This window comes from Ponticaulis profundi, from assembly GCF_042659465.1.
Lineage (GTDB): Bacteria > Pseudomonadota > Alphaproteobacteria > Caulobacterales > Hyphomonadaceae > Ponticaulis > Ponticaulis profundi.
This window is the reverse complement of sequence record NZ_JBHSSW010000003.1, coordinates 169,238-223,892: the sequence shown is the minus strand read 5'-3', so window position 1 is coordinate 223,892 and position 54,655 is coordinate 169,238. Positions and strand designations below refer to the sequence as shown.

The window sequence follows — 54,655 nt, the reverse complement described above, 5'->3', positions numbered from 1 at the left end:
TACGTGCCGCAAACGGAGCATCGCGTGATCTTGCCCGCCGCGTCTGACAGAGCTTCGGCAAGCGGGATGAGCAGCGCATCGCGGCGTTTCAGCAGATACAGCGCCACACGACGGGCCGAACGAGGGCCCAGCCCGGGCAGTTTTCCAATCAGGTCTATGACCCGCTGAAGTTCCGGGCCGATCAAATTGCGCGACATCAAAGACAGCTGTGTTTGCGTGTGGTGCGTGAAACTGACGGATTCGCAGTGAATGCGCCAGTAGGCAAGCCCTTGTTTCTGCGAGCGCGGATGAGCCTGCTCATCGCCTCACGCCAGAACGATGACGATGAGCGCGGTGATGGCAAGGAGCAGCCCGCCCCAGACCGCCAGATTGATCTGGGTGGAGCGTTTGGCTGAGCGACGCTCGAGCCAGGTGCGCGGGCGAATGCCCCGAAGTGCGAAGACCAGCATGCTGGCGATATTCACGCTGATAATGTTGGTCGCGAGCAGAACGCCGGCGCGCAGCGACAGGCCGATTTCGCCTGCGCCAAGATACATGGCCACGGCAGCTGATGGCGGCAGAAGCGCGACGGCGACCATGACGCCGACAAGCGTTGTCGGAAGCCCTCGCGCGACAGAGAGCGCAGCGGCGCCGCCTGAGGCAAGCGCCAGCACCACGCTATCAAGGCCAACCACTGTGCGACTGATCAGCTCCGGACTTTCCAGATGAATGGGGGCGATCAATCCGACAAGAAAAGCGGTGGCAAAGCCAAGCGCCAGACCGGCAAGCGCGGTGCGGCTTGCTTTGCCCATCAGCTCGACATCGCCAATGGAGGACGCAAAGGAAAAGGCGAGCAGAGGGCCCAGCAATGGGGCAATCACCATCGCGCCGATCACAACGGCAACGCTGTTCGCATTCATGCCAAGCGCGGCCACAATGGCCGACAGAACGGTGAGAATGAGAAAGGTGGAATTGATCTTCGCGCCGGTCGCGACATCTTCATAGATCTCTTCGCGCAAGGCCGTTTCCGGGTCCTGCTCGGGCTTGTGCTTTTTGTCTTTCTCAGTGGTGATGTCCGCGTCTTCGGTTTTCGGACCGATACTTGCCTCCAGCGGGACGATATCAAGCCGCCAGTTCTTGAAGGGCGCCAGCCGCGCCTGAAGCGCATCGACGAGTTTCTGACTGTCGGTTTCAGGCAGAATGACGCGCACATCCATACGCTCTTCGCCTGCCTCAATGACCGTCCAGTCCAGACTGTCCCAGTCTTTCAGAATGCCGGAAATCGCCGATTTGGCGTCAATCGGATGGGTGAGGAACATCATGCGCATATCGGGGCGGCTTTCGGATCGTGTCTCTGATTCTGAACCAGCATGCACCAGTGCGTCGGGCAGGACCAGAACACCGGCGCGCAAGGCTGCTATTGAGACAACTTATGGGTCCATTCACGCAATTTATGGAACGGGCTTCGAAACGGCAGGTTGATTGAGCTCTTTCCATACAGCCAGGAGCGCCCCCAGCGCCGCCGCCCTCAGGAGACCCATCATGGCCGATAAACCAACCCTCACATCATCATCCGGCAAGCCGTATCCGACAAATGAAACGTCACAGACGGCGGGTCCGCGCGGTCCTCTGATGATGCAGGACCACTATCTGATGGAGAAGCTCGCACACCAGAACCGCGAGCGCATTCCTGAGCGTGTCGTACACGCCAAAGGGTGGGGCTTGCAGGGCGCATTCACGGTCACGCATGACATCACGCAATATACCTGCGCCGATCTGTTCTCCGAGGTCGGCAAGCAAACCGAAGTGTTGTCTCGCTGGTCGACCGTTGCCGGAGAGCGCGGCGCGGCTGACGCAGAACGCGATGTGCGTGGTTTCTCGCTCAAATTCTACACCGAGGATGGCAATTGGGACATGGTGGGCAACAACACGCCGATCTTCTTTGTTCGCGATGCCTTCAAGTTTCCCGATTTCATTCGCACGCAAAAGCGTCACCCGAAAACCAATATGCGCTCCCCTGAAGCCATGTTCGACTTCTGGGCGGCTCAGCCGGAAAGCGTGCATCAGGTCACCATTCTGATGTCGGATCGCGGCATTCCGCGTTCCCCGGCCCATATGAATGGTTATGGCAGCCACACCTTCTCCATGTGGAACAAGGATGGTGTTCGTCATTGGGTGAAGTTCCACTTCAAGACCCAGCAGGGCAATGAATGGTATTCCGATGACAAGGCGGCCGAGATCATTGGCCAGACCCGCGAGAGCTATCAGGAAGAGCTTTGGAACATGGTTCAGGACGGCAAATATCCGAAATGGAAGCTGTTCATTCAGGTCATGACCGAAGAGCAGGCCATGGAAACCGAGTTCAATCCGTTCGACCTGACCAAAGTCTGGCCACATGGCGATTACCCGCTGATCGAGGTGGGTGAGCTGGTAATGGATACGATCCCGGAAAACTATTTCCAGCTGGTCGAGAATGCAGCCTTCAACCCGAACAATGTCGTACCAGGCATTGGTTTCTCACCGGACAAAATGCTTCAGGCGCGCGTCATGTCCTATGCGGATGCTCACCGCTATCGCATCGGTACGCATTATGAAGCGCTGCCAGCCAACGCACCGAAGAAAGCCAAGGTGAACCATTACCACAAGGATGGCGCGATGCGTTTCTTCACCAATGATTTTGGCAATCCAAACGCTTATTACGAGCCGAACCAGTATGATGGCCCGGTGGCCGATCCGCGTGCAGAAGAGCCGCCGCTGAAAATCGATCCGGATGCGGTGGTTGCCCGGTTCGAGCAGGAGGAGAGCGAGATCGACTATGTCCAGCCGCGTGCGCTCTATGCCGAGGTCTTCAATGATGAAGAACGCGACCGCCTTCACAAGAATATGGCAGGCGGCATGGCTCCGGTGTCGGACTCTGTGAAAGAGCGCTGGCTTGCCGTGCTGAAAAAGGTCCATCCGGACTATGAGGCCGGTGTTCGCAAGGCGCTCGAGACGGGCGATCATGGAGATCCGTCTCTGCCGGTCACCGACAACACGCCGCTGCAAGCGGCAGAGTGATGGTCATTGGAAAAGCGGGCTTCGGCCCGCTTTTTTGCCGACACCGGGAATGCGTTTCCTGAAACTTCCTCCATGAAATGAACCGCAAGGGGCGGTCGGCGTTCTCCTTTCTGACTCAAAGAGGAGAATTCGGCATGCGCCGTACACGTCACAAGACTTCCATACTGGCTGCGCTGGCGCTAACGGCTGGCGCCGGTCTCGCCGCCTGTGGCAATGGAACAGGCACCGATAGCCCGTTCCAGGAGCCATCAGAAACCAGTTCCCCCATGACGCCTGAAGTTACCACGACGCCGGAACCGACCCCGACAGAAACGCCGGGACAGGTGCGGACAGATCCGGCTGAAGGTTTGCTTGAAGGCGAACTCATTCCGCCAGCACCCGGCGAGCCGGGCGGTTTGCCGGATGATCGGGAACCTCTGGATGAAAGCCCGATTGATCCGCAGAGCATTCGCGGCGCCGGCCTGACACTGGAAAAGTATGCCGGTGCTCTGGAGACCCAGAACTATATGTATGCGCACAGCCTGTGGGCTGATCAGGGTGATGCCAGTGGCTCAACAGCAGAGGAATTTGCGACCTCTCTGATGAAGTATCACGAACTTCATGTGCTGATTGGCAAGCCTGTTGCTGTCGATGGATCTGAGACCGTCGCTGAGGCTCCCGTGCAAATGTATGGACGTTCAAACGATGGCACGACTTTTAACACGGTTGGCCCGATCACGCTGGAGCGCAGCGGTGATGACATTGAAACGCCCTGGGAAATTGTTTCCAGCGATTTGCAGCCTGAAGGTGAGGTAAAGGTTGAGCGATAAGCGGCAGGATTTCAGCATTTGCCACGCTGCAGCCATTTTCACGTGTTTAAGGGTTTCGATGACAAAGCGCGATGTGTTTGACTTTGCCGATCCTTTCCCAACTCCTGACACGTGAGAGTGTTTATGAAGCGTGGTTCTCTGCTGACGTCTTTTTGTGCCGGCCTTATGGTTCTGGCCTTTGGTTTCCCAGCCTCGATTGCTCAGGAGGCTGAAGCCGACATGGAGGCTCAGGTCGAGCCAGAAGCCGAAACCTCCACCGAAACCGCTGCTGACACTGAACCAGAGCTGACATCCGGAGAGATCGCCTTCAATGAGGCAGCAGACGCTTATGAAAGCGAAGACTATCGCTTTGCCCGCGGTGCCTTCAAACTGGCTTGCCAGATGGAAAATCTGGACGGCTGCCATATGCACGGCCTGCTGCTCTATGAAGGGTTGGGCGGCGAGGTCGACATGCCCGGTGCGCGCGCTTTCTTCAAGGCTGGCTGCGAGCAGGGATCGGCACGAAGCTGTTTCTCCTACGGTCTGATGTCGGTAAATGGCGAAGGTGGCGAGGTGGATGCAGAGGCCGGTATTGCGGCTTATGATCAGGCTTGCGAAGACCATTACCTGACGGCGTGTCACAATCTGGCACTGGTGCTCCAGCGCGATGATATTGTCTCTCAGAACCTGCCGAAGGCGCGCACACTGTATCAGAAAGCCTGTATTGGCGGATATACCTCGGCCTGTGCGAATTTTGGCCTGATGCAGGCGCGCGGCCAGGGCGGACCGGAGCTTCCGGCTGAGGCGCGGGAAACCTTTTCGGAAGCATGTGAAGAGGAAAATGCCCTTGGCTGCTATCTCTACAGCATTGCGCTGATCGATGAAGCAGGCGGTGAGGCAGACATGTTTGCCTCTCAGGATGCGCGGGAGAAAGCGTGCGAGCTTGGTTATGAGGAAGCCTGCTGAACGGGCAGACACGGCCGAAATTCCCCTGATTGGCATATCCCTTGCGGAGGAGACGCGTAATTCGCGTTTTACGTCTTTCCATGGCACAGCTTTGTCTTTAACGTTTGATTAACGATAAGCGTGAGCCAGCGGCAGAAAGCCGGTTCCGGAGCGTCCCTGAGGCGCTCTGAAAAGAGGAAAGAAGTTCCAACGCGCTGATTTTCAAGGGAATGACCGGTCAAAGGTCATCAGCCGGAGGGATACTGTCATGCTTCATCGCGTTCGCGCTCTCGTTCCTACCATTGCCGCTTTTGCGGTGCTCGCTATGCCAGCTCAGGCAGGCGAACAGCTCTCCAAGGCCGAGTTTCGCGATACTTTGATGGATGTCATGCAGGCGAACAGCACAGATCATCTCTGTTTGCGCACGCTGGAAGATGGCGGTTTCCGCACGGGGCTGAGCGCGCAATCCTGCGATTATTTCAACTATGTCGATCTCGTCTATGACGCCTATCAGGCCAACCCTGATCAGCTTCAATCCATTCTTGATGAAGAAGCGGCCCGCCTGCTTTCCATTATGACGGCGGGTGTCGATCAGTCCGACTTCGATCAGCGTCTGGTGATCCAGATGCGCGGTGCGGATTTTGTGGCCACAGCGACCAAGCCGGGCGAACCACCCATCGCGGCGCGCGCTTTCACTGAAGACCTGCAGGCCGTTCTGATGCTGGACAGTGCCGAGACGCTCTCGACGGTTTCAGTTGAGACTTTGAAAGCCCAGGGACTTTCGGAAGACGAGGCTTTTCAGATCGCGATTGGCAATACGCGTGACCGCATGGGCGCTGTGTCATCTCAAAGCTATGACAACATGACCGTGCTCTCCTCTGAGAATGGGCTCATTTCGGGCGAGCTGTCTCTGCCGGAAACATGCAGTGCGAGCAGCGAAGACGCGTATTATTTCATCTATGACTATAATGGCGTTCTGAAAGCCGACAGCGACAATCTGGTCGGTGTTTCCAAACTGCTGTCAATTGCGCGCGGCATGAGCAAGGACGACGCGTCGGTCACAAGCTCTGTGGTACGCTGTCAGTCAGGCGAGTGGGATCAGTTCTGGCCGCGTCGCCGCGAAAGCGCGGCGCTCTCGAGCGGTGTTATGCCGGGCTGATTGGCCGGACTTGTGATGCCTTGAGACTGCAGGCAGACTGATGCTTTCGGGCAAGGGGAGGTCTGTCATGTCATTCAGGTGTATCGCACTTTCAGCTGCAGCCATCAGTGTGATTGGCGCATCCGGTGGGCCCTCAGCCTTTGCGCAGGATGTGGTGGCCGCTCCCTCAGAATATGCGCCGTCTGACTGGACTGCCAGGACTTTGCCAGAACTGGTAGAGGCCCTGAATGCAGGCATGGTGACCTCCGAAGCGCTGGTCGCGGCTTATCTCCTGCGGATCGAACAGATCGACCAGGCAGGGCCGGAACTGCAATCTGTGCTGACGATCAATCCGGATGCGCTCGATCAGGCACGCGACATTGATGCGCGCCGGGCGAATGGCGAGCAGATTGGCCTTCTGGCGGGCGTCCCAATCCTTCTGAAAGACAATATCGACACCAAGGATCCGATGCCGACAACGGCAGGTGCTTTTGCGCTGGCGGAGAATTATGCGCGCACGGACGCGCCGCTTGCTGCCGGAATCCGGGCCGAAGGCGGCGTCATTCTTGGTAAGACCAATCTCAGCCAATGGGCGAATTTCCGCTCTCTGTCTTCGGTAAGTGGCTGGTCTGCGCTTGGTGGTCAGGTGCACAATCCGCATATGCTGGACCGGACGCCATGTGGATCAAGCTCCGGGTCTGGGGCCGCAATCGCGGCGTCTCTCGCGGCGGCCAGTGTGGGAACGGAAACCAATGGCTCCATTATCTGTCCGTCGAATGTGAATGGCGTTGTCGGCTTCAAGCCAACGGTTGGCCTTGTCCCGCAGGCCGGGATTGTGCCGATTTCGTCCTCGCAGGACACGGCGGGCCCGATGACCAAAACGGTACGCGGCGCGGCCATGTTGCTTCAGGCCATGGCCGTTGAAAGCACGGAAGAGGTGCTGTCTCGCCTGAGCGACACAGCGTTGCAAGGAACGCGCATTGGCGTACTGCGCTACTCGGTTGGGGATAACAGCGACATTCAGGCCCGGTTTGATGCGGCACTCGCTGTGCTGGAAGCGGAAGGCGCGACGCTCGTCGAAATCGAGCGCTTCGATCAGACCATCGATAATTATGATGAGAAGTCCTTCGGTCTGTTGCTGCATGAATTCAAATCGACCTTGAATGCTTATCTTGCTGCAACGCCTTACACGGTCAAAACGCGTACATTGGCGGATCTGATCGCTTTTAACGAGGCGCATGCTGACAAGGAACTCGCTCTGTTTGACCAGAGCATCTTCAAGATGGCCGAAGACACAAAGGGCATGGATGATCCGGGCTATCCGGCCCTCGCAGCGGCTGTGAAGGCGGGTGCAGGCAGCTTTGGTATTGATCGCATGTTGCGCGAATACGAGGTTGATTTCCTTGTCTCGCCGTCCGGGCCGCTTGCGCCGCGCATTGACTATATCAATGGCGATGTCTGGCCGGACTGGTCGGGCGCCGGGTCACTCGCTGCAAAAGCAGGCTATCCGCATCTGTCTGTTCCGATGGGCGAGGTGCACGGCATTCCGATTGGCCTGTCCTTCTTCGGAACGGCAGGCAGCGACGCCGACGTGCTCGCGATTGGCTATGACTATGAACAGGCCAGCGGACTGCGCCCGGAGCCTGGCTATCTGCCGAGCGCCGACGCCAGGCCGGAAATTCTGAGCGCTGTCCGTAAATCAGTCGTCGGGCATGTCGAGGACGACCCGGCCGACACTCCCGCCGGAAGCGACGAGTGACATCGCCTCGGCAAACTCGGCCAGAGGAAAGCGGTGACCAATGGGCGGGCGGAGCTTGCCTGCTTCATACAGCGCGAACAGATTTGCGAGGTTTTCCAGCCCGAGCTGTTTCTCCCGTACCGTGAACTGGTGCACATCGACGCCGATCAGCGCTGCGCCCTTCAGAATGGCAAGATTGGTCGGCAAGCGCGGAATATCGCCAGCGGCAAAGCCAATCATCAGATGGCGGCCATTCCAGGCAAGAGACCGGAACGCCGTTTCGCTCATCTGGCCTCCGACCGGGTCGACGATCACATCGACGGGGCGGCCCTGATTGGCGGCTTTCAGATCACCTCGCCAGTCTTCGGACTGGCTATCAATGACCATGTCTGCACCTGCCTGTTTTGCCAGCGTGCGTTTTGCCGGGGAAGAGGCGGACGCAATGACGAATGCGCCAAGCGCTTTACCAAGTTCAATACAGGCATAGCCAACGCCGCCCGATGCGCCGAGCACAAGCAGGCTTTCTCCGGGTTTCACTTGCCCGCGCTGCACAAGCGCATGATAGGCCGTCGTGTAGTTCATCTTGAACACAGCGGCTTCGTCAAAGGGCATGGCATCTGGAATGCGGAAGGCTTTCTCTGCCAGAGCGATGCGAGACTGCGCGAAAGCCTGGCCATTGCCCTGACTGACAAGCACGCGGTCTCCGATCGTAAGGGTCGAGACGTCTTCACCGATCGCATCGACAATGCCGGCGCATTCGATACCGGGTACGCAGGGTAGGGGCAGTTTGACCTGATACTTTCCGGTCGCCATCAGAACATCGACGAAGTTCACGCATGCAGATTTGACACGGATACGCACTTCTCCGGGCCCCGGAATGCCGGGCTGCAGGTTTCGAAGTTCATAGCTGTCGGGTGGTCCGAAACGTTCTGAAATCACGGCGAGTGGGTAGGCCATTCATCCCTCCTGAATTATAAAAACAATTTAAAGTAGAAAATTGAGATAGGTTCAAGAGGGCAAATGAGTTGACAGACGCGGGGCAGGCTGGCCCATGAAGGATGTAAGCCATTTGGGGGATGTGTTTGTTCGCAATCGGAATTGATCTGGGAGGGACGAAGACTTCGGTCATCGTTCTGGGAGAGGACGACACACCGGTCTGGTCGCGGCGTGTCGCGACACCGCAGGAAGGCTATGACGCCATTCTGGAAACCGTGGTGGCGCTGGTCGAAGAGGCGCGCACACATTGCCTTGATAAAGTGCCGGATTCCATTGGGATCGGTATTCCGGGCGAGCTCTCCAGCGATCTGAAAACCGTGAAGAATGCAAACTCAACGGTGCTGATTGGAAAGCCTCTGGGGGCAGACCTCAGCCAAAGGCTCGGATGTGACGTCCGCATCGCCAACGATGCCACCTGTTTTGCGGCCTCCGAAGCGCTGGATGGCGCTGGCAAGGATGGCGAGATTGTTTTCGGTGTGATCATCGGAACCGGCGTTGGTGGCGGCATCGCCATTCGCGGCATTCCGCACACAGGTATCAACCGCCTCGCAGGCGAATGGGGACACAATCCGTTTCCCCTGCTTGGCGCAGAACCAAAACAGCGCCCCTGTTATTGCGGTCAGACGGATTGCATTGAGACCTGGCTGAGCGGTCCGGCGCTCACACAGGATTATGCCGATCTGAAAGGACATAAAGTGCCAGCCATCGAACTGGTGGCGCGCGCAAAGAAAGGCAATCCGATCGCCGAAGAGGTGATCGATACCTATGTCACCAATCTGGCCAAAGGCTTGTCGACCATTGTGAACACGCTGGACCCGGACGTCATTGTCCTGGGCGGCGGCGTCTCAAACATCGAGCATATCTATTCAGTCCTGCCCGAAAGGATCGCCAGCTATGTGTTCAATGCGACCGACCGGCCTGTCGAGCTGAAAACCCGGATCGTACGAAACAAATGGGGTGATGACAGCGGCGTTCGCGGCGCAGCCTGGCTGACCCGGACCTGAAAACTATAAGGGGAGAAAATACATGACAGCGACACTGGAAATGAAAGACAAGGTCGCCGTCATCCGTCTGGATGATGGCAAACGCAACGCGGTCAATCACGCACTGTTGGACGGATTGAATGGCGCGCTGGACGAGGCGGAAACCAATGAGGCGCGCTGCGTGGTGCTGATGGGGCGCGACGGCACCTTCTCTGCGGGTTTTGATCTGAAGTTCTTTGCAACCTGTACGCCGGAAGAAATGACGGGACTCGTGCTGCGCGGCTCGCAACTCACCACTCGGCTCTTGCAGTATCCGATGCCGGTCATTGCGGCGTGCACTGGGCATGGCATCGCCATGGGCGCCTTTACGCTCCTGTCTTGCGACTTCCGCTATGGCGTTGATGATGATCAATACCGCATTGGCGCGAACGAAACGGCGATCAAGATGATCCTGCCCGTGTTCGGCTTTGAACTGGCCAAGGCGCGCCTCAATCCCTTGGAAAAAGCCCGCGCCATCGCTGAAGGACATCTCTACACGCCGAAAGACGCTGTGAAGGCGGGTTTCCTGGATGAGGTGGTGTCAGCCGACAAGCTTGAAGAAACCGTGCTGAAACGCGCAGAGCATCTGGCGCAGCTCAGCAGCAAGTCATTTGCTGGCAATCGCATCGGGATCTGGAAAGAAACCATTGATGCGATTGAGGCGAGCCATACTTCGGGTGGGGCGAAGGTTACGCCTGCCTGATTGCCCTGCGAACAATCACTGAAGCCTGATTTCGGCAGCCTTCACCCTTCCTAATGTGTGATCATATTCAGGAGGGGTAAGATGAGCAGTATTCTTGTGACCGGCGCTGACAAGGGACTGGGGCTGGAGCTTGTCCGGACCTATTGCGCAGACGGCGCCGACGTCATTGCGTGCGCGCTTGCCCCTGATACAGCCGATGAGTTGCGTGCGATCGGGGCGCGCGTTCTGAAAATGGATGTTACCCGCCCGGAAGACATCATGTCCGTGAGCCGGGCGCTGGATGGTCAGCCGCTGGATCTGTTGATCAACAATGCGGGCATTACTGGCTATGGCTCGTTCGGGGATCTTGATTACGAAATCTTCGAGCGCGCTGTGGTCACCAATCTGTTCGGATCGCTTCGCGTCTCCGAAGCGCTGCTTGCGAACATTGAAGCGGGTCAGAAGAAAACCATCGCAACCGTGACCAGCGGCCTCGCGTCCATTGCGGACCGCAGCTATACGGGCGCCTTGCCTTATCGGGCGTCCAAGGCGGCGCTGAATATGGGGCTGCGATGCATGGCCGAAGATCTGGCCGACAAAGGCGTGAAAGTGCTCTCCCTGCATCCGGGACATATCAAGACCGATATGGGTGGCCCCTATGCGACGGTCGACACAGCTGACAGCGCGGCAGGTCTGAAGCAGGTGATTGAGGCTGCGCCTTATTGCGGTGAGCTGAAATTTCTGGATTGGGAAGGCCGCGAGCTGCCCTGGTAGATACGAAAAAGCCCCGACCTCTCGGCCGGGGCTTTTGTCTTGTGACGGGACGTTCGGCTTACGCGGAAACGGTTTTGCCCATCATGTCCATGAAACGCTTGGTCATCAGCTCTTCGGCTTCGTTCATGATGCGGTCCATCAGTTCCTGAACGGTTGGAAGGTCGTGGATCAGACCAGCCACCATGCCGCAAGACCATGCGCCGGCATCCATTTCGCCATCGACCATGACTTTCGGATAAACGCCGGCAACCTCGTTGATGATGTCTTCAAACTTGATGTCAGACCCAAGCTCGCGCTCTTTTTCGAGAAGGCGCTCCACGCCCGCATTCGTCATCACGCGTTCGGTGTTGCGCAGAGGGCGCATGACAAGACGCGTGTCGAGTTCGGAAGCCGCAACGATAGCCTGTTTCACGTTTTCGTGGACGGGCGCTTCTTTCGTCGCGATGAAGCGTGTGCCCATATTCATGCCGTCTGCGCCGAAGGCGAGCGAAGCAACCAGTGAGCGGCCATCTGCCTGACCACCGGAAGACACGAATGGAATTTCCAGCTCATCGGCGGCGCGTGGCAGCAGAATGAAGTTCGGCACATCGTCTTCGCCCGGGTGACCACCGCATTCAAAGCCGTCAACAGAGACCGCATCGCAGCCAATGGACTGTGCTTTCAGCGCGTGACGGACGGCTGTACATTTGTGGATGACCTTGATGCCGGCATCTTTCAGGTGCGGCAGGACAGAGGCCGGGTTGTTGCCCGCTGTTTCCACGACTTTTACGCCGCCTTCGATCACCGCTTTGACGATGCCCGGATAATCCGGCGGTGTTGTTGACGGCAGGAAGGTGATGTTCACGCCGAACGGCTTGTCCGTCATGTCCTTGCAGCGTGCGATTTCGTTTGCGAGGTCAGCCGGTGTTTTCTGTGTCAGCGCCGTGATGATGCCGAGGCCGCCAGCGTTGGAAACGGCAGCCGCCATTTCAGCAAAACCGACATAGTGCATGCCACCCTGAATAATCGGGTGCTGAATGCCGAACATCTCTGTGATCTTGGTTTTCATAACGGGTCTCCCTTTTCCCGAGTATAGTTGCATATACCCATATCCGGGGAAACCGGCCTTGTCGCCCCCTGACGAAGCGTCAGGATTCCGAAATTTCGTGTGCTTTGAACGTGTACACAGCTTCTGGCATTGCCTTACCGGGACGGTCAGGCTCTATTACGCGCAAATTTGATTTACAGGGGAGCCAAACGGCATGAGTGAGGCGGTCGAAACTCAGGACCATGCGAAAGGATTTCTCGGCTTTGTCGAGAAGACGGGCAATAAACTGCCCGATCCGGTCTTCATCTTTCTGTTCCTGATCATCGTTCTGATGGTCATTTCCATCATTGCCTCGCTGACAGGGCTGACGGCAACGCTGTCAGATCAGGTGCTGGCAGGCATGTCGGACGGCACCAAGGCGCGGTTCTCGATCGGGGAAGATGGCGTGATCCCGGCGATCAGTCTGCTCTCGGCAGACAATATCCAGAGGCTCTGGGTCGAAATGCCCGCCACATTCACACACTTCCACCCACTCGGTTACGTGCTTGTGGTCATGTTGGGCGCCGGGGTTGCTGAGCGAACCGGTCTGTTTGGAAATGCCATGAAGGCAGCGGTCAGCGGTGCGCCGAAATTCCTGCTGACGCCGGTTGTTGCCTTCGTCGCCATGGCTGGCAACCACGCAGCAGATGCCGCCTATGTTGTTCTGATCCCGCTCGCAGGGGTTCTGTTTGCATCAGCCGGACGTCATCCGGTTGCGGGCATTGCCGCCGCCTTTGCAGGCGTTTCCGGCGGTTTCTCGGCGAACTTTGCGCCCGGTCAGCTCGATGCTCTGCTGTATGGCATCACCGAAGCTGCTGCAGAGATTCTGGTGCCGGACTATGACGCGAACATTGCGGGCAACTGGTTTTTCATCACCGCCATGATGGTGGTCTTTATTCCGGTCATCTGGTTTGTGACAGACAAGATTGTCGAGCCGCGTCTCGGGAAATGGGTGCCGGAAGGTGATCAGGCCGACATTTATGGCGATGAAGACAAGCCGCTGACCAAAGACCAGTCCAAAGGTCTGCTTTATGCGGGGATCGCGGTTGTTGCTGTCTGTCTTCTCTGGGCGGCCATGGCGATTGGTCCCGGAACGCCCCTGATCGACGAGGCAGCGTGTCCGGCCGATCAGGCAGCAGCGGGTGTCTGCAGTTCCATCGCGAACTATTCGCCTCTCTTCCAGTCTCTCGTCGGTGGCTTTCTCGTGCTCTTCCTGGCTGCAGGCATTGCATACGGCGTCGCGGCGAAAACCATCACCTCTGGAGATGATCTGGTCGCCATGATGGCCGATGCCATGAAGGATATGGGCTATTATTTGGTGCTCGCCTTTGCTGCGGCGCACTTCGTGGCGATGTTCGGCTGGTCAAATCTGGGGCTCATCTCGGCGGTGCATGGCGCCTCGGCGATTGAAAGCTCCGGCCTGCCACTGCCGATCCTGCTTGGGCTCATTGTCCTGTTCACCGGCCTGATCAACCTGTTTGTCGGCTCGGCCAGTGCAAAATGGGCGCTGCTTGCGCCGGTTATGGTGCCTATGCTGATGCTGCTGGGGGTCTCTCCGGATGGGGCAACGGCAGCGTATCGTGTGGGCGATTCTGCGACCAACATCATCACGCCGCTTATGGTCTATTTCCCGCTCATTCTGGTGTTTGCACAGCGTTGGAAGAAAGACTTTGGCATCGGGTCTCTGACAGCGATCATGATTCCGTATTCCATCTGGATCATGATTTCGGGTCTCGCGCTGATGATCCTCTGGGTCTGGCTCGGACTGGATCTTGGGCCGGGTGCGTCCGTGACCTACACTCTGCCGGGTGCGGCGAGCTAAAATGCAAAAGCCCCGCAACTTGCTTGCGGGGCTTTTTTCTTTGTCCGGGGTGTCAGGAGATCAGCCGGCCTGTATGGCTCCGCTCAGCGCAGCCCGGCGGCTTGCGGCTTCTGCGTTCAGGCGATCCGTCATTTCCTTGATCTTTGCGATCAGAGCGTCAGAGCGTCCGCCATTGCGGTCCAGAATGTCCTGGAATTGCTCTTTCTGCTGACCTGCAAGCCAGAAGAAACCGCCATCCAGCTGAATGCCGACTTCCACAACCTTATAGCCTTCGCCGAAGACTTTTGCGTAGTTGGAGCCCGGGCGGAATTTCACGACACGCCATTTCACGGGCAGGTCATTCTCCGGCAGGTCGATTACCGTCTCAACAATGCTGTCGACCAGCGTGTAAGTGCTGGGTTCTGAGTCCTGAGAGCCTGTTACGACGATGTCGCTGCCGCGATATTTGTCGAGCTCAGCCTCATAGGTTGCCAGACCATACTCGCGGAAGGCTTCGGTAAACGCCGCTTTTTCCTTATCGGAAAAGCGATTGTAGTATTTGCCGAGCACGCGCATGGCGATCAGGTCCAGATCGGTGAACTGGTCCATCAGCTTGGCAAATTCTTCGCGACGCTCTGGGCCGCTCAGTTTTGGATCATTCAGCGTCTGCAGTGCCATATCGGCATTTTTTTCGACATACGCTTCGGTCTCTGCGTCGGCAAAGCCAGGCAGAGCGCTGCCCGCCACAAGGCTGGCGCTCAGCAGAAGACCCGATAATAACTTTTTCATTGTCCTAATGCTTTCCCCTCGAGGCGCGTTCTAGAAGTCTTCGAACTCAGGCAGCTCGTCATATTCGTCCGGTGCCGTTTCGCCGTTTCTGATCGCCGCGTCTCGCTGTTGCGTATAAATGCTACGCAGGGCGACATATGGTTCGGCCTGCGTTTTCAATGAATCGATGGCGCCCTGTGCGCGTGAGCGGGAGTTGATGCCGTTCAGAACTCCCATGCCGACGCGAATAGCCATGTCGTCATCATCATCACCACTATAGCGTACAAAATTCGTCGGATTCATGGCGCGATCGACGCCAAATCCGAAAAGGTCTCTCGGGTTTGTGGACCCAAGGATCGGCATGACCAGATAGGGGCCGCTATCTACCCCCCAGACGGCAAGCGTCTGACCGAAATCTTCTTTATCCTGCTCCAGACCATTGTAACGGGCGACATCCCAGAGGCCTGCAATGCCGAGCGTGGTGTTGATCACAAAGCGGAAGCCAGACTGGCCTGCGCGCGTGCCTTCACCCTGAAGAACATTGTTGATGAAAGTCACAGGCTCGCCGAGATTGCGGAAAAAGTCGGCGACACGGTCGCGCCCGAATTCTGGCGTAACGGCTGTATATCCCTTGGAAACCGGTTCCAGAACCGCATCATCCAACGCGAGGTTGAACTCGAGCATGGAGCGGTTGAAGCCTTCATATGGATCATTCTTGGACGTGGTGCCCGGCGCAGTCGCGCATGCGGTCGCGGTCAGCGCCACCAGTCCAGCCACTAATTTTTTCAAAGTCCCGTCTCCGATTTCAACCCTCAGGTACCGCTTTAAGCGATGTTTGCCGTCCGATTCAAATTACAAATTCGAATGATCACTCTAATCTGTGACCTAAATTGAGTCTGAATGCGACAGTTTCAAGTCACGCATGCGTGATCTTGCAAAGATTAAACCACTAAACGCGTTAAGGTTCACAATTCTCGTTGACAAAATCATATAAAGATATGTTTATATGATGCGAGAGGTAGTGAAATGGATCTTGTTGAGGCCTTGCGAAGTATTGGCGAGCCGACGCGTCTTCGCGTTCTGGCGCTGTTGGCGCATGGCGAACTCGCTGTTGGTGAGCTGGTGCAGATCCTTGGGATGAGCCAGCCAAGGCTTTCACGCCATATGAAGTTTCTGACGTCTGCCGGGCTCGTAGAGCGCATGCCGGAAGGGGCGTGGGTGTTCTACCGCCTGCCTGCGCGCGGCGAGGCGCGTGAGCTGATCAATGCTGTGCTGGCGTTTCTCCCGGAAGAGCAACCCGAATATGTCCGCGATCGCCAGCGTCTGGACGGTGTCCGTAAAAGCCGGGCGAGCGCTGCCGAAGACTATTTCGGCAGAACCGCTGCGTCCTGGGATGATGTGCGTGGCCAGCATTATCCCGCTGCGGCTGTTGAGGCGGCCCTGCTCGATGCTGCCGGGCGGGACAAGGCCGCACTGATGGTCGACCTTGGCACCGGCACAGGACGCATGCTGACCCTGTTTGCCGACCGCGTGGAATGGGCTGAAGGCATTGATCTTAGTCACCCTATGCTGACCGTTGCGCGGTCAAACCTCGAACGCGCAGGTGTCAGCAATGCCGGCGTACGGTTTGGAGACGTCACAGCGCCGCCTTTCGCGGATGATGTGGCCGATCTCGTCATCGTCCATCAGGTGCTCCATTATATGGACCGGCCTGAACGCGTCATCGCCGAGGCGTCGCGCATTCTGAAATCAGGTGGTCGTCTGCTGATCGTCGACTTTGCGCCGCATAGTCTCGAGTTTCTGCGCTCAGATCATGAGCATCGCCGCCTTGGTCTCAGTGACGCTGAAATCGCGGAATGGTCGGCTTCGGCTGGCCTCACACTGCACGAAGTGCCGCAACGTTTTGAATCCGGGTCGAAAGACGGCCTGATCGTGAATATCTGGACAGCTGACAAGCTGCCAAACATTGGAGAAATTGCAGCATGAGCCTGCAGCATGCCCCGAAAGACATTCATGTCTCTTTTGAGTTCTTCCCGCCAAAGAGCGAGAAGGCCGAAGACGCACTTTGGGAATCTGTGCGCCGGTTGGAGCCTGTGCATCCGAAATTCGTATCTGTCACCTATGGAGCCGGTGGCTCGACGCGAGACCGGACGCACCGCACGGTGAAGCGCATGGTCGAAGAGACCGATCTGACGCCTGCTGCGCACCTGACCTGCGTTGGCGCGTCAAAAGAAGACGTCATGGGCGTCGTGGATGATTATCTGGAAGCGGGCGTGCAGCACATTGTGGCGTTGCGCGGCGACCCACCAGAAGGCATGGGGGCGACATTCACCCCGCATCCGGAAGGGTTCGCCGGATCGGTTGAGCTGATTGAAGCGGTTCGGAACTACAAGCCGGAACTGGGCAAGCGCTTCGAGATTTCGGTTGCGGCCTATCCGGAACCACATCCGGACAGTCTTGGTCTGGCGAAGGATCTCGAAATTCTGAAAGCCAAGCAGGATGCTGGCGCTGACCGTGCGATCACCCAGTTCTTCTTTGAGCCGGATCACTATTTCGAATTTCTGGACGCTGCCCGCGGCTATGGGATCGATATTCCGATCGTGCCGGGCATCATGCTGCAGCCAAACTTCAAGGGTCTGAAGCGGATTGCGGGTCTGTGCGGTGCGAGCCTGCCAGACTGGTTGCATGAGCTTTATGAAGGGCTGGATGATGATGCTGAGCAGCGCGAGCTGATCACGGCCAATGTCGCTGCAGACCTGACGATGAAACTGGCCGACAAGGGCGTGAAGGATTTTCACTTTTACACGCTGAACAAGGCGGGCCTTTCACTGTCTACCTGCCGTTTGCTTGGCATCAAGCCGGAAGCAAAGGCAGCCTGATATGTCGAAACAAACGCTGCCTTCCGGTCGGTTTGTCGGACGCGCCGAATGGTTCGATGAGGCCGGTGATAAAGGCGGATATGATGTTGTCATGTCGCTGCGGGGCGGCGAGGAAGCATTCTCGGTCACGGTGAAGCATGTTTTTGACAATGGTGATCCGGACACGGATGCCACGTTCGACATGTCCTTCGTCGCATCGCGTCTTTTCAGCGTCTCTGCCGGCGGGCATGTCGTTGGCAAAGGCTATATGGTAGATGGTTTCTGTCACTATGCGATGGTCTTCGGTGAGAATATCGTCGAAACCAATCTGAGCTGGCAGGGTGCAGACCTGAGCGTTTTTGGTTCTGCGACGAAAAACGCAGCCGGACGCCATATCGCCTGGGAAGAACATCTGCGTCCTGAGAACAGCGCCGACGACAATTGAGCATGATATGAAACGCCCGAGCCACAGAACGCTAATGTTCATCATGTTTCTGGGTCTCGCCATAGCGACACTGACCCGGATGATGATGGAGAATGACGAAGTCTCCTATCTGGAAGGCATACGGCAGGCGAAAGAAGCCAAAGAGGAATCTGCGAATGACCAGAACTGAACGCATTGCAGCGCTGGAAGCAGCCGCCAAGGAACGCATCCTTGTTTTTGACGGGTCGTGGGGCGTGCTGATCCAGAATAAGGGCCTTGTCGAAGAAGATTATCGCGGCGCGCGGTTCACGGACTTTCCGGGCCAGATGAAAGGCAATAACGACATTCTCTGCCTGACGCGCCCGGATATCATCGCTGACATTCACAATGCCTATTTCGCGGCTGGTGCGGATATTTCCGAGACCAATACGTTTTGCGGAACGACGATCGCGCAGGATGACTATGAGCTCGATGCGCAGGCTGTGTGGGACATCAATCTGGAAGGTGCGCGGATCGGCCGAAAGGTGGCAGATGAGTGGACGGCGAAAGAGCCGCACAAGCCACGCTTTCTTGCCGGTTCAATCGGCCCGCTGAACAAAATGCTCTCCATGTCGCCGGATGTGAATGATCCGGGTGCGCGTGCGGTGACCTTCGATGAGGTCTATGAAACCTATCGTCACCAGGTCGCGGCGCTCTATGAGGGCGGCGTGGATATGTATGTCATCGAGACAATTACGGACACGCTGAACTGCAAGGCGGCGATCAAGGCCATTCGGGACCTTGAAGCCGAAGGTCAGGAGCGACTGCCGATCTGGATTTCCGGTACCATTACAGACCGGTCCGGCCGGACACTTTCTGGTCAGACCGTCGAGGCGTTCTGGAACTCTGTGCGCCATGCACGGCCTTTCGCCATTGGCTTTAACTGCGCGCTTGGCGCTGATCTGATGCGCCCGCATATCGCAGATCTTGCCCGTCAGTCCGATTGTCTGGTTTCGGCTCACCCGAATGCGGGCCTTCCAAACGAAATGGGCACCTATGATGAAACGCCGGAACAGACGGCTGCGCATATCGGCAAATGGGCGCGCGATGGACTGCTGAACATTGTTGGTGGGTGCTGTGGTACAACACCGGCACACATTGAAGCGATTGCCAAAGCCGTTGAGGGTGTGGCGCCGCGTGTCCCGGCTGAAACCAAGCACACGCTGCGCCTGGCAGGGCTGGAGCCATTCGAGGTCGCATGAGCCGTGAGCATTCTGACGCGTGCGCGTCTGGCTGAGCTGAAAGTCATTTTTAGTACGCTGGACGCAGAAGAAAAGCCAAAATACCGAAGCGATCAGGCGCGGTTCACGCCATTCGCAGAGGAACTGCTGGATGGCTTGCGGCCGTATGGCTCATCACGGGACTGGTCCGGATGGATGGAGGCGCAAAAAGAGCGTGTCGGTTCAGCCGACGGTTTTGACACGATCTGTGCGGTTTTGCCTGATGCGTCTCTTGAGGATGTGCGTCTGGCCGTGCTCTCACTTTTTCGGTCAGAGCGGTTTTCCGAAGGCACGCTGTTTGCGGCGCAAAAGCACGGTGTTTTCCTGAATATTTGCGAGCGTCTGGAGACGCTTCTGTACGGAGAGGAGACCATCACATGATGAATGGACCTGTCACGTCTGGAGATCTCTTTTTCTTTTACGGGCTTCTGAAACAGGGCGCGGCGGGGATGCCGGTGCATATTGATCTGGATGCGGGCGGAGACTTCCTGGGGCCGGCGCGCGTTCGCGGCAGCCTTTACAATCTTGGCAGCTATCCCGGCATCGTCTCTGGCGATGGGCTGGTTCAGGGCGTGCTGTACTGTCTGAATGACACGGCACTGATGCCACTGCTTGATGAATTCGAGGACGTTATTCCAGCTGATCCGAAGCGTTCGCTTTATTACCGGGAACGGACTGATGTACTCGATCAGGAAGGCGCGGCGACAGGTGAAAAGGCCTGGGTCTATTGGTTCAACCGCCCCGTCACGCGCTATCACAGAATTGCCGATGACAACTGGCCTCTGAATGGGGGCGTACGATGAGTGAGAATGTTCCGGACGGTTTGAAAAAGATCAAAACGATCTTCGGGATCGTGATTGGGATCGCTGCTGGTGCGTTCTTTTACGTCGTCGGTGCTAGTCCGCTGTCTGAACTGATTGATGATCCCATGCTGGGGCAGGCTGCTCGCATTGCGGTCAGCGCGCTTTTTGCCGTCATCGTGTTTTTCTCTTTCCGTCTGGGCGGTGGAGAGGGAACAGGCGGAGATGGCGGGGGATGATGACTGAAAACGATCTGAAACTGAAAATCGCGATTTCCGTTTTTGCCGGGATCGGGACATTCATCATGACGGGATTTGTGATGCTGCCAGGCTTCATTGAAGCCCCGCTCTATCGCTATTTGACCGCTCTTGGGATCGGTCTCGTATTTGGCGGCATGATCTTCATGGGCTGGGGCGCTTCTGGCACCGGTGGAAGCGGAGATGATGGTGGATTTGATGGAGGCGGTGGTGACTGAGGCGCTAACGTTCACCCCCGAAATTTCAGGCGTAAAACGCGCAGCGATCATGAACCAGCTTGAGGCCATTCAGGCTGAAGAGAATGTACGCATTCTGTTTGCCATAGAGAGCGGCAGCCGGGCCTGGGGGTTTCCGTCGCCCGACAGCGATTACGATGTACGATTTGTTTATGTACATGACGAAGACTGGTACCTTTCTATCCAGCCTGGGCGGGACGTGATCGAGAAGCCGCTCGTTGATGACTGGGATGTCAATGGCTGGGACCTGAAGAAGGCGATCGGCCTGTTGCTGAAGCCCAATCCGGTCTTGCTGGAATGGATGTGCAGTCCTGTTCAATATATCTGGAACGAGAGCGCAGTCTCAAAATTACAGGCCTTTGCTGCTCGGCATGTGTCGCCTCGGACTTGTACCGGCCATTATTATCATCTTGGCAAAGGTATGTGGGATCGGAATATTTTTGCCCACGACCAGATCAAGCTGAAGAAGTATTTTTACGTCTTGCGTCCTGCCCTGGCCTTGAGATGGGTACGAATGAGGCCCGAACGGCTGCCGCCTATGAACTTTCAGAAACTTGCGCAGGGAACAGAACTGTCTGCCGAAGTGCTGGAAAACATCGCCGACCTGATGCGAAAGAAATCTGTTTCGAGTGAAGCCAAACTGGGCGGGCGAATACCGGTTCTGGACGAACTGATCGAAGATGAGTTCGAAAGGGCGGAGCGGGCTGGTTTTTCGAAACTCGTATTGACCGATGAGATACGTGCCGAAGCAGACACGCTGTTCAGGCAGTTGGTGCGCGAGGGAGGTTTCCATGACTGACTTCTGGAAATTCGTCACCGGCGTATCCGTTGCCGTCGTAACTTACGCCGTCTCTTATGTCGGCATCAAACTGGCTGGCGGGAACATCTTCCTGGCTGGCATTCTTTCTGGCGGGTTTGCCGCCATCGCTTTTTATGGAATGGGCTCCATTCTCGGCTATTCCGTCGATCCGGATCTTGAAGACTAGGACAACTGGCACACCATGACCGAACAAACCGCTTCCTTCGTCAATGTCGGCGAACGCACAAACGTCACCGGCTCTGCGAAATTCCGCAAGCTGATTGAGAAGGATGACTATACCGCAGCGCTCGACGTGGCGCGTGAGCAGGTCGAGAACGGCGCGCAGATCATCGATGTGAACATGGATGCAGGCCTTCTGGACTCGGTCGCGGCCATGCGGACCTTCCTCAATCTCATCGCTGCCGAGCCGGATATCGCCCGCGTTCCGGTGATGATTGACAGCTCCAAATGGGAGGTGATCGAGGCGGGCCTGAAATGCGTGCAGGGCAAGGCGATTGTGAACTCGATCTCTCTGAAAGAGGGTGAGGCGCAATTCCTCGATCATGCCCGCAAATGTCTGGCCTATGGCGCAGCTGTGGTGGTCATGGCCTTTGACGAAACCGGGCAGGCGGACACGAAGGCACGCAAGGTCGAGATTTGTCAGCGTGCTTACAAGATCCTCACCGAGACGGTCGGCTTTCCGGCAGAAGACATCATTTTCGATCCGAACATCTTCGCGGTCGCGACCGGGATTGAAGAGCATGACAATTATGCGGTCGACTTTATCGAAGCGACCCGTGAGATCCGTCAGACCTGCCCGGGTGTTCACATTTCAGGCGGTCTGTCGAATGTGTCCTTCTCCTTCCGCGGCAATGAGCCGGTGCGCCGCGCCATGCACTCTGTCTTCCTCTATCACGCCATTCCGGCGGGTATGGATATGGGCATTGTGAATGCCGGTCAGCTCGACATTTATGACGAGATCGATCCGGAGCTGCGTGAGCATGTCGAGGATGTCATTCTCAACCGCCGTTCGGATTCAACCGAACGCCTGCTCGAGATAGCCGAGAAATTCCGGGGTCAGAAAGGCAAGACGGTCGAGAAAGACCTGTCCTGGCGCGAGCGCCCGGTTCAGGAGCGTCTGAAGCACGCACTGGTCCATGGCATCACAGAGTTCATTGTCGAGGACACAGAAGAAGCCCGCCAGTCGGTTGAGCGACCGCTGCACGTGATTGAAGGCCCGCTGATGAGCGGCATGAATGTCGTTGGAGACCTGTTCGGTTCGGGCAAGATGTTCCTGCCGCAGGTCGTCAAATCCGCCCGCGTCATGAAAGCCGCCGTCGCGCACCTCATTCCCTTCATGGAAGAGGAAAAGCGCCGCATGGGCATGGAAGGCAAGTCCAATGGCAAGATCATCCTCGCCACGGTGAAGGGTGATGTGCACGACATTGGCAAGAACATTGTCGGCGTTGTGCTGGCCTGTAACGGCTATGAGATTGTTGACCTTGGCGTCATGGTGCCGTGTGAGACCATTCTCGATACCGCTGAGAAAGTCGGCGCCGATATGGTCGGGCTGTCAGGCCTGATCACGCCGAGCCTTGATGAGATGGTGCTCGTCGCAGCCGAGATGGAACGGCGCGGTATGGATATTCCGCTTCTGATTGGCGGTGCCACGACGTCACCGGCGCATACCGCGATCAAGATCGAGCCGAGCTTCAAGCGTCAGCCGGTCGTGCACGTCAATGATGCCAGCCGCGCGGTCGGCACGGTCTCAGCGCTCCTGTCTGATGACAAATCGCAATACTGGGACACCCAGCGCGCCAAATATGAGCGCATTCGCGAAAGCCGGTCAGGTGGGCCGCCAAAGCCGCGCCTGCCAATCGCTGAAGCGCGCAGGAAAGCCGTGCCGATTGACTGGGATGGCTATACCCCGCCGAAGCCAAGCTTCACGGGCGTCAAGGAAGTTGAGTTCGATCTGGGCGATCTGAACCGCTATATCGACTGGACGCCTTTCTTCGCCAGCTGGTCGATTGCAGGCCGATATCCGATGATCCTGGAAGACAAGGTGGTGGGCGAAGCGGCGACCAGTCTGTGGAATGATGCACAAGCCATGATGCAGAAAATCATCGGTGAAAAATGGTTCACCGCCAAAGGCGTGTGCGGCTTCTGGCCTGCAAAATCCGTCGGTGATGACGTCGCCCTCGATAATGGTGAAACGCTCTACACGCTGCGCCAGCAGATGGTGAAGGACAATCAGAAGCCAAACTTTGCGCTGGCGGATTTCGTCAGCCCGAAAGGCGGCGATCATGTCGGTGCCTTCTGCGTCTCCATTTTCGGTGAGGATGCCCACTCCAAGGCTTATGAAAAAGCCAATGATGATTATTCCGCCATCATGGTGAAGGCGCTTGCCGACCGCTTCGCAGAGGCCGCTGCCGAAGCCCTGCATGAGCGTACCCGCAAGGAATTCTGGGGGTATGCAGGAGATGAGGCGCTTTCAACCGAGGATCTGATCAAGGAGCGTTATCAGGGCATCCGACCGGCGCCCGGTTACCCTTGTCAGCCTGATCACACGGAGAAAGAGACCATTTTCCGCCTGCTGGGCGCGAGCGAGCGAATTGGCACAGAGCTGACGTCCAGCTTTGCCATGACCCCGCCCGCCTCTGTTTCGGGGCTTTATTTCTCTCACCCGGAGAGCGTCTATTTCGCAGTGGGCCGGATTGAGCGTGATCAGGTCGCTGACTATGCCGCGCGCAAGGGCTGGGAAGTTTCCAAGGCTGAGAAATGGCTGGGGCCTATCCTCAATTATGACCCGAACGAGGTGAATGAAGAGGCGGCTTAGCCGCCTCTGCGCATCCACTCATCAATGGCTGAATATTTAGAGGTACCTCATGTCCGAACCCCAGAAACTGCCTGATCGTATCCCGACGCTGCGCCTCTCGGCCATGCCTGCCGATACCAACCAGTATGGCGATATCTTCGGCGGCTGGTTGATTGGTCAGATGGACCTCGCGGCTGGTTCCATCGCGTCACGCCACTCCAGAGGGCGGGCGGTCACTGCGGCTGTTGATGCGGTGAGCCTCGACCGGCCGGTGCATGTTGGCGATGAGGTGACGATCTATGCCGACCTTGTTCATGTCGGGCGTAGTTCCATGAAGATTGATGTTGAGGCCTGGCGCCGGCCTTATAATGGTGACGAAGCCGAGCGCGTGACGCGGGCTGAGTTCACCTTTGTTGCCATCGACAAGCATCGCCGCCCCCGCGAGATTGTGCGCAAGGACGATTAGCGTTTGGGGAGCGTCGCTTTTAGGTTCAGTAATCCGATGCGCTGCATCGTGTAGGGCGGGATGAAATCCCGCCGACATAACTCAACTGTCTCTCGGCGGGTATCACGCTGTGCGCTCAACGCCGCCCTACGGTTTGTGCGCCGCTTAATCGCCGGTTCCAGCGAAGGCTGGAACCCATGCCTGAACATTAGCACGGTGTCTTGTCTTAATTCTCAGGCGTGGATACCTGCCTTCGCAGGTATCTGCGCAATGGCGGCGATTTCGCACAATTGTCATCCTGGGCGCAGACCCCGGAACCAGAAAGCAGGAAGTCTCGTCAGGCTGGATCCCGGATACGCGCTTTGCCTGTTCCCGGATGACAGCAACCATTCAGATCACCATCAGGCCCGTGACGCCCTGAAAGCCCCGAGGATCGCAAACCCGCCAGCAAAAGCCAAAAGGGGCGCCATCAGGGTGATGACCAGTGCAAGCGTGAACTGGAACTGCCAGTGGCGCTCAAACACGCGGCCATCGGGCGCCACGCGGATGGAATGAGTCGTTCCTGGCGCGTAGGCTTCGGCGATTTCGCGGGCTTCGCGCGCGGTCATGAACACGCTGCGCCTGATCTCCAGTTTCTGAGGCGGCTGGCCGTCGCGGACCACGCTCACGACCGGAAAGTAATTCGTGTTGCCATTGCCAATCGGCGCGCTGCCAATTTCGCTGGTGCGCACAGTGACGGTCTCGGTCGGCCAGAAAAACGACGTCGCAGGTGGGGTGCCAAACGTCCAGAGCCCATAGAACAGCACGCCAGCAACGGTCATCATCACCGCGCCAATTGTCCCCATCATGAAGGAGAGCGTGCCGCTGCCCGTCAGCAGAGCATGTGCGCAAATTCCCATCACCATCAGGCCGCCCAGCGCAATGATCACCGGGATGACAAGGGTGAAACGCTCATCCTCCTGCGGGAAGGCGGTATCCCCGTCGGGATGCAGGCGAACGGTTAATGCCGTGCCTTCCGGCCAGTCTTCGCGCACACCTGTTTCATCGAAATGATTGGCCACATTCAGACGCAGCGTGGTGTCACTGCCAGGCGTTTTGATGAGGGGATAGATGAGCTGCGTGTTGCCGTAACCCGGATCGTATTCCACCTTTTCATAGCCGGTGATCTCAGCGTCGGATGTTTCCCAGAACACGGATTTCGCAGGCAGGTCGCCAAAGGACCAGGCCATGAAAATCGCCAGCAGCGGAACGAGACACCCAAACACCAGTCGCAACATGCAAATCCCCCAATGCCCGACATCTTTAGCAAGTCATCTAAAAGGCACATCCCCCGCATAAGGGATATGGAAATTTTGGGGGAGGTGTTTGTTTCTGTGTCATCCCGGGCGCAGAGTCTGTTGCGGACGAAGTGGCGCGAGGTGTTACGGGAAGTCCCCAAATACAACCAGAATTAGGGCTGAGGGCATTCAAATTTTGCCTATTTTTGATGTGTTTCTTCTGAAAAATAAGGCGTTGTGGTACTGCTCCCAAATATTGCTTTTAGGTTGCAATGCTGTGGCCGACGAGGGGAGAGAACCTTGGTGTCAAAAAAACGGGAGCTTCCAGCCATAGACGGAACTCCAAGAAAACGGATGTTCTTGTCGATCATTAGTGACTACGATTTGCGCACTGGATTATGTGAGCTCGTTGATAACGCACTCGATCTGTGGACGGCGAACGGCCGACCTCCCGGCATGTCAGTCGAAATTGTTTTAGATGCAAACCGACAAATTATTTCGGTGATGGATAATGCGGGCGGAGTAAAAGAAAGTCAGCTCGATCTGCTAATAGCCCCCGGAGCAAGTCGAAATATTAGCAGCGAAGAAGTCATTGGAATTTTTGGAGTTGGCGGCAAACGAGCGGGTGTAGCACTAGGCGAGCATGTGGTCATAAAAACCCACGCTAAAGGCCAGAAAAGCCTTCAAGTGGATTTGACAAAGGAATGGCTAGAATCTGAGGATTGGACGTTACCGGCCTACGAAATACCGAGTATTTCAATTGGGACGACAGAGATAGAAATTACGAAACTTCGTCAGAGTTTTGATGTTGGCGATGTGGAAAGGATGCGTTCGCATTTGGGAGAGGTATATGGCTGGTTCATCGATCAGGGCTGCGATATTAGACTGAATGGTGAAACCCTTTCCAAACGAAGCTTTGATCATTGGGCTTATCCGCCGGGATTCTCACCCAAAGAAGCTGAATTAGAGATCGAACCGGCTGAGGGACGAACACTGAAAGTCAGGGTCACAGCGGGGTTGATAGTCGATCGTAATCCTGAGCTTGAAAACTACGGTATTTATTTCTATTGCAACAATCGACTGATAGTAAAAGACTTACGTTCTCGCGAGGTGGGGTACTTTGTGAAAAGCGAAGCTGGCGTTCCTCACCCTGATGCTTCGCTTTGTCGGGTAATCGTCGAGATGCACGGACCCGCGGAGGCCATGCCTTGGAATAGTAGCAAGAGTGGTATCAATTATAGCCACCCTGCCTTCGTCCAGCTGAGGCAAACGATAATTACGTTTACGACGTTTTTTAGCTCCTTGTCCCGTCGTTTGAAAAATAGTTGGGACGACGATGTCTTTGCTCACCCTAAGGGCCGCATAGAATCAGTGCCTGAGGCGGAGCTAAAAGCTGAGAGCAAAATTGTACTTCCGAAGCTGCCACGAGTTAGAAAGCTGCCTTACCAAGACAGAATTTTGGAGTCGAACAAACAAAATCTCAAGTCGCAACCTTGGACGCGGGGATTGGTTGAGGCAATGGCCCTAGTCAACACCATTAGAAGCCAAAAGTTAGATACTAAAAACAGAGCGGCGCTGATTTTACTGGACAGTAACTTTGAAATTGCTTTGAAAGAATTCATAGTGAATCGCCAAGATTTATTTCCAGCAAAAAAGTATAATGACCGGAAAATTTCTGAATTGTTTAACAGGCGGTATCTTGTGATCAACGAAGTCAAACCGCACGTATCTCTAGATGAGGTTATGCTTGCAAAAATAAATCACTATTATGGATTGCGCAACAAACTGATACATGAGCGGGCGACGGTGGGAATCACTGATCAACAAATTGAAGATTATACTTCGGTGATTGAGAAAGTGCTCAGAAAACTTTTTCAGATCAAATTTCCTCGCAATTAATTCAATTCTCAACCCAAACGAATGCGTGCGATTTGATGCACTGTTCTATGAGAACAAAATGTAAAACTGAATATCTTATCCGACACGATTCGTTTTAACTTATATTCGATGTATGTGTCTCCAGCCAGCTTCTCTCATTTCTCATTCGTCGTTCGCCCCGGACCGTGTGATTGAGCTCTTTCTAGCGCGGCTACTTAGTTATCTACTGCGACTTGAAACTTCAGACCGTACGGTCGTTCCTGATGACGTCGCTTACATGGTAAGTTCAGCTGAGACGATGGTGTATGCTGTCATCCGTATGAGTATCGCAGCGCAATTGAAGGCCAATGGCTACACTTTTGGAGTGTTTGCCATGCAAGAACCCGAAGGTCTGCAAAGAGTCCGCGCCGTTCAGGCCGACTTAGTGCCTGCCACACCGACCGAACTCATTAAAAAATTAAATAGGGTGATCGATAATCTCGAACGGGTGGATGCTCTCGTGAGTGTGATCGTTTGCCTAGTTTGCTGCGTGCTCGAACACGTTTTCCCTGAATTGCTCGTGCGCCTGTTTCATTTTAAGGTCGAAGTCCATTCTGCAACCCGGTCAGTAGACCAAACTGATCTTTCTTCCGATCCTTGGCCGCCTCCTTGAAGCAGGCCGATCGTTTTCAAATCCGCGATCCGATAAAGGCTCAGCGTCCCTCAACTTTACCATCCTAATTGCGCGGCAGAGCTATGCTCTGTGGCGATAAACGCGCTTCCGCAAACCGCCGACCCGCTTACAAATCTTGGAGTTCTGTCGATACTGTAGTTGGTATGGATAGATTTTACGGGTATCGAGAAAAATAAACAACTGAACTCAGTTCATCGCGGCAGCCCTGAGCGCTCTCTATGCGACGCAAAGTCGTCGAGAGAGCAAACTGAACAAAACATCCCGGGCGCAGACCCGGGATCCGGAAACAATCACGCCTTTGGGCGAAACATCTCGAACTGCGTTTCCGGTGTGATTTCGTAATAGCTCGCCGGGCCGCCAGCGCGCAGAATTGTGCGCATTCGGGCGGGATCATAGAGGCCATCGACCAGTGCGGTTTGCGCGATATGCACACCGACCACTTCGCCGAACACCACCCAGGTTGGCACGTCTTTGCCGTCATGCGTGGTGAGTTGCACGATCTGGGACAGCCTGCATTCAAAGGAGACGGGGCTTGCCGCGACGCGCGGCGCTTTGACCAGCTGCGACGGTGCCTGCTCTAACTTTGCGCGTTCAAATTCGCTTTCCTCTGCCGGAATGGGCGCGCAGCTCTCATTCATCGCTTCGGCGAGTTCGCGCGTTGCGAGGTTCCAGGTGAACTCACCTGTCGCTTCGATATTGTTGAAGCTGTCTTTCTTGCTGGCGACGCTCGCAAAGCCGATAATGGGCGGGGTGTAGTTGAAGGCGTTGAAAAAGCTGTAGGGCGCGAGGTTCGGAATGCCGTTGGCGCTCAGCGAGCCAATCCAGCCAATCGGGCGCGGGCCAATGATCGCGTTGAACGGATCGTGTGGTAGACCGTGGCCGTTTTTAGGTTCGTAGAAATGCGTGTCATGGGCTGGCTCAGGCATGGGGCATTCCTTCGAAAGTCTGGCAGGAAGGGGCGTGTTTCCGGATCGTGCAGGACACAGCTTTGCATGATTTTCCGCGAGAAGATCAAGTCTGGCGCGCCGCTGGCGGCTTGCTGGCGGGGAGGTGGCGGCCTGCTGGCGTGGTGAAAATCGGCTGACTTCTGCTTTCTGAGGACATCTGCTAATCCGTCATCATCGGGAGAACCACATGTCCATCAAAGCTGATACAGCCAAACTCAAACGCTGGCGCGAAGAGCGTCACTGGTCTCAGGAACACCTTGCTGAATTGGCCGGTGTCGGCCTGCGCACCATCCAGCGCATTGAGAATGGCCAGCAAGCCTCGCCAGAATCCCTCAAGGCGCTGGCCAGTGCCTATCAGGTTGATGTGTCGGCGCTTTATATCGACCCGGAGGTTGAGGCAGCCGGCATCGTCCAGCGCAAGAATGCGAAAACCATTGCCGGGCTTCAGCTATCCTTCCTGATTCACTTAGCCAGTTGGGTGCTTGGCATGGCCATCTTTGCCGCGATCAGTATCGGCGCTGAAGCGAATTATTGGGTGATGAAGTGGCCAACTCTTTGGTGGAGTGTCGGGCTGGTGTCGCATGGCGTTACGGTCGCGATTGTCTGGCTGGCGCTGCGATACAAGGAGGAGCACGAAATTCCGGCGACATGACATACCCATGTCATACCCCGGTGAGACACTGGTGAAGGGAGGAGATGCACGATGAGCAACTTAATACCCTTTGCCGAGAATGTCTGGCTGCTGGAAGGCGATGAGGCCCATATGTATGGCGTGCCGTTCGCAACGCGTGCTGTCATCATCCGGCTGCCTGACGGAAAGATCTGGGTGCATTCGCCTGTCGCTCTGACGCTGGAACGCATCGGTGCGGTTGCAGCGCTTGGCCCGGTCTCTCATCTGATCGAGCCGAACAAGATCCACAGCCTCTATCTGGCCGACTGGCGTGCAGAATGGCCGGAGGCAACGTCCTGGGTGTCGCCGCGATTTGCCGAGCGTCATCCGGATATTGAGGCGGATCTCGTGCTGGAAGACGAAGCGCCGCCCGCCTGGCTTGGCACGATCGAGCAGCAGGTGATCAAAGGTCACAAATTGCTCGATGAGGTCTGGTTCTGTCACAAGCCTTCTGGCTCATTGATTATCACCGACCTGATCCAGAAACATGATCCACAGGAGCAGGGCTTTCCCTGGGGATTGCTGAAACGGGTCGCAGGTCTGCTCGGAAAAGAGGGCGGGACCGCCATCGATATCCGGATGACGTTCGAGGACAAGGCGCTGGCGCGCCGCTGCGTGGAATATGTGCTCGACTGGGAGTTCGATCGCCTCATCCTGTCTCATGGCTTTTGCTTTGAGACAGGCGGCAAGGATGAAGTCCGCAAGGCGATGAACTGGCTGTTGGAAACAGCGCAATAAGCCGGTTTTCAGATGTGGGCTTATTCCCAGAGCCAGTAATTGATCAGGGCTTCCTGAGCGCCGCCGCTGGCATCGCGCAGGCCATTGAACTGGATCGAGCCGAGGCGCCCCTCTGCGGTCACGATGCAGTAGAACTGTCCATGATTGCGCTGGTCACGGGCGCGTAGCCTGAAATAGGGCATGGTTTCACGACTGATGGTCAGGCCTGGATTTCCAGGCTGGGCGAGTGAGGCACATTGCGCCTGGGTGACAGGCGTGGGGCCCATAAAGTCAATCTTGGCGCCATTTACGGGTTCGAAATAGAGCCCCATTTGTCGATCGTTCGAGGCGGCGTTCAGCCAGAGATCTGCATTACCGCCTATGCCGCCCAAGGTCTCGGTCTCGAAGTCCATGCCCTGTGTCTGCCGGACAAAGAACGCGCCTTCCTTGAAGACTTTTGCCTCGGCCGTGCAGGAGAATGTGACCTCTCCGCTGCTGTTCCGGGTGGCGCCGCAATCGGCCCGGTCGCTCGGAATTGGGTGCTGGATGGTGAAGCCGCTTTCATACGCGCAAACGAGTTGACTGCGATCAATGCGCGGCGTTGGGTTTCGGGCGACCAGCATATGGTTTGTAGATGGGGTCCAGTCGCCAAGGTCGGTCTCGATCGTCATTCGGATTTCGGCAGGACACTGGAATGTCTGGACTGGTGATTTGATCTTGGGGAGTGTCTTCGTCGGTATTTTGATGTTTCCCGGATTGACCGGAATGTTCACCTGCTGCGCGTTTGCCGTAAGTGAAAACAGGCAAGCCGCCAGCCCGAATGCAAAAATAGATGATCTCATGAGAGCCTCCCCCAATGGGCAATTTCGCGTATTGGGCGAGAAAATGACCCGACGTGCAAGCTTAATTAGCAGTTGAAATTACCTTAAGGGCCATGTCGCGCCCATCTGAGAGGGGGCTGACAGCGCTCTGGGGTTTTCCTATCTGAGAGAAAAAGGAAAGCAATATGGATCAGGCAACACAGGATAAACTGGACGCAGCAGCCTTTCGAAAGCTGCTCGCCCATTTGAAAGCAAACCCGGACGTTCAGAATATCGATCTGATGATCACTGCAGATTTCTGTCGGAACTGCCTTGCCGACTGGTATCTCGAGGCGGCGGAAGCGGAAGGCGTGGAGATGTCCAAAGACGCGGCCCGCGAATATACGCATGGCATGCCTTATGCGGACTGGAAGGCGTCTCAGCCGGACGCAACGCCTGAACAAATGGCTGCGTTCAAGGCGCGCAAGGCGGCGAAGGGCGACTAATCCTCGGACGGTTCTTCATAAGGATAAAGCTTGCCGTCCCGTCCGCGTAGTGCCTGGCGTCCATCCGGCAGGGTTGCAAGATCTGAGCCTGCCGCATTGGCTTTGGAGACGCCGCCCGGGATATCGATGACATAGCGCGGCACGGCGAGCCCGGTGACCCGGTCACGGAGTGCCTGATAAAGAGCCTGTCCCCGCTCGACGCTCAGTCGAAAATGCGACGTTCCGGGCGCAAGATCAGGATGGTGCAGATAATAGGGCTGGATACGTGCGGCAACGAGCCCTTCCATCAGGTCGGCGAGTGCCTCGACATCATCGTTGACGCCGTTTAGCAAGACGCTTTGTGATATCAGGGCAATGCCCGCCTTCGACATCAGGCGGGCCGCTGCTCGCGTCTCATCTGACAGTTCGGCAATATGGTTGATGTGTACCGACACATAGACAGCTTTGTCCGTAGACGTCAGCGCATCGACATAGTCCGGCGTAATGCGGGCAGGGTCTGCCACGGGCATTCGGGTGTGCCAGCGCAAAATCTGGACGTGCGGAATGTCCGAAATGGTCTGGGTGAGCGCTTTTGTGCGTTTGGCAGACAACATGAAAGGGTCGCCGCCGGTCATGATGACTTCGCGGATGTCCGGATGCGCCCGAATATAGTCGAGGGCTGCCTCCAGCGCTTTGGGCGAGAGCGCGTCTCCCAGTTCTGGACCAACCATTTCCCGGCGAAAACAGAACCGACAATAAACCGGACAAACTGCGACGGGCTTTAACAGGACTCGATTTGGATAGCGATGCACGATGCCAGGCACTGGCGTGTGGCTCTCATCGCCAATCGGGTCGTTCAATTCTTCCGGGCGTCGGTCGAGTTCAGCTTCTGTCGGGATGAACATGCGTGCGATGGGATCATCCGCTGCGCCATCCCGAATGCGGTTTGCGAGAAACGGCGTGACCGAAATGGCATAATGGTCTGCAACCGGTTGGAGACGTTCGGCGTCAGCCTCGGTGATCAGGGCAGCGTCCTTGAGCGCGGACAAAGTCTTCAGGGTGGATTGGCTCATGTGGTGAACGGCGTCCAGATGACATGGTGCACACTTGGTGCGCCGGTGGCCAGCATCACGAGACGGTCAAAGCCAAGGGCCACGCCGCTGGCATCCGGCATATTGGCCAGCGCGCTCAGGAAATCCTCGTCGATTGGATAGCGTTCGCCATAGAGCTCTTCTTTCAGATCCATATCGGCCATGAAGCGCGCGCGCTGTTCCTCTGCATTGGTAAGTTCGTGAAAGCCATTGGCCAGTTCCACGCCGCAGGCATACAATTCGAACCGGTTCGCATATCGCGGGTCGTCTTCGCAAGCCTGCGCAAGGGCAGCTTCGCAGATGGGATAGCGGTGGAGCGCTGTCATCTGGCCATTGCCGAGTTCGGGCTCAATCCGCGCGACCAGAACCGCCGAGAAAATGTCGGACCAGCTTGCGTCACCGGAAATGCCGATACCGGCAGCTTCGGCTGCTTTAGCAAAGGTATCCCGATCATCCAGCAGGCGTTCAAGATCAATCCCGGCATAGCGCTGAAAAGCGTCGTCGAGCGTCAGAAACTCGACTTCGGCTTTCGGATCACAGGTGCGACCTCTGAACGTAAAAGCGCTGATGGCGGTTGTTGCTTGTGCCAGCCGACAAAGCGCGATTGTGTCGTCCATGACGGCGGACAGATCCGCGCCGGTCCGATACCACTCGATCATCGTAAAGTCGGGGGAGTGAAGACTGCTCACTTCGCGGTTTCGGTATACGCGGGCAAAATCGACAATCTTTGTCTCACCGGCCGCCAGCAGTTTCTTGCAGGCGAACTCCGGAGACGTATGCAAGTATAATGGATGATGTGCGCCAGCCTCGGTGATGTAGTCCGTCTGAAACGCATGCAGGTGGGTCTCATTTCCAGGAGAGACCTGAAGCGCGCTGCATTCGACGGTCAGAAAGTCTTCTGCATCGAACCAGGCTTCCATTGCGCGGCGTATCCGGTGGCGACCTTGCAGGAAGGGGCGGCGGTCTGAATGTCGCGAAGGATGCCACCAGGGATCGCCGGTCATGCTGTTTTTCCCTTCGGAAATGCGGAGTAGTTGGATGCGGAGCTTGGCGAAACGCCCAATAAAGTTTATGGCGAACCCAAATGAAACAGCTCCAGCGCGGAGCGCTCTACACCAGTAGACCATAACAGGGCAACTCAGGATTACCACATGGCCGTTGAAGTCGCAGCGAACATCCGCAAGGGAAATATCATCGAACACACGGACGGACATCTGTATTCCGTTCTGAAAGCTGAGTCTTTCCGTCCGGGTAAGGGGACGCCAACAACGACGATTGAAATGCGTCGTATTTCAGATGGCACCAAAACCGTCATTACAACCAAGACGCAGGAAAAGCTGGAAAAGGCTTTCGTCGAGGAAGTCGATCACACTTATCTTTATCAGGATGGCGACAACTACGTCTTCATGCACCCTGAAACATTTGAGCAGATCTATGTTTCCGGCGCGATGGTCGGCGATATGGCGCCTTTCCTTCAGGAAAACATGACGGTCATTCTGCAGATGTTCAACGGCGATCCGGTGTCCATCACATTGCCGCCACGTGTGACAGTTGAGATCACAGAAACAGAGCCTGTTGTGAAAGGTCAGACCGCGTCTTCAAGCTATAAGCCTGCCATGACGGATATCGGTGTTCGTGTGATGGTGCCGCCGCACATTGATGCAGGCACACGCGTTGTCGTGAACACCGAAGACTCATCATATCTGGAGCGCGCGAAAGACTAAGTCTGTTCTTTCCATCGCGAACAGAAGAAGCGGCCTTCGGGTCGCTTTTTTTGTGCTTTCTGCTCGGGTTTCGCTGAACGACTGCGCAAAAGCACAGGGGCGTGTTCAAAAGTCATTGACCACGCTTTGATTCTTATAGCTGCTGGTTTGCAGAAGCGCGCCTCTGAGGTGTGGGCGCCGGGTCTTTGACGGAACAGATATGTCTTTCACGCTTTTTTATGCGCCCGGGTCGATCGCAACCATTCCGCATGTCCTGCTGGAGGAAATGGGGGTGCCATATCAGCTGCGCCGCCTGGACCCACCTGGTGATCCGTCCATCGTTCAGGACAGTCAGACGGGCAATCCGACAGGTCGCGTGCCAGCACTTGCCGATGACAATATGGCGATTTTCGAAACTGGAGCCATCCTGCTTCATCTTGCCTCGAAACCGGAAGCCAAAGACTTCGCGCCGGCCTGTGGCACAGCCGAGTGCGCCAAATTCCTGCAATGGCTGTTCTATCTCATCACGACGACGCAGCCGACTGTTCTGGAATATGTGCATCCGGAATGGTGGACACATAATCGCGATGAGCAGGCCAAGCTGAGAAAGCGGGCCGCATCTCGCCTATCCATTCAGTGCAACCTTCTGGAGGCTCATGTCTCTGACGGGAGCTTTCTGTTTCAGGGATATTCGGTGCTCGATATATATCTGACAGAGCTGGCGCGTTGGTCGGCGGATCTCTCATCACCGATCTGGAGCTGGAAGAAGCTTGGCAGGATCGTTGAAGCGACGCGGCAAAGGCCCGCTTTCAAGCGCATGTTGCAACAACAATCTCTGATCTGGCCGGGCGAGACAGATCCGAAGGCCACGCAACGCGTTCGCTTCATGGATTGGTGGTCTTAAGGGGCGGGTGACCTGATTGTTACTCCTGATAGAGTATTTTGGCTCGCGTATACGTTTGCGAGTATATCGCTTATTTTTTTCCTGTTTTCTTAATTCTATAGTTAAACGCGTTTGAAAACCAAGCGAAAAGATCGGGAATAAAATAAAGTTTTTCTCTCTATTTCGAAACTATACATGTGCAGTTCGAATATCCGGGCGCGCGTTAACAATATTTTGCGTGTTTTCGAAGTAAGAGGGTGCATTCACAGGTTATTGGGGTGATGCATGAAAAACTCTTTTGGAGACAAAGGCTATCGGGAAAAGTATGAAGCCCTAAGCCAGGCTCAGGCATTGATCGAGTTTGATCCAACAGGAAAAATTCTGAGTGCAAACGAAAATTTTCTGAAGTTTACAGGGTATTCCAAAGACGAAGTCATCGGCAAACACCATTCTATGTTTGTCGCGAAGGAAGACAGTCAGTCAGCAGACTATGCCACTTTCTGGAAGCAGCTTGCTCAGGGACAATCGAAAACGGCGGAGTTTCGTCGTTTTGGGAAGGGCGGCAAAGAAGTGTGGATGCAGGCTTCTTACATGCCGGTCATGCGTGGCGGCAAAGTGGTCTCCGTACTGAAAACAGCAACGGATGTGACCGCCCAGAAGCTTCAGGCTGCAGATAGCAAAGGGCAGATCGATGCGATCAACGCCTCACAGGCTGTCATTCACTTTGACCTGGATGGCACAATTCTCGAGGCGAATGAGAATTTCTGCAAAACGCTCGGTTATGACCGGTCGGAGATTGTCGGGCGCAAGCATGCAATGTTTGTCGATGAGAGCGACCGAGGCGCAAGCTATCGAAAGTTCTGGGACGAACTTCGTGCCGGGAAGTTCCAGTCTGCTGAATACCGTCGCATCGGTAAGGGCGGCAGAGACGTCTATATTCAGGCGACTTATAACCCGATCTTCGATTCCAATGGCCGTGTCTTCAAGGTTGTGAAGTTTGCGACTGACGTTTCAAAACGAGTTGAAGAGCGCAAACGACGCCAGAGTGTTATTGCAGAGATCGACGCAGACCTCGCTGAGATCCTGTCAGCCGTTCAGAACGTTGTGACACTAGCCATGAACTCGGCAAACGACTCACGCGCCACATCACAAAGCGTGGAGAATGTCGCAACCGGCGCGAGTCAGCTGGCAAGCTCGGTTGGCGAGATATCGGGGCAGGTGAGCAAGGCGGGGCAGGTGTCGACTGAGGCCGTTGGGCGTTCGCGCAATGCCGCTGAATTCATGCACACGCTGTCATCATCGGCTGAGCAGATTACCAATGTGGTGCGTCTGATTTCCGATATTGCCGAACAAACCAATCTACTGGCGCTGAATGCCACAATTGAAGCGGCACGTGCGGGCGAGGCCGGCAAGGGGTTCGCAGTTGTTGCAAGTGAAGTGAAAGCGCTCGCAACACAGAGTGCGCGTGCAACCGAAGAGATTTCGGCGCAAATCCAGGCGGTTCAGCAGGCAACGTCCGGTGCCATGGAGTCGATTGGATTGGTTGAAACCGTCATCGAGGAACTGAACGATATTTCGGTCTCCATCTCGAGCGCTGTCGAAGAGCAGTCCTTTGTCACCAAGGATATCTCCTCGAACATGTCATCGGCGAGCGATGCGGTGAACAATATCTCGGGCGGCATTGAATCGATTGCAGGTTCGATCGAGCAGATCAGATCCGCCGCGGAAACACTGAAAACGCTTTCGGCCTCTATCGCGGCCTGACGCGCGGCGTTCATCCGGTTTTGAGGGCTGGTGGTTTTCAACCACCGGCCCTTTTGAATGTGGAGACTGATCGCGTTTGTGGAGAATGGCGCAAGCCGAAGTGCTTCGCGTTTTGCGCGAAATCGTGTAATCTGTTCCCTGATTGGGGGACATTATGAGCTACACATTTACCGAAGATACGAGCGTTCTTTATCGTTGGATCCGCGATGAAGTCGAACTGGAAAGTACCATAAAACGTGGCAAACGCGGTATTGCGGCAAGGCGCGTGCAGGAATGGCTTTCGCTCAACGGTTTCTCGCTTGTCATTGATGGTGATTATGGCCGCGTGACAGAAATGACGGTCGCCGAGTTCCAGCACTATAATGGCCTGAATGAAACCGGTGAAGTGAATGACGCGACATGGCGCGTTTTTGTCCGCCGCATGCTGGATGTGCTGCGTCGACCTGACGAGGTGCCGGATCGTTTTGATGCCGCGATGCTGAAAGCGGCGGAGCGACATCTCGCGGTCCATCCAAGAGAGACGGGTGGCCAGAATATGGGCCCCTGGGTGCGGCTCTATATGAAAGGAAATGAAGGGCATAGCTGGCCCTGGTGTGCTGGCTTCACCACATTCCTGATGGAGCAGGCGAGCGAGATCACCGGTAAGGACATGCCAATGGAGGGGTCTTTCTCCTGCGACTGGCTGGCGGCGAATGCAAAGGCAAAAGGGACGCTGGTGCCGGAACATGATGCCGGGCCGAATACGGTTCCACCGGGATCACTCTTTCTGGTCCGGCGCACATCGACAGACTGGACGCATACTGGGCTGGTCGTGGAGGCGGGTCGGGATCTCTTCAAGACGATCGAAGGCAACACGAATGACGAAGGCAGTCGTGAGGGCTATGAGGTCTGTGCCCGTCGACGGGGATATGGATCGAAAGACTTCATTATTTTCCCTGAATAATCCGAAAAGTTGCATTTTCTGTCATTCAGGCGTTGCGCCATGGCGCTAGGGCTGGTCAAACGACCGACCTTTTCTGAACCCTGGAATGAACCCTCATGTCAGCACCTGTGGCATCTCTTTCGCGTATTCTGATCTGTGGTGTGCTGGTGACAGCATCACTGGTTGGCTTTCTCGCGACGGATCTCATCCTGCCAGCGATACCGGATCTTCCGGAAATCCTGAACGGGGGTGTGGCCGAAGCACAGTTCGTGCTGGCCGGCTTCGTGGCCGGAAATGCGCTGGGTTTCCTGATCTTTGGTGCCATTAGCTGGCGTTTTCGACGCCAGCACCTGCTCATTTTTTCGATGATTGTGTTCGGGCTGGTTTCGCTTCTGGCGACGCAGGTAACAGATATGACGAGTCTGGTGGTGCTGCGCGTGTTTCAGGGCTTCTTTGCCTCTGCGCCCGCTGTTATCGCCCCCGGCGTGGTGCGTCAGCTGTTTTCTGAGTCAGGCGCAACGCGCGCGATCGGCGCGCTCGCAAGCCTTGAGGCACTCGCGCCTGCGCTCGGCCCGATCATCGGTTACTGGCTGCTCGATCTCGGCGGCTGGGCGGCGAGCTTCTACGTGTTGGCCGTCATCGGTGTCAGCATGGGCTTACTGATCCTGTGCCTGCCGGGCTGGATTCCGCGTTCGAAGACAGAAGGCCGGAAGGGGAGCTATCTCTCACTCCTGCGCTCACCAACCTTTCTGCGGTATGCGCTCAGTCAGGCGCTGGTCGTTGGCGGCATGATCGTGGTGGTGATGTCTGCGCCAGCCATGATTGTTCGCGCCATGGGTGGAACCATGACGCATTTCATCACCATGCAGATTGCGGGTGTGACCTGCTTCATTCTGGCGTCTAACACGACGGGCTTTCTGGTGACCAGATTTGGCGCTGAGCGGATGCTCTGGTTCGGTTCGTTTCTGGCAATTGCAAGTGCTCTGGCGATTGCGGCTCTCGGCTTTATCGAGGGTGTCAGCCCATTCTGGCTCGCGGTCTGCTTTGCGCCGCTCAACGCAGCCGTCGGTTTTCGCGGGCCTCCGGGTTTCATGCGTGCGATTATCGCCGGTGGAGGTCAGGATGACCGGGCGTCATCGCTGACCATTCTGGCGATATTTATCGTGATTTCCGGCGGCACCGCGCTTCTGGCACCCGTCGTCGAAGAGGGTGTGATCTATGTGGCAGGTCTTGTGCTGTGTCTCCAGCTTGGTGCAGCCTTGCTGCTCTGGTGGCTTCCTGCGCTGAAAGAGGGCGCCGATCAGCCCTCTCCATAGTCTCCGAATTTGCCGTCACGCTGGCGCAGAGCGTCCTTGACGCGCGGGCCATCTCGCATGCCCTTCATGAAGTCCTGCGAGCTGTTCTGATACCAGCCAAGGGCGTGGACATCGGTTCCTGCGCGAATTCCTGCGCGTATGCCCATAATGTCCATGGCGCGGTGCACCGTACGCTTATTGAGATGCTGAAGATCTGACGGGATCTGCGCGATGCGGCCCACAATCTTCAGAACCTCATCCTCCAGTTCGGCTTCGGCGTAGCAGCGATTGGCAAAGCCGCAGGCGACAGCATCCGGGCCTGACAGGGCGTCACCGGTCAGCATGAACTCCATCGCAGCGCGCATGCCCATCATCCATGGCTGATATTGCATGTCCGGTGATGACATTGAGCGGATCGCCGGATAGCCGATCTGGGCTGTGTCGGCGACATAGAGCAGATCGCAAGCCGCCGCGAGTTCGCTTCCGCCTGCCAGACAATATCCGTGAACCTGAGCGATGACGGGTTTCTTCAGATCCCAGATCTGGAACCAGCCATCAACAACGTGTCGGGCCCATTGGCCTTCACCGCCAGCCGTGCGCCAGGGTTGATCTTCAGACAGGTCTTCGCCGAGGTCATAACCCGAGCAGAAGGCCGGGCCTGCGCCCCGGACGATACTGACGCGCACATGCTCATCCTGATCGGCTGCATAAAGCGCGTCAAACAGCTCGCTGCGCAGCGTGTTGTTCATCGCATTCCGCTTCTCCGGGCGGTTCAGTGTGATGCGGCAGATATGCTCTGCCGGCCGGTCGACCTCTATGGTTGTGTAGGTGTCGCTCATATATCCTCCCTTTTTGGTCAGTCTTGACCGGGGGAGCGGTGCTGTAAACGCATTTCATGCAAATGCCTGCAGATGGTCCTCCTGTCTCAGGTTCTGCTTTTCAAGCTCGTCAAGGCGTGCCAAACCGCGCGCCATGTTGACGATTTCTGATCTTGATTTTGCTTTTGGTACACGCACCCTGTTTGAGGGCGCTTCAGCCCAGATTTCGAAGGGCTGGAAAGTCGGCCTTGTGGGCCGGAACGGTACAGGCAAATCCACTTTGCTTGGCCTGATCCGCGAGGCGTACCAAACGCCTGCCAAGGACAATGCCATCCGCTTCAATGAGGGGGCAACGCTCGGTTGGGTGGCGCAGGAAGTTGCGGCAACCGATCAGGCCATTCTGGATGTCGTGCTCGAAGCGGATCAGGAACGGCATGCTCTGATGGTGCAGAGTGAGACGGAAACCGATCCGGACAAGATCGGTGAAATTCACGCGCGATTGCTCGATATTGATGCCTGGTCAGCCGAAGCGCGTGCCTCGGAAGTTCTGATGGGGCTTGGTTTCACGAATGATGATCTTGCGCGCCCGACGAAGGAATTTTCAGGCGGCTGGCGCATGCGGGCGGCAATTGCCGGCGTGCTGTTCTCACAGCCCGACGTGCTGTTGCTGGACGAGCCGACCAACTATCTGGATCTGGAAGGCGCCGCCTGGCTCGAAGGGTATCTCAAAGCGTATCCGAACACGGTCATTCTGGTCAGCCACGACCGCGAGCTCCTGAACTCGGTGTCGACGCACACGCTGGCGCTGGAGCAGAAACAGCTCATTCTGTCCAATGGTGGTTATGACGCGTATCTGGAACTTCGTGCGGCGAAAATGGCGCAGCTCGAAGCCCAGAAAAAGAAGCAGGACGCCGATCGGGCGCACTTGCAGAGCTTCGTTGATCGCTTTCGCGCTAAAGCCTCAAAGGCCCGTCAGGCGCAGTCGCGCATCAAAATGCTGGAGCGTATGCAGTCTGTCACCGTTCCGATTCAGGAGCGTACAGTCCCCTTTGTCTTCAAGGCACCGGAAGAGCAGTTGGCGCCGCCCCTGCTCGAACTTCGCAATGCAGAGCTCGGATATGGCGAGGGCGCCCGCATTCTGAGCGATGTCAATTTGCGGCTTGATCCGGAAGACCGTATCGCGATCGTCGGCACGAATGGTCAGGGCAAGACGACCCTCGTCAAATCGATCGCGCAGCGCCTCTCCCTGATGGGGGGCGAGCGCATTGCGCCGGGTTCGATCCGGATTGGCTATTTCAGTCAGGATCAGATGGACGAGCTCTCGCCCGGTGACACGGTGATGGATCACGTGCGCCAGGCGCTTCCGAAAGATACACCTCCTGCCAAGGTGCGCGCGAAATCTGCGCAGCTGGGCTTCTCGGTCGAGAAGGTCGAGACGAAGGTCGAGAAACTGTCCGGCGGTGAGAAAGTGCGCCTGCTCATGGGCCTTATGGCCATGACGGAACCGCATATTCTCATCCTCGACGAGCCGACATCTCACCTCGATATCGATAGCCGCGAAGCCCTGATCTATGCGCTGAATGACTATCAGGGCGCTGTCCTGCTGATCACCCACGATGTTTATCTGGCTGAAGGGACCGCAGACGAACTCTGGCTTGTGAAGGATGGTGAAGCCAAACCGTATGCGGGCGACCTGAACGATTATCGCCAGCTCGTCATGTCTGCCGATCGCGGGGGCTCAAAAGGACCCGCGAAGAAGAGCGAGCCCGTCGTGCCCGCGCCAAAGGTTGATAAAGCAGAGGCGCGCCAGCGCGCCGCTGAGGCGCGAAAAGCGGCGGCCCCTCTGAAGAAAAAGGCCGACGCGGCAGAGAAACGCCTTGAGCAGGCCAATCGCCGGATCGCCGCGCTAGATGATGAGATGGTCCTGCCGGGACTATCGTCTGAGCGCATGCAGGCTCTGATGAAGGAGCGCGCTGAACAGGTCGAAAAGGCGGAACTTGCCGAGATGGAATGGCTGGAAGCGTCTGAAGCCTATGAAGTGGCGACGGGCGAGGCCTAGTCGCCATAGCTTGGCTCAGGATGTGCGCCCCAGCAGCGCATAGGCCTGCGCCTCGCTCATATTGCTAAGATCAAGAAACTTGCCGCCGCCGCGCCTTGCAAGCTCTGAAAGGATTTCACGATCAGCATCCGGCTTGGCGCTGATGACGTGCAGGGTGCACGGCAAGCGATTGTTCGGCAGGTCATAGGCGGTGAAATGCCCGTCCGTGACAAGAAAGCATGTCTCGACTTCAGACGTATGGGCTTCATTACGGAAAAGCGCTGTCAGGTCTGCAAAGGCCTGCTGGTTCTGCCGCCCGGCAAAATAGTCGAGCTCTTCCCCTTCAGGCCGGAGGTCCAGGCGATGAGGGCCGGAAAGCCCGTCTGAAAACGTCACAAGTTCGAGTGAATAGGGGCGGGCTTCGTCGATCACGGTCCAGAGAAAGGCGCGTGCTTTCAGGCCCGTGGTGTCCGGTATCAGAGAGCTATCCCAATAGACCCGGATTGAGGACGTCACAAACCGTGTTTCCATGGAGACAAGGCTCGTCTGAAATGGACTGGCCAAAGCTGTTGCCGTGCTCACCATGCAAACAAGCAGTGTGCCAAAAGCCGAAAGCAGTTTCTTCATGATGCGGTCCAGACAGCAATCAACAATACATCTGACGAATACAAATCTCATTTAAACAAGACTTTAAAGCAGGCTTCCTTAAGGCAAAACGGCGACGTTTTCATCGATGCCTCAACTGCTCGACAGAAAATAAATATAATGTAATATGATTACATTATATTTATAGGGAGGGTTACAATGAGACATCGCAAAATTAGCAGCGCCGAAGCTGACATGACGCCATTGCTGGACATCGTGTTCATCCTGCTTATTTTTTTCGTCGTCACGGCGACATTTCTGAAAGAGCAGGCGATGGATATGACACCGCCGCCGGCTTCGGGCCATTCAGCGATCACCTCGCCCGCAATTCTGGTCAGTATTTCGCCTGAAGGTCTGGTGCGCGTGAATGGCGCGCTTTCTGACATAGAGATGGTGCGCGCAAAGATCGAACGTGAACTTGCCGAGCTACCGGATCAGTCTGTGATTGTGCAGGCGGCCTCTGTGGCGAAGAACGGCCTGGTCATACGCGCGGTCGATCAGGCCAGAAGCGCCGGTGTTCAATCAATCGGATTTATGGTGGCCGAGCCAGGCTGAGCGCCGCTCGATTGGACAAACGCGTGGTCCGACGACAAAGTATCGAAGTTTGGAATTTGGAGTCGGTCATGCGTTTTCTGAAACATAGTCTTGCAAGCCTGTCCTTGATAGGGCTCGCGCCCGGCGCGATAAGCCTTCTAACCTTGCCGGTTCATGCGGAAAATGTTGCGGCGGCAGAGGCTATCGAGGGCGTTCTGATCGCGCAGCAGGCGGCATGGAATCGCGGTGACATTGACGCATTCATGCAAGGCTATTGGCAGAGTGACGCGTTGCGCTTCGCGTCCGGCGGGTCAGTCACATATGGCTGGCAGGCCACGCTGGATGGCTATAAGGCCCGATACGATACGGATGCCAAAATGGGCGTTCTGACCTTCTCGGATCTCATTATTGAAACCATGGGCGAGGAGGATGCGCTCGTCTTCGGGCGTTGGTCGCTTCAGCGCGATGAAGATATGCCGGGTGGTCTGTTCACTCTGCATGTTCGCAAATTCGAGGATGGATGGAAAATCGTCGCCGATCACACGTCGAGCGGATGATCGGCTGACCGTGTGCGGTGCTAGTTGCCCGAGTTTGTCTCTTCGACCAGGGCAAGAGGCACAGCAGTTGTGCGTTTTGATACATTTACGATGATACGTGACTGAACATCAGACACGAGGCCCAAAGACAGCAGTTTATCGCGCAAAAAGTCGTCATAGGCTTGCATATCAAGGGTCAAGACGCGAATGATATAGTCGACCGCGCCTGTCACGGTCATGCATTCGACGACTTCTGACCAGCCATCAATGGCGCTTTCGAACTTTTCCAGGTTCTCGCGCGTTGGCAGTTGGAGTTTGACGGAGGCCACAACCTCGAAGTTCAGTCCGAGGGCGTGGCGATCAAGTACGGTAACACGGCGTTGAATGACGCCTTGTTCTTCCATACGCTTGATACGACGCCAGCATGGGGAGGAAGAAAGACCCACACGATCAGCAATATCTGCGACTGACAAGCTCGCATCGTGCTGGATCAGCTCGAGTATCTTCTTGTCAATCAGATCGAGATCCACTGATAACATTTTCCCTCTCTTGCGGTAATTTACATGTGTTTGTTGCTGCTTTTGTCCCAATAGTGGATAATCTTGCAAGTCTTTTTCTAAAACTTGTTGGGTTGGGAAAGAAATTTTCTCCATAACTGCCTGAAATGTTGCAAAAATGGCTCTATCCTTGGCAGCTGGTCAGCATTTAAGCAGAAGATGAACGTATACGGACGGATAAAGACCCTTGAGTGACACCCTGGAACGCTTCGAAATCGAAACTTTGGTGATTGGAGCGGGGGTGGTTGGCCTCGCCATTGCGCAGGAACTGGCGCAATCCGGCCAGGAAGTTCTGCTTGTCGAGGCAGCCTCTGCGTTCGGAACGGAAACGTCAGCCCGCAACTCCGAAGTCATCCATGCGGGGCTTCATTACGCAAAGAACAGTCTGAAAGCGAAGTTCTGTGTCGAGGGGCGGCGCAGTCTGTATGACTATCTCGACAAGCACGCCATCACCTATAAGCGCTGCGGAAAGATCCTCGCGGCCATTGGCGAGGAAGAGCTTCCCAAACTTGATCTGCTGGAGCGTCAGGCCGAGCAAAATGACGTTGAAGGCATCACGCGTCTGACAACGCAGGAGGCGCTGGCGCTGGAGCCTGCGCTCTCACCGGAGATGTCTGGCGCGATCCTGTCTGACACATCCGGTATTTTCGACAGCCATGGCTATATGCTCAGCCTTCTGGGCAAGCTTGAAGATGCCGGGGGGCAGCTTGTGCTGAATGCACCCGTGCTGGAAGGGCGTCCGGTCGCCGACGGCCTGGAAATGCTGATCGGCGGCGACATGCCGTCCATCGTGACTGCAAAGCGCGTGATCAATTCGGCCGGACATGGCGCCATTCCGCTCGCGCGCAAGATTGAGGGGCCACATCAGAGCGATATTCCAACCAATCGGTTCGTGAAGGGCTCTTACTTCACCGTTACCGGCAAAACGCCTTTCACGCGGCTGATTTACCCCATGCACAATGCGGCGAGCCTTGGTCTGCATCTGACGGTCGACCTGTCCGGGCGTGGCAAGCTCGGACCAGATGCCGAATGGCTGCCTGAGGGCGCGGAGCCGCCTTTTAACTATCAGGTTGATCCAGCGCGCGCCGACGTCTTCTATCGCACGGTCCGGCGCTATTGGCCGGGACTGCCTGATGGGGCGCTGGCGCCTGATTATTCCGGGGTTCGTCCCAAAATCGTTGGCCCCGGTGAGCCGTCTGGCGACTTCCGGATCGAAGGGCCAGAACGCCACAGGACGCCCGGACTTGTGAATTTATTTGGTATTGAGAGCCCCGGATTGACCTCGTCACTGGCCATTGCGGCACATGTGGCAGATATCGTATCAAAAGAGACGTAAAATCTTTGCATTCGACGCTTGCGCGCTGGCAGTCTGGCGCGTATACAGCGCCCCTCATATCGGATTGGTTCGGTAGCTCAGCTGGTTAGAGCGCGCGACTCATAATCGCGAGGTCGGGAGTTCAAGTCTCCCCCGAACCACCAAATCTTTTTTTCAGCACAATCTTCAGTCCGTCTTCCAGGTCATCTGCCGTCAGGCCGGGGCCAAGCACATTAGCGGCTTCACCATGCAGCCAGACGCCAGCGCATGCTGCTTCGAATGCGGGCATATCCTGTGACCTGAGGCCGGTGATGATGCCCGTGAGCGTGTCGCCCGATCCTGCTGTTGCGAGGCATGGCGGCGCATTTGTGTTGATCACTGCGCGTCCATCAGGGGCTGCAATGACCGTGTCAGCGCCTTTGTAGACAATAATCGCGCCAGATTGCCGGGCTGCTTCAAGGGCCTCTTCGACCTTGCTTGTCTCGCTCATGTCGCCAAACAGTCGTTTGAATTCACCTGCGTGCGGCGTGAGGATGGCCGGCTCGTTCAAGGCTTTCAGGGCTGCGAAACTCGCATCTTCACGCTGAGAGAGCAGAGTCAGAGCGTCAGCGTCCAGAATGAGCCTGCGATCTGCCCTCAGCGCGATTGTCAGCTTCTCGTCCGCGTCTGTGGATGTTCCAAGCCCGGGACCAAGCGCGAGCGTTGTCAGGCGCGCATCGTCCAGAAGGTCTTTCAGGTCAGAGGCTGTTTCTGCAGGCCGCAGCATGATCGCTGTCACATGTGCGGCGTGAATGCGCAAAGCATCAGCGCTTCCGCAAAGCGAAACCAGGCCAGCACCGGTGCGCAGCGCGGCTTTCGCGGTCAGGCGTGATGCGCCGGTGGCAAATTCAGATCCGGACAGAATAAGGGCATGCCCCTTGCTGTATTTGTGACCCGTAAGGGACGGGGAGGGAAACTCTGCTCGCCACAAATCAGGATGGTTCTCATGAAGCTGGGCCTCAAGCTGTGTCAGTGCCGTCTGTGGAATGCCGATATCGCCAACAATCACGTCGCCGCAAAACTCGCGCCCCGGCAGGAGCAGGTGTCCTGGCTTCTTGCGGAAAAAGGTCACAGATGCGGTCGCTTGCACAACGGCGCCTTCTGCCTTCCCGGTGCGACCGGAAAGCCCGCTGGGAAGGTCGACAGCAATGATGGGGGCTGAAGCCGCATTCATGCGTCCGACAAGTTCGGCTGCTGTGCCTTCCAGGCCTCGGGAGAGGCCTGCTCCGAACAGGGCGTCAATCAGGAGGTCGCAATTGTCGAATGGAAAGGCTTCAAGCGGCGTGATTTTGCCCGGCCAGTCCGAAAACGCTTTGGCGGCATCACCCGTGAGCTTTGATGGGTCTCCGAGGAGGCCGACATGCACCTTCTTGCCAAGACTACGCAAGCGCTTTGCAACGACAAATCCATCGCCGCCATTGTTGCCGGGGCCGCACAGCACGCCGATGGTTTTTGACAGTGGATGGGTCCGCAGCGTGTACTCCAGTATACGCTCACCGGCCGCCAGCATGAGTGTGTAGCCCGGCGTTCCATGTTGAATGGCATATTGATCAGCTTTGCCCATCTCTTCGGGTGTCAGCAGAATGTGGGCGAGAGCGGTCGCTTGGGTCATTGGCTCAGCTTTCTGGTCCAGAACATGAGCGGTTTATAACGCTCTTCGGCCTCGTTGAGGTCTTTCCATGGGAAATGGCAGATCAGATCCTCGCGGCTTTGGTAGCCCCGTGATCTCCAGAAATTATCGAGCGAGCGATACGCGTCTGGTTTCAACGGGTGTTCATCAGGCCGCTGAACAGCGCAAAACGCCGTTAAAGTTGCGCCCCAGTCTTTTGCGGCCTGCTCACGCAGATCAAAGAAAGCGTGTCCAATACCGCGTCCGCGATGTTCGCTCAGCAGGACGGACTCGCCGAAATAAAAGATTTTATCGGTTGGAATGCCGGCTTCTGTGAAGGGCTTGCGAAAGTCTTCGTGCGTGTCAGGCATCGGTTCGGCGGTTGTGGCCCCGATGACCTCGCCATCGTCAATTGCCAGACCAACGCAGGCGTCTTCAGACTTTGCAAAATGGCCGAGATAATCGGTCTCGTTCTCCTGCGAGCCATCATAGATGTAAGGCCATTCCCGGAACACGCGGATCCGCAGACGGGCAATGTCCTGAATGGCAGGTGTTATCTCGTCCGGACCGCGCAGAACCTTGATTTCCAGTGTCATGTCAGTCCTCCAATTCCACTCAACAGATAGCAAGACCTGAGAGCGGAACAAGAAGATGCGCGCGGCGAGTTCAGGACGACGCCAGATAATATCGCCAGAAAGCGAGAAAATCCTGATTGCCCAGAACGCGCAGCTCTGGTCCGTCCAGATATTTGGAGCCGATCAGCCCGTAGCGAAACAGATATCCATCCAGCCGGTCGCAGCGCGGACTGACATCCTCCAGACGCGCGAGCATCTGTGTTGAGTGTGTGCCCATGAGCGCAAAAAGCGCGCGTGCGATGTCACGCATTGTGTCGATCTTGCTGCCCTGAAGCATGATGTCTTCCAGCGCGATGGCTGCAGGTGAGGTCACGGCGTTTGCTTTGGAGAGGCGTTGAACCAGCTTGTCGAAAAAGAAAGCCTGGGAATAGCCGTTCTCATTGCCCTTTGGCAGGCCGGAGCCTTTCAGCCCTTCGGCATATATATGCCGGAACGCGGCCATCAGGATATCCTGAAGGGTCTCGAAATGGTGCGTGGTAGATGACAGCGAAATGTTGGCGCGGTTGGCAATCGCGCGGTGAGACAAGCCCGAACATCCCTGCTCCAGAATGATCTCACTGGCTGTCAGGACAATTCGGTCGGCTGTTGAGCTGGGGTCGAGGTCTTTGCGATCGATCGGATTGATGTCGCTCGCAAGCGCAGGGCCCGCCGGCATGCCCGGCGAGCACGGCATGGTCAGCGGTTGCTTTTGTAAACGTTCGAAAAGACGCGATACGCAATCCTGTGTCCAGATCAGTTGCTCTGTTCCGGGGCAGGAGAGCAGGAGGCTGCGGCCAATGCCGGTCGTTGTTCCGCTAAGCGTTGGTGCCAGATCGACTGGCATCTCGATCTGCTCCAGAAAGGTTTCCCAGAATGCGATTTCCGGCTGTCGCCATTGATGCAGCAATTCTGGCAGGAAAGAGACCCGGTTTCCGACCAATTCAAACTCCCAGAGCGCGTTTGCATGCGCTCGGTAACGGGAAAAATGGTTCAGGATGACGGCGTTGCAAAAACGGACGCTCTGCTCTGGTCCGATCGTATGTTCCAGTAAGGCGTTACGGCGTTCTCGCCAGATATGCGCTTCCTGTTCGACCAGGCTGATGACCAGATCCTCGATAAAGCCGTCTCTGGAGCCAAATCGGTAGGAAATGCTGGAAGGGCTTATGTTTGCCTTTGCGGACAGGGCACGCAAAGACAGCGCGGATAATCCCGACGTATCGATAATCTCAAGGGCGTTGCCGAACAAAGTGTCCGACTCAAATTTACTCAGATATGGCATTGAAATGCGTGGTACGCGTGTTTTAAACAAAATTAAGTATAACTAAGCCGGTTATAGCCTGCTGACTTTTCGACGGCAAACTGCTTTTTCGCTCTCTTCAATTGAAACGGAATATTTTCGAAAAACTTCGAGAGAAGTTTTCAGCCATTACTTTGTGGCGCGTCTAATTATTTGAATTCAGCTGAGATTTATGATTGGGCAGTGCTGACTAAGTGTGAATGCTTGTCTGAAGGTTGATTTGAAAGGGGTCGGGTCGACCAGAAGCCCTGAGGGCTTCTGGTACAACTGTTCTAAAGAGGCATGAGGATGTGACCGCCATCGACCCGAATGGTCTCACCGGTCATGTATGCGCCAGCATCGGATGCCAGCAGCATGAGCGCGCCATCAAGCTCCTTGTGCTCGCCGAAGCGACGCATTGGAATACGCTTGCGCATGATGTCGCCATGCTCGGAGTCGAGATATTCATCATTGATCGCTGTTTTGAAATATCCTGGTGCAATCGCATTGACGCGGATGCCATAGCGGCAGATTTCCACGGCCATGACGCGGGTCATGTGATCGACAGCGGCCTTTGAGCCAGCATAGCCGACATTCATGAGCGCGGGCTGTAATGCCGTGATGGACGCAATGTTGATGATGGAACCCGGCTTCCCGGCGTCGAGCAGTGCCTTGGTCGCTGCCTTCGCGACGCGCCAGACACCCGTCATATTGGTGTCGATAATGCCTTGCCACTCTTCTTCCGTGGTATCCTGATACCAGCTGGCCTGTCCCACACCGGAATTGTTCACGACAATATCACATGGCCCGTCCAGTACTGATGCGATCACCTCAAAGGCGGCTTGCACGCTGTCGGCCTTGGTCACGTCCATAGCAACTGGCAGGGCTTTGCCACCTTTGGCGCGGATTTCCTCTGCCAGACTTTCCAGTTTTTCCAGGCGGCGCGCAGCCAAAACCACTTCTGCGCCCTGTTCAGCCAGCAGTCGGGCGAAGTGATCACCAAGGCCGCTGGATGCGCCGGTGACCAGCGCACGTTTGCCGGTCAGATTGAAAGCGTCTGTAAAAGTCATGAAGACCCCCCTCGTTTTTGTCATTAGATCTCGGGACTGATCAAAGGCGCAGCGCGCTGCTTGTCAATCATCAAGGCTGACAGGTCGAGGGGATTGGGAAAGCGGCCATAAAAAAACGTCAGGCCGATAAGGCCTGACGTCAGAAGGTAGAGGGAGGCTGGAATGATCGTCGAGCAATCCAGCCGGGTCGTACCGAGCAAACGCTCGATCGCGTTCGTCAGAACTTCTGACGAATTCCGAGATAGACGACCTGACCGAGTGTTGAGCCATTCGCATAGCCGTCAATGTCGTCGAAATATGGGGGATCCTCGTCGAACAGATTATCGACATTGATGCTGAGGATGGTGTCGTCGCGCCAGCCATTGCCAGGCAGGGTCAGGCGACCGCTCAGGTCGACGGTCGTGAACCCATCAACAGAAACGTCGGCTGAAGCATCATATCCGGCGGTGTGGTTGACGCGCATGGACAGCGATGCGTTGTCCTTGCTCCAGCCGAAATCAGCGACGAGCTGCAACTGGCTTGTGCCGAATTCGAGGCCATCAACAGTTGGTGCGCCTTCCGCCGCCTGGACGTCGCGGCCCAGCGTGTAGGTGCCCCAGATGCCAGCAGAAAGTTCGCCTGCCTCTGTTTCACGAGAATAGCGAACGCCGAAGTCGATACCGTCTGTTTTGACCGTCCCCAGATTGTTGCGGCGGGCATCCACCAGCAGGTAAGGGGAGGTGCCTTCAAACAGAGACTCCAGAGATGCTGCGTTCTCGATGCGCAGGCCTGCGCCGAGCGCCTGCACCTGCTCCAGGGTTGGGTTGATGGTGTAAAATGGTGTGTAGGCGTCAATCAGGAAGAAGCCCGGCTCGGTGACTGGTACAATGGCGATCTGATTGGTGAATTCGACATTGTAGTAAGTCAGGCTGACGAGCAGGCCTTGCAGCGCGCCATCCATGGGCAGCCAGTCGACGCCGAAGGAGTAGGTTTCGGCTTCTTCCGGATCGAGGTCCGGATTACCGCCGGCGAGAATGACCGTCGAACGGGCCAGATTGAGTGGGCTGTCACCGGGCGCGATATATGGGCTGATCGGAACAACCTGCACCCGCGTGTCGACGGCATCGCCCGTGTCGGCAAGTGATGGCGCGTGGAAGGAAGTCCCCCAACTGCCACGGAATGCGACATCATTGTTCGGTTTATAGGTAAAGCCGATTTTCGGATTGGTCGCATCGCCGACATCGCTATAGCTGTCATAGCGAACCGATAACGATGTATCGAAGGTGCCGTACGCCGCGCTATCCATCAGCGGGATCATGAGTTCGCCAAAAATGGAGGTGACATCACGGTCGTTTTCAGCGCCAAATAACTCTAGGTCTGAAGGCGGCCCCTGGCCTTGTCGCGCGTCAATCGACTCCTTCATGTACTCAAAGCCAATCGCTGCCTTTACGTCCTTGCCGTCGAAAGAAAAGGCTGTGCCGTCAGCGACGGTTCGGAATTGCAGCATCTCCTGATCATTATCGCCATAGACCTGAAAATCGCCGATGGCGGCCAGCGCGGCCGGATCAGAGGCGCTGACATCATAAGGGTTCAGCGCAAAGCCAGGGACCAGGCCGGACAGGGCGATTGCCTGCGAGACCTGATCAATCTGATTGGACCGCACTTCATTCGTGCTCTGACCGTAGGACAGCGAAGCATTAACCTGCCAGCTATTGGCAAAGTTGTAGGTCAGTTTCGGGTTGATCATCCATGCTGAAAGTTCGGTCGTACTGGCCAGCGCCGGTCCGAACACGTCCTCATAGGAAAACAGAACATTCTGGGATGTTTCGCCGAGAATTGACTGGAAATACGGGTTAGCGGCGGTGATGGTACCGGAGCCGCGGACACCGGTTCCGGTGCCCGGACCCTGTCCCTGATGCACGGTTTCACGGTCTGAATAATAACCGGTCAGTTCGAACAGAAGGCCGGGCTTCAGATCCTGGGTGAGTTTACCGAAAAGCCGGTTGTTTGTTTCTTCCGGATAGATCGTCAGGACGTCGGTTTCATCGCAGAAATTGGCGCCAGGCGTGAAGGTTGGCAGTGAAAACGGGATATCCATCGCAACCACAGTGCCCGGTGAGCAGTTCATGCTGCGATAGTCGGTGCTGCCCCGGTCTGTGTGATCCTGAAAGACGTAGTCTCGGTCGCTGCCGAACACATCGTCATGCTCGCTGTAATTATAGACGAGGTAAGCAGATCCGGAATCCCAGCTCGTGCCGCCAGCCAGCACGGCGTCGGTCGATTCATACGAATCTCCGAACCCTTTCTCTATGGCGAGGTCGAGACCATCAATTTCCTTCTTGGAAATGAAGTTGATTACGCCGCCAATCGCGTCAGATCCATAAATGGATGAGCCGCCATCCAGAACCACTTCCATGCGTCCAACCGAAAAGGGGGCGATCGCGGATGGATCCGGGGATGTTTGCAGAACGCCGCTGCCGACCATGCGCATCCCGTCAAGCAGGACCAACGTCGTTGAGCCGCCGGATACGCCGAGATTACGCAAATTCGGGCGGTTGAACGGGCTTGCGATGGTCGCGCCGGGTGTCGGGACGGTGTTAAAGGCGTTCGAGACCTGAGGCACGTTCGCCAGAAGATCGTTTGCAGAGGATGGCGAAATCTTGTCGATCAGGTCTTCGCCAATGGGAATGGTGTTCGTACCTGTTGGCGCAACGCCGCGAATAAGCGTGCCGGTGGATGCCGTAACGACAACCGTGTCCATTGTTGCGACGTCGTCTGTTTGCTCTTCGGTGGTGTTGTCCTGTGCCAACGCCGGCGACATGTTTGCCAATGCCAGCGCCGCGCTGAACATCATTGAAGAGCCGAGTAATTGGCTTCTTGAAAATTTCACTTGGTACTCCTCCCAATATTCATTCCGTTTGGAATTATTTTTTGCGCCCGCCATTCTGCTTTCCCAGGGCCGTGACAGGTCGGGCCGGGGCTTTGTCTTTGTCTGTCCCGAAGCCCTATTTGCGTTCGGGGGATGTGGTCAGCAGGTTATTACTCTCGCTATCTATAAGGACCGAAACAAAAAATTCCAATCGGAAAATTATTCCATATGGAATTAAATTGAGCAAGCGCGAATTGTGCGTCCTCTGGCTCGCAGAAATTATGCCTATGTGCGTGTTAGTTTTTGAAAATCAGGGCGATAACGGTATCGATATGCGCGTTGATGGCTTCATCTGACGTAATGTCGATCCCGTAGAGCGCATCCACCTCGTTCGAAAGGACGAAGGGTAAATGACACATGCCGACCACGCTATACAGAACCGAAACCGTCGAGAGTTTGCCGACATTGTCCGGCAGGGTTTCTTCTGCAAGCGACAGAATGGCCTCATGACCCGGACGAATGAAGTTGTTGGCGATCCAGTTCAGGCGCTCACCGCCACGAACGGATTCTGCGATCATGATGCGCAGATGGTTCGCGTTTTTCGCGCAGTAGAAAATGTATTTGCGCAGATAGATCTTCAGCCGCTCTTCAGGCGGCTGGCTTAAATCTTCTTCCGAAAGCTCAAGTTGGGCCCGTGTCCGGGCAAACATCTGACGAACCGTCTCGCGCCAGAGTTCATCCTTCGAACCGAAATGATAACGGATTGTCGTGTGGGTAACGCCCGCTGCGGCTGCGATGTCGCGCGTATTGGCCGTGTCATAGCCCTTTTCGGCAAAGACGTTATAGGCGACTTCGAGGATTTTGGCGCGTGTTTCGGCTGAACGGGCCTGAACCGGTTCTCTGACACGTTTTTGCGGTTTGTTTTTTATCTTATCTGCCGTCAACGTCGTTTCCCGGTTATCTGGTGAGGTGGCCTGCCATGTGCAGCAGGCCTGTTTGCCTCA

At 56.2% G+C, this 54,655-nt stretch carries 57 protein-coding genes, 1 tRNA gene and 1 pseudogene (1 of these 59 only partly in view); 38 read left to right on the top strand and 21 right to left on the bottom strand.

Going from position 1 to position 54,655, the window contains the following annotated elements; translation table 11 throughout:
• Together recR and ACFQDM_RS02670 are read right to left on the bottom strand one after the other, a co-directional pair.
• Positions 1 to 197 carry the 5' end (the start) of a recombination mediator RecR gene (gene recR, locus ACFQDM_RS02675; RefSeq protein ID WP_377375095.1) on the bottom strand. The gene continues 412 nt to the left of window position 1, outside the view, so 197 of the gene's 609 nt are visible here — the first part of the coding sequence; it begins with the start codon at positions 195 to 197; its stop codon lies beyond the left edge, outside the window.
• A 108-nt stretch (positions 198 to 305) separates the two neighbouring features.
• Positions 306 to 1,391 (bottom strand): TIGR00341 family protein, encoded by a 1,086-nt coding sequence (locus ACFQDM_RS02670; RefSeq protein ID WP_377375093.1) that lies wholly within the window; start codon positions 1,389 to 1,391, stop codon positions 306 to 308.
• A gap of 130 nt (positions 1,392 to 1,521) precedes the next feature.
• On the opposite strand from ACFQDM_RS02670, the gene ACFQDM_RS02665 reads away from it, so the two are divergent.
• From ACFQDM_RS02665 to ACFQDM_RS02645, 5 genes are all read left to right on the top strand, one after another.
• Positions 1,522 to 3,036: a catalase gene (locus ACFQDM_RS02665; protein WP_377375091.1), complete on the top strand. Its 1,515-nt coding sequence runs from the start codon at positions 1,522 to 1,524 to the stop codon at positions 3,034 to 3,036.
• 134 nt (positions 3,037 to 3,170) lie between these two features.
• Positions 3,171 to 3,845, top strand: a complete 675-nt coding sequence (locus tag ACFQDM_RS02660; protein WP_377375088.1) for a hypothetical protein — start codon at positions 3,171 to 3,173, stop codon at positions 3,843 to 3,845.
• Positions 3,846 to 3,968: 123 nt separating this feature from the next.
• Positions 3,969 to 4,790, top strand: a complete 822-nt coding sequence (locus ACFQDM_RS02655) for a tetratricopeptide repeat protein (RefSeq protein ID WP_377375085.1) — start codon at positions 3,969 to 3,971, stop codon at positions 4,788 to 4,790.
• Between the two features lie 247 nt (positions 4,791 to 5,037).
• Positions 5,038 to 5,928 (top strand): hypothetical protein, encoded by an 891-nt coding sequence (locus ACFQDM_RS02650; RefSeq protein ID WP_377375082.1) that lies wholly within the window; start codon positions 5,038 to 5,040, stop codon positions 5,926 to 5,928.
• Between the two features lie 67 nt (positions 5,929 to 5,995).
• Positions 5,996 to 7,666 carry an amidase gene (locus ACFQDM_RS02645; RefSeq protein WP_377375078.1) on the top strand — a complete coding sequence of 557 codons (1,671 nt, stop codon included), beginning with the start codon at positions 5,996 to 5,998 and terminating at the stop codon, positions 7,664 to 7,666.
• Here the strand turns inward: ACFQDM_RS02645 and ACFQDM_RS02640 are convergent.
• Positions 7,607 to 8,602, bottom strand: coding sequence for an NADPH:quinone oxidoreductase family protein (locus ACFQDM_RS02640; protein ID WP_377375075.1), 996 nt, complete (start codon positions 8,600 to 8,602; stop codon positions 7,607 to 7,609). The genes ACFQDM_RS02645 and ACFQDM_RS02640 overlap by 60 nt on opposite strands.
• 119 nt (positions 8,603 to 8,721) lie before the next feature.
• Here ACFQDM_RS02640 and ACFQDM_RS02635 point away from each other — a divergent pair, with 119 nt between their 5' ends.
• From ACFQDM_RS02635 to ACFQDM_RS02625, 3 genes are all read left to right on the top strand, one after another.
• Positions 8,722 to 9,645, top strand: coding sequence for an ROK family protein (locus tag ACFQDM_RS02635; protein WP_377375074.1), 924 nt, complete (start codon positions 8,722 to 8,724; stop codon positions 9,643 to 9,645).
• A 22-nt stretch (positions 9,646 to 9,667) separates the two neighbouring features.
• A complete protein-coding gene (locus ACFQDM_RS02630; RefSeq protein ID WP_377375071.1) occupies positions 9,668 to 10,366 on the top strand; it encodes a crotonase/enoyl-CoA hydratase family protein in 699 nt (232 codons plus the stop codon).
• Positions 10,367 to 10,447: 81 nt separating this feature from the next.
• Positions 10,448 to 11,119 carry an SDR family oxidoreductase gene (locus ACFQDM_RS02625; protein ID WP_377375068.1) on the top strand — a complete coding sequence of 224 codons (672 nt, stop codon included), beginning with the start codon at positions 10,448 to 10,450 and terminating at the stop codon, positions 11,117 to 11,119.
• 58 nt (positions 11,120 to 11,177) lie between these two features.
• On the opposite strand, the gene ACFQDM_RS02620 is transcribed toward ACFQDM_RS02625, so the two are convergent.
• On the bottom strand, positions 11,178 to 12,167 hold the full coding sequence (locus ACFQDM_RS02620; RefSeq protein ID WP_377375065.1) for an NAD(P)H-dependent flavin oxidoreductase: 990 nt from the start codon (positions 12,165 to 12,167) through the stop codon (positions 11,178 to 11,180).
• 193 nt (positions 12,168 to 12,360) lie between these two features.
• Here ACFQDM_RS02620 and ACFQDM_RS02615 point away from each other — a divergent pair, with 193 nt between their 5' ends.
• Positions 12,361 to 14,007, top strand: coding sequence for an AbgT family transporter (locus ACFQDM_RS02615; RefSeq protein WP_377375063.1), 1,647 nt, complete (start codon positions 12,361 to 12,363; stop codon positions 14,005 to 14,007).
• Positions 14,008 to 14,067: 60 nt separating this feature from the next.
• On the opposite strand, the gene ACFQDM_RS02610 is transcribed toward ACFQDM_RS02615, so the two are convergent.
• Both ACFQDM_RS02610 and ACFQDM_RS02605 read right to left on the bottom strand, forming a co-directional pair.
• Positions 14,068 to 14,775 carry an MlaC/ttg2D family ABC transporter substrate-binding protein gene (locus ACFQDM_RS02610; protein WP_377375060.1) on the bottom strand — a complete coding sequence of 236 codons (708 nt, stop codon included), beginning with the start codon at positions 14,773 to 14,775 and terminating at the stop codon, positions 14,068 to 14,070.
• Positions 14,776 to 14,805: 30 nt separating this feature from the next.
• The gene (locus tag ACFQDM_RS02605) at positions 14,806 to 15,543 is read right to left on the bottom strand and encodes an MlaA family lipoprotein (RefSeq protein ID WP_377375057.1); all 738 of its coding nucleotides are present in this window, start codon (positions 15,541 to 15,543) and stop codon (positions 14,806 to 14,808) included.
• Between the two features lie 237 nt (positions 15,544 to 15,780).
• Here ACFQDM_RS02605 and ACFQDM_RS02600 point away from each other — a divergent pair, with 237 nt between their 5' ends.
• The 13 genes and pseudogenes from ACFQDM_RS02600 to ACFQDM_RS02540 all read left to right on the top strand — a co-directional run bounded on the left by ACFQDM_RS02600 (position 15,781) and on the right by ACFQDM_RS02540 (position 24,668).
• On the top strand, positions 15,781 to 16,740 hold the full coding sequence (locus tag ACFQDM_RS02600; RefSeq protein ID WP_377375056.1) for an ArsR/SmtB family transcription factor: 960 nt from the start codon (positions 15,781 to 15,783) through the stop codon (positions 16,738 to 16,740).
• Positions 16,737 to 17,633 (top strand): methylenetetrahydrofolate reductase [NAD(P)H], encoded by an 897-nt coding sequence (gene metF, locus ACFQDM_RS02595; protein WP_377375053.1) that lies wholly within the window; start codon positions 16,737 to 16,739, stop codon positions 17,631 to 17,633. Before ACFQDM_RS02600 ends, metF begins: the two co-directional genes overlap by 4 nt.
• A gap of 1 nt (position 17,634) precedes the next feature.
• The gene (locus ACFQDM_RS02590; protein ID WP_377375050.1) at positions 17,635 to 18,057 is read left to right on the top strand and encodes a hypothetical protein; all 423 of its coding nucleotides are present in this window, start codon (positions 17,635 to 17,637) and stop codon (positions 18,055 to 18,057) included.
• A gap of 43 nt (positions 18,058 to 18,100) precedes the next feature.
• Positions 18,101 to 18,226 (top strand): hypothetical protein, encoded by a 126-nt coding sequence (locus ACFQDM_RS02585; protein ID WP_377375049.1) that lies wholly within the window; start codon positions 18,101 to 18,103, stop codon positions 18,224 to 18,226.
• A complete protein-coding gene (locus ACFQDM_RS02580; RefSeq protein WP_377375046.1) occupies positions 18,213 to 19,277 on the top strand; it encodes a homocysteine S-methyltransferase family protein in 1,065 nt (354 codons plus the stop codon). The genes ACFQDM_RS02585 and ACFQDM_RS02580 overlap by 14 nt, the downstream gene beginning before the upstream one ends.
• A 3-nt stretch (positions 19,278 to 19,280) precedes the next feature.
• Positions 19,281 to 19,676, top strand: coding sequence for a DUF6508 domain-containing protein (locus ACFQDM_RS02575; RefSeq protein WP_377375044.1), 396 nt, complete (start codon positions 19,281 to 19,283; stop codon positions 19,674 to 19,676).
• Positions 19,673 to 20,098, top strand: a complete 426-nt coding sequence (locus ACFQDM_RS02570; RefSeq protein ID WP_377375041.1) for a gamma-glutamylcyclotransferase family protein — start codon at positions 19,673 to 19,675, stop codon at positions 20,096 to 20,098. Before ACFQDM_RS02575 ends, ACFQDM_RS02570 begins: the two co-directional genes overlap by 4 nt.
• The gene (locus tag ACFQDM_RS02565; protein ID WP_377375038.1) at positions 20,095 to 20,334 is read left to right on the top strand and encodes a hypothetical protein; all 240 of its coding nucleotides are present in this window, start codon (positions 20,095 to 20,097) and stop codon (positions 20,332 to 20,334) included. The genes ACFQDM_RS02570 and ACFQDM_RS02565 overlap by 4 nt, the downstream gene beginning before the upstream one ends.
• Positions 20,331 to 20,570 (top strand): hypothetical protein, encoded by a 240-nt coding sequence (locus tag ACFQDM_RS02560; protein ID WP_377375035.1) that lies wholly within the window; start codon positions 20,331 to 20,333, stop codon positions 20,568 to 20,570. The genes ACFQDM_RS02565 and ACFQDM_RS02560 overlap by 4 nt, the downstream gene beginning before the upstream one ends.
• Complete coding sequence (locus ACFQDM_RS02555; protein WP_377375032.1) at positions 20,563 to 21,387, top strand: nucleotidyltransferase domain-containing protein; 825 nt, start codon at positions 20,563 to 20,565, stop codon at positions 21,385 to 21,387. The genes ACFQDM_RS02560 and ACFQDM_RS02555 overlap by 8 nt, the downstream gene beginning before the upstream one ends.
• Positions 21,380 to 21,574, top strand: a complete 195-nt coding sequence (locus tag ACFQDM_RS02550) for a hypothetical protein (RefSeq protein WP_377375029.1) — start codon at positions 21,380 to 21,382, stop codon at positions 21,572 to 21,574. Before ACFQDM_RS02555 ends, ACFQDM_RS02550 begins: the two co-directional genes overlap by 8 nt.
• A gap of 36 nt (positions 21,575 to 21,610) precedes the next feature.
• Positions 21,611 to 24,223, top strand: a pseudogene (gene metH, locus ACFQDM_RS02545) (methionine synthase); the annotation flags it as partial.
• A 49-nt stretch (positions 24,224 to 24,272) separates the two neighbouring features.
• The gene (locus tag ACFQDM_RS02540; RefSeq protein WP_377375027.1) at positions 24,273 to 24,668 is read left to right on the top strand and encodes an acyl-CoA thioesterase; all 396 of its coding nucleotides are present in this window, start codon (positions 24,273 to 24,275) and stop codon (positions 24,666 to 24,668) included.
• Positions 24,669 to 25,048: 380 nt separating this feature from the next.
• Here the strand turns inward: ACFQDM_RS02540 and ACFQDM_RS02535 are convergent, their stop codons facing one another.
• Positions 25,049 to 25,924, bottom strand: a complete 876-nt coding sequence (locus tag ACFQDM_RS02535; protein WP_377375025.1) for a hypothetical protein — start codon at positions 25,922 to 25,924, stop codon at positions 25,049 to 25,051.
• Between the two features lie 303 nt (positions 25,925 to 26,227).
• Between ACFQDM_RS02535 and ACFQDM_RS02530 the strand changes: the two genes are divergently transcribed.
• Positions 26,228 to 27,823 (top strand): ATP-binding protein, encoded by a 1,596-nt coding sequence (locus ACFQDM_RS02530; RefSeq protein ID WP_377375387.1) that lies wholly within the window; start codon positions 26,228 to 26,230, stop codon positions 27,821 to 27,823.
• Between the two features lie 256 nt (positions 27,824 to 28,079).
• Positions 28,080 to 28,454, top strand: a complete 375-nt coding sequence (locus ACFQDM_RS02525; protein ID WP_377375022.1) for a hypothetical protein — start codon at positions 28,080 to 28,082, stop codon at positions 28,452 to 28,454.
• A 311-nt stretch (positions 28,455 to 28,765) separates the two neighbouring features.
• Here the strand turns inward: ACFQDM_RS02525 and ACFQDM_RS02520 are convergent, their stop codons facing one another.
• A complete protein-coding gene (locus tag ACFQDM_RS02520; protein ID WP_377375019.1) occupies positions 28,766 to 29,401 on the bottom strand; it encodes a flavin reductase family protein in 636 nt (211 codons plus the stop codon).
• Between the two features lie 208 nt (positions 29,402 to 29,609).
• Here ACFQDM_RS02520 and ACFQDM_RS02515 point away from each other — a divergent pair, with 208 nt between their 5' ends.
• Together ACFQDM_RS02515 and ACFQDM_RS02510 are read left to right on the top strand one after the other, a co-directional pair.
• The gene (locus tag ACFQDM_RS02515) at positions 29,610 to 30,074 is read left to right on the top strand and encodes a helix-turn-helix domain-containing protein (protein WP_377375016.1); all 465 of its coding nucleotides are present in this window, start codon (positions 29,610 to 29,612) and stop codon (positions 30,072 to 30,074) included.
• 51 nt (positions 30,075 to 30,125) lie between these two features.
• Positions 30,126 to 30,830: a DUF4336 domain-containing protein gene (locus tag ACFQDM_RS02510; RefSeq protein ID WP_377375013.1), complete on the top strand. Its 705-nt coding sequence runs from the start codon at positions 30,126 to 30,128 to the stop codon at positions 30,828 to 30,830.
• A gap of 20 nt (positions 30,831 to 30,850) precedes the next feature.
• Here ACFQDM_RS02510 and ACFQDM_RS02505 read toward each other — a convergent pair whose 3' ends face one another.
• On the bottom strand, positions 30,851 to 31,651 hold the full coding sequence (locus ACFQDM_RS02505; protein ID WP_377375010.1) for a hypothetical protein: 801 nt from the start codon (positions 31,649 to 31,651) through the stop codon (positions 30,851 to 30,853).
• A 164-nt stretch (positions 31,652 to 31,815) separates the two neighbouring features.
• Between ACFQDM_RS02505 and ACFQDM_RS02500 the strand changes: the two genes are divergently transcribed.
• Positions 31,816 to 32,115 carry a DUF1244 domain-containing protein gene (locus tag ACFQDM_RS02500; protein ID WP_377375007.1) on the top strand — a complete coding sequence of 100 codons (300 nt, stop codon included), beginning with the start codon at positions 31,816 to 31,818 and terminating at the stop codon, positions 32,113 to 32,115.
• On the opposite strand, the gene ACFQDM_RS02495 is transcribed toward ACFQDM_RS02500, so the two are convergent.
• Entirely contained in the window at positions 32,112 to 33,167 is a 1,056-nt protein-coding gene (locus ACFQDM_RS02495) for a lysine-2,3-aminomutase-like protein (protein WP_377375004.1), read from the bottom strand. The genes ACFQDM_RS02500 and ACFQDM_RS02495 overlap by 4 nt on opposite strands.
• Complete coding sequence (gene epmA, locus ACFQDM_RS02490; RefSeq protein WP_377375002.1) at positions 33,164 to 34,189, bottom strand: EF-P lysine aminoacylase EpmA; 1,026 nt, start codon at positions 34,187 to 34,189, stop codon at positions 33,164 to 33,166. The genes ACFQDM_RS02495 and epmA overlap by 4 nt, the downstream gene beginning before the upstream one ends.
• 147 nt (positions 34,190 to 34,336) lie before the next feature.
• On the opposite strand from epmA, the gene efp reads away from it, so the two are divergent.
• From efp to ACFQDM_RS02465, 5 genes are all read left to right on the top strand, one after another.
• Complete coding sequence (efp, locus tag ACFQDM_RS02485) at positions 34,337 to 34,909, top strand: elongation factor P (protein WP_377374999.1); 573 nt, start codon at positions 34,337 to 34,339, stop codon at positions 34,907 to 34,909.
• A gap of 199 nt (positions 34,910 to 35,108) precedes the next feature.
• Positions 35,109 to 35,792, top strand: coding sequence for a glutathione S-transferase family protein (locus ACFQDM_RS02480; RefSeq protein ID WP_377374996.1), 684 nt, complete (start codon positions 35,109 to 35,111; stop codon positions 35,790 to 35,792).
• Between the two features lie 264 nt (positions 35,793 to 36,056).
• Positions 36,057 to 37,535 carry a methyl-accepting chemotaxis protein gene (locus ACFQDM_RS02475; RefSeq protein WP_377374993.1) on the top strand — a complete coding sequence of 493 codons (1,479 nt, stop codon included), beginning with the start codon at positions 36,057 to 36,059 and terminating at the stop codon, positions 37,533 to 37,535.
• A gap of 154 nt (positions 37,536 to 37,689) precedes the next feature.
• Entirely contained in the window at positions 37,690 to 38,478 is a 789-nt protein-coding gene (locus ACFQDM_RS02470; RefSeq protein WP_377374990.1) for a peptidoglycan-binding domain-containing protein, read from the top strand.
• Positions 38,479 to 38,573: 95 nt separating this feature from the next.
• Positions 38,574 to 39,773: an MFS transporter gene (locus tag ACFQDM_RS02465; protein ID WP_377374987.1), complete on the top strand. Its 1,200-nt coding sequence runs from the start codon at positions 38,574 to 38,576 to the stop codon at positions 39,771 to 39,773.
• Here ACFQDM_RS02465 and ACFQDM_RS02460 read toward each other — a convergent pair.
• On the bottom strand, positions 39,758 to 40,591 hold the full coding sequence (locus ACFQDM_RS02460) for an enoyl-CoA hydratase-related protein (RefSeq protein WP_377374985.1): 834 nt from the start codon (positions 40,589 to 40,591) through the stop codon (positions 39,758 to 39,760). The two genes, ACFQDM_RS02465 and ACFQDM_RS02460, sit on opposite strands and share 16 nt — an antisense overlap.
• Positions 40,592 to 40,724: 133 nt before the next feature.
• Here ACFQDM_RS02460 and ACFQDM_RS02455 point away from each other — a divergent pair, with 133 nt between their 5' ends.
• A complete protein-coding gene (locus ACFQDM_RS02455) occupies positions 40,725 to 42,629 on the top strand; it encodes an ABC-F family ATP-binding cassette domain-containing protein (RefSeq protein WP_377374982.1) in 1,905 nt (634 codons plus the stop codon).
• 15 nt (positions 42,630 to 42,644) lie between these two features.
• Here the strand turns inward: ACFQDM_RS02455 and ACFQDM_RS02450 are convergent, their stop codons facing one another.
• Positions 42,645 to 43,235: a hypothetical protein gene (locus tag ACFQDM_RS02450; protein WP_377374979.1), complete on the bottom strand. Its 591-nt coding sequence runs from the start codon at positions 43,233 to 43,235 to the stop codon at positions 42,645 to 42,647.
• Between the two features lie 177 nt (positions 43,236 to 43,412).
• Here ACFQDM_RS02450 and ACFQDM_RS02445 point away from each other — a divergent pair, with 177 nt between their 5' ends.
• Together ACFQDM_RS02445 and ACFQDM_RS02440 are read left to right on the top strand one after the other, a co-directional pair.
• Positions 43,413 to 43,808 (top strand): ExbD/TolR family protein, encoded by a 396-nt coding sequence (locus ACFQDM_RS02445; RefSeq protein ID WP_377374976.1) that lies wholly within the window; start codon positions 43,413 to 43,415, stop codon positions 43,806 to 43,808.
• 68 nt (positions 43,809 to 43,876) lie between these two features.
• Positions 43,877 to 44,344, top strand: coding sequence for a YybH family protein (locus ACFQDM_RS02440; protein ID WP_377374973.1), 468 nt, complete (start codon positions 43,877 to 43,879; stop codon positions 44,342 to 44,344).
• Between the two features lie 20 nt (positions 44,345 to 44,364).
• On the opposite strand, the gene ACFQDM_RS02435 is transcribed toward ACFQDM_RS02440, so the two are convergent.
• On the bottom strand, positions 44,365 to 44,862 hold the full coding sequence (locus tag ACFQDM_RS02435; RefSeq protein ID WP_377375384.1) for an Lrp/AsnC family transcriptional regulator: 498 nt from the start codon (positions 44,860 to 44,862) through the stop codon (positions 44,365 to 44,367).
• Positions 44,863 to 45,067: 205 nt separating this feature from the next.
• On the opposite strand from ACFQDM_RS02435, the gene ACFQDM_RS02430 reads away from it, so the two are divergent.
• On the top strand, positions 45,068 to 46,216 hold the full coding sequence (locus tag ACFQDM_RS02430; RefSeq protein ID WP_377374970.1) for an NAD(P)/FAD-dependent oxidoreductase: 1,149 nt from the start codon (positions 45,068 to 45,070) through the stop codon (positions 46,214 to 46,216).
• A 66-nt stretch (positions 46,217 to 46,282) separates the two neighbouring features.
• Positions 46,283 to 46,359: transfer RNA gene (locus tag ACFQDM_RS02425), tRNA-Met, on the top strand.
• Here ACFQDM_RS02425 and ACFQDM_RS02420 read toward each other — a convergent pair.
• The 6 genes from ACFQDM_RS02420 to ACFQDM_RS02395 all read right to left on the bottom strand — a co-directional run bounded on the left by ACFQDM_RS02420 (position 46,338) and on the right by ACFQDM_RS02395 (position 53,603).
• Entirely contained in the window at positions 46,338 to 47,846 is a 1,509-nt protein-coding gene (locus ACFQDM_RS02420; RefSeq protein WP_377374967.1) for an NAD(P)H-hydrate dehydratase, read from the bottom strand. The two genes, ACFQDM_RS02425 and ACFQDM_RS02420, sit on opposite strands and share 22 nt — an antisense overlap.
• Positions 47,843 to 48,439: a GNAT family N-acetyltransferase gene (locus ACFQDM_RS02415; RefSeq protein ID WP_377374964.1), complete on the bottom strand. Its 597-nt coding sequence runs from the start codon at positions 48,437 to 48,439 to the stop codon at positions 47,843 to 47,845. The genes ACFQDM_RS02420 and ACFQDM_RS02415 overlap by 4 nt, the downstream gene beginning before the upstream one ends.
• A 70-nt stretch (positions 48,440 to 48,509) precedes the next feature.
• Positions 48,510 to 49,736, bottom strand: coding sequence for a TetR family transcriptional regulator (locus ACFQDM_RS02410; protein ID WP_377374962.1), 1,227 nt, complete (start codon positions 49,734 to 49,736; stop codon positions 48,510 to 48,512).
• Between the two features lie 290 nt (positions 49,737 to 50,026).
• The gene (locus tag ACFQDM_RS02405) at positions 50,027 to 50,803 is read right to left on the bottom strand and encodes an SDR family NAD(P)-dependent oxidoreductase (RefSeq protein ID WP_377374959.1); all 777 of its coding nucleotides are present in this window, start codon (positions 50,801 to 50,803) and stop codon (positions 50,027 to 50,029) included.
• A 23-nt stretch (positions 50,804 to 50,826) separates the two neighbouring features.
• The gene (locus tag ACFQDM_RS02400; RefSeq protein ID WP_377374956.1) at positions 50,827 to 51,003 is read right to left on the bottom strand and encodes a hypothetical protein; all 177 of its coding nucleotides are present in this window, start codon (positions 51,001 to 51,003) and stop codon (positions 50,827 to 50,829) included.
• A 17-nt stretch (positions 51,004 to 51,020) separates the two neighbouring features.
• Complete coding sequence (locus ACFQDM_RS02395; RefSeq protein WP_377374954.1) at positions 51,021 to 53,603, bottom strand: TonB-dependent receptor domain-containing protein; 2,583 nt, start codon at positions 53,601 to 53,603, stop codon at positions 51,021 to 51,023.
• On the opposite strand from ACFQDM_RS02395, the gene ACFQDM_RS02390 reads away from it, so the two are divergent.
• Complete coding sequence (locus ACFQDM_RS02390) at positions 53,602 to 53,889, top strand: hypothetical protein (protein ID WP_377374952.1); 288 nt, start codon at positions 53,602 to 53,604, stop codon at positions 53,887 to 53,889. The genes ACFQDM_RS02395 and ACFQDM_RS02390 overlap by 2 nt on opposite strands.
• 58 nt (positions 53,890 to 53,947) lie before the next feature.
• Here the strand turns inward: ACFQDM_RS02390 and ACFQDM_RS02385 are convergent, their stop codons facing one another.
• Positions 53,948 to 54,595, bottom strand: coding sequence for a TetR/AcrR family transcriptional regulator (locus tag ACFQDM_RS02385; protein WP_377374949.1), 648 nt, complete (start codon positions 54,593 to 54,595; stop codon positions 53,948 to 53,950).
• Positions 54,596 to 54,655 lie beyond the last annotated feature (60 nt).

What these genes read in the sequence shown, in the direction of transcription:
- ACFQDM_RS02415 (WP_377374964.1), bottom strand. Translation starts at nt 48,439, where the DNA reads ATGACACTGGAAATCAAGGTTCTGCGCGGTCCGGACGAGATAACACCT.
- ACFQDM_RS02560 (WP_377375035.1), top strand. Translation starts at nt 20,331, where the DNA reads ATGATGACTGAAAACGATCTGAAACTGAAAATCGCGATTTCCGTTTTT.
- ACFQDM_RS02440 (WP_377374973.1), top strand. Translation starts at nt 43,877, where the DNA reads ATGCGTTTTCTGAAACATAGTCTTGCAAGCCTGTCCTTGATAGGGCTC.
- ACFQDM_RS02470 (WP_377374990.1), top strand. Translation starts at nt 37,690, where the DNA reads ATGAGCTACACATTTACCGAAGATACGAGCGTTCTTTATCGTTGGATC.
- ACFQDM_RS02635 (WP_377375074.1), top strand. Translation starts at nt 8,722, where the DNA reads ATGTGTTTGTTCGCAATCGGAATTGATCTGGGAGGGACGAAGACTTCG.
- ACFQDM_RS02510 (WP_377375013.1), top strand. Translation starts at nt 30,126, where the DNA reads ATGAGCAACTTAATACCCTTTGCCGAGAATGTCTGGCTGCTGGAAGGC.
- ACFQDM_RS02640 (WP_377375075.1), bottom strand. Translation starts at nt 8,602, where the DNA reads ATGGCCTACCCACTCGCCGTGATTTCAGAACGTTTCGGACCACCCGAC.
- ACFQDM_RS02435 (WP_377375384.1), bottom strand. Translation starts at nt 44,862, where the DNA reads ATGTTATCAGTGGATCTCGATCTGATTGACAAGAAGATACTCGAGCTG.
- ACFQDM_RS02625 (WP_377375068.1), top strand. Translation starts at nt 10,448, where the DNA reads ATGAGCAGTATTCTTGTGACCGGCGCTGACAAGGGACTGGGGCTGGAG.
- ACFQDM_RS02460 (WP_377374985.1), bottom strand. Translation starts at nt 40,591, where the DNA reads ATGAGCGACACCTACACAACCATAGAGGTCGACCGGCCGGCAGAGCAT.
- ACFQDM_RS02615 (WP_377375063.1), top strand. Translation starts at nt 12,361, where the DNA reads ATGAGTGAGGCGGTCGAAACTCAGGACCATGCGAAAGGATTTCTCGGC.
- ACFQDM_RS02450 (WP_377374979.1), bottom strand. Translation starts at nt 43,235, where the DNA reads ATGAAGAAACTGCTTTCGGCTTTTGGCACACTGCTTGTTTGCATGGTG.
- ACFQDM_RS02585 (WP_377375049.1), top strand. Translation starts at nt 18,101, where the DNA reads ATGTTTCTGGGTCTCGCCATAGCGACACTGACCCGGATGATGATGGAG.
- ACFQDM_RS02520 (WP_377375019.1), bottom strand. Translation starts at nt 29,401, where the DNA reads ATGCCTGAGCCAGCCCATGACACGCATTTCTACGAACCTAAAAACGGC.
- ACFQDM_RS02620 (WP_377375065.1), bottom strand. Translation starts at nt 12,167, where the DNA reads ATGAAAACCAAGATCACAGAGATGTTCGGCATTCAGCACCCGATTATT.
- ACFQDM_RS02655 (WP_377375085.1), top strand. Translation starts at nt 3,969, where the DNA reads ATGAAGCGTGGTTCTCTGCTGACGTCTTTTTGTGCCGGCCTTATGGTT.
- ACFQDM_RS02660 (WP_377375088.1), top strand. Translation starts at nt 3,171, where the DNA reads ATGCGCCGTACACGTCACAAGACTTCCATACTGGCTGCGCTGGCGCTA.
- ACFQDM_RS02565 (WP_377375038.1), top strand. Translation starts at nt 20,095, where the DNA reads ATGAGTGAGAATGTTCCGGACGGTTTGAAAAAGATCAAAACGATCTTC.
- ACFQDM_RS02630 (WP_377375071.1), top strand. Translation starts at nt 9,668, where the DNA reads ATGACAGCGACACTGGAAATGAAAGACAAGGTCGCCGTCATCCGTCTG.
- ACFQDM_RS02600 (WP_377375056.1), top strand. Translation starts at nt 15,781, where the DNA reads ATGGATCTTGTTGAGGCCTTGCGAAGTATTGGCGAGCCGACGCGTCTT.
- ACFQDM_RS02610 (WP_377375060.1), bottom strand. Translation starts at nt 14,775, where the DNA reads ATGAAAAAGTTATTATCGGGTCTTCTGCTGAGCGCCAGCCTTGTGGCG.
- metF (WP_377375053.1), top strand. Translation starts at nt 16,737, where the DNA reads ATGAGCCTGCAGCATGCCCCGAAAGACATTCATGTCTCTTTTGAGTTC.
- ACFQDM_RS02480 (WP_377374996.1), top strand. Translation starts at nt 35,109, where the DNA reads ATGTCTTTCACGCTTTTTTATGCGCCCGGGTCGATCGCAACCATTCCG.
- ACFQDM_RS02420 (WP_377374967.1), bottom strand. Translation starts at nt 47,846, where the DNA reads ATGACCCAAGCGACCGCTCTCGCCCACATTCTGCTGACACCCGAAGAG.
- ACFQDM_RS02535 (WP_377375025.1), bottom strand. Translation starts at nt 25,924, where the DNA reads ATGTTGCGACTGGTGTTTGGGTGTCTCGTTCCGCTGCTGGCGATTTTC.
- ACFQDM_RS02410 (WP_377374962.1), bottom strand. Translation starts at nt 49,736, where the DNA reads ATGCCATATCTGAGTAAATTTGAGTCGGACACTTTGTTCGGCAACGCC.
- ACFQDM_RS02465 (WP_377374987.1), top strand. Translation starts at nt 38,574, where the DNA reads ATGTCAGCACCTGTGGCATCTCTTTCGCGTATTCTGATCTGTGGTGTG.
- ACFQDM_RS02390 (WP_377374952.1), top strand. Translation starts at nt 53,602, where the DNA reads ATGTTTGCCAATGCCAGCGCCGCGCTGAACATCATTGAAGAGCCGAGT.
- ACFQDM_RS02395 (WP_377374954.1), bottom strand. Translation starts at nt 53,603, where the DNA reads ATGTCGCCGGCGTTGGCACAGGACAACACCACCGAAGAGCAAACAGAC.
- ACFQDM_RS02445 (WP_377374976.1), top strand. Translation starts at nt 43,413, where the DNA reads ATGAGACATCGCAAAATTAGCAGCGCCGAAGCTGACATGACGCCATTG.
- ACFQDM_RS02495 (WP_377375004.1), bottom strand. Translation starts at nt 33,167, where the DNA reads ATGAGCCAATCCACCCTGAAGACTTTGTCCGCGCTCAAGGACGCTGCC.
- ACFQDM_RS02525 (WP_377375022.1), top strand. Translation starts at nt 28,080, where the DNA reads ATGGTAAGTTCAGCTGAGACGATGGTGTATGCTGTCATCCGTATGAGT.
- ACFQDM_RS02645 (WP_377375078.1), top strand. Translation starts at nt 5,996, where the DNA reads ATGTCATTCAGGTGTATCGCACTTTCAGCTGCAGCCATCAGTGTGATT.
- ACFQDM_RS02550 (WP_377375029.1), top strand. Translation starts at nt 21,380, where the DNA reads ATGACTGACTTCTGGAAATTCGTCACCGGCGTATCCGTTGCCGTCGTA.
- ACFQDM_RS02505 (WP_377375010.1), bottom strand. Translation starts at nt 31,651, where the DNA reads ATGAGATCATCTATTTTTGCATTCGGGCTGGCGGCTTGCCTGTTTTCA.
- epmA (WP_377375002.1), bottom strand. Translation starts at nt 34,189, where the DNA reads ATGACCGGCGATCCCTGGTGGCATCCTTCGCGACATTCAGACCGCCGC.
- ACFQDM_RS02540 (WP_377375027.1), top strand. Translation starts at nt 24,273, where the DNA reads ATGTCCGAACCCCAGAAACTGCCTGATCGTATCCCGACGCTGCGCCTC.
- ACFQDM_RS02455 (WP_377374982.1), top strand. Translation starts at nt 40,725, where the DNA reads ATGTTGACGATTTCTGATCTTGATTTTGCTTTTGGTACACGCACCCTG.
- ACFQDM_RS02475 (WP_377374993.1), top strand. Translation starts at nt 36,057, where the DNA reads ATGAAAAACTCTTTTGGAGACAAAGGCTATCGGGAAAAGTATGAAGCC.
- efp (WP_377374999.1), top strand. Translation starts at nt 34,337, where the DNA reads ATGGCCGTTGAAGTCGCAGCGAACATCCGCAAGGGAAATATCATCGAA.
- ACFQDM_RS02500 (WP_377375007.1), top strand. Translation starts at nt 31,816, where the DNA reads ATGGATCAGGCAACACAGGATAAACTGGACGCAGCAGCCTTTCGAAAG.
- ACFQDM_RS02665 (WP_377375091.1), top strand. Translation starts at nt 1,522, where the DNA reads ATGGCCGATAAACCAACCCTCACATCATCATCCGGCAAGCCGTATCCG.
- ACFQDM_RS02570 (WP_377375041.1), top strand. Translation starts at nt 19,673, where the DNA reads ATGATGAATGGACCTGTCACGTCTGGAGATCTCTTTTTCTTTTACGGG.
- ACFQDM_RS02515 (WP_377375016.1), top strand. Translation starts at nt 29,610, where the DNA reads ATGTCCATCAAAGCTGATACAGCCAAACTCAAACGCTGGCGCGAAGAG.
- ACFQDM_RS02590 (WP_377375050.1), top strand. Translation starts at nt 17,635, where the DNA reads ATGTCGAAACAAACGCTGCCTTCCGGTCGGTTTGTCGGACGCGCCGAA.
- ACFQDM_RS02580 (WP_377375046.1), top strand. Translation starts at nt 18,213, where the DNA reads ATGACCAGAACTGAACGCATTGCAGCGCTGGAAGCAGCCGCCAAGGAA.
- ACFQDM_RS02650 (WP_377375082.1), top strand. Translation starts at nt 5,038, where the DNA reads ATGCTTCATCGCGTTCGCGCTCTCGTTCCTACCATTGCCGCTTTTGCG.
- ACFQDM_RS02405 (WP_377374959.1), bottom strand. Translation starts at nt 50,803, where the DNA reads ATGACTTTTACAGACGCTTTCAATCTGACCGGCAAACGTGCGCTGGTC.